General features: G+C 71.6%; 51 protein-coding genes and 1 pseudogene (2 of these 52 cut by a window edge). 22 read left to right on the top strand and 30 right to left on the bottom strand.

What is annotated here, in order from left to right:
* Together sucC and sucD are read left to right on the top strand one after the other, a co-directional pair.
* Positions 1-1130, top strand: partial view of an ADP-forming succinate--CoA ligase subunit beta gene (sucC, locus tag ACQVFL_RS25930; protein WP_396690407.1) — the 3' portion only. The gene continues 49 nt to the left of window position 1, outside the view; only the last 1130 of its 1179 coding nucleotides appear in the window; its start codon lies beyond the left edge, outside the window; it ends in the stop codon at positions 1128-1130.
* A gap of 2 nt (positions 1131-1132) precedes the next feature.
* A complete protein-coding gene (sucD, locus tag ACQVFL_RS25925; protein WP_396690409.1) occupies positions 1133-2020 on the top strand; it encodes a succinate--CoA ligase subunit alpha in 888 nt (295 codons plus the stop codon).
* A 44-nt stretch (positions 2021-2064) separates the two neighbouring features.
* Here the strand turns inward: sucD and ACQVFL_RS25920 are convergent, their stop codons facing one another.
* Positions 2065-2325: a DUF4190 domain-containing protein gene (locus ACQVFL_RS25920; RefSeq protein WP_350692730.1), complete on the bottom strand. Its 261-nt coding sequence runs from the start codon at positions 2323-2325 to the stop codon at positions 2065-2067.
* Positions 2326-2483: 158 nt separating this feature from the next.
* Between ACQVFL_RS25920 and ACQVFL_RS25915 the strand changes: the two genes are divergently transcribed.
* Positions 2484-3776, top strand: a complete 1293-nt coding sequence (locus tag ACQVFL_RS25915; RefSeq protein ID WP_431727792.1) for a cell division protein PerM — start codon at positions 2484-2486, stop codon at positions 3774-3776.
* Positions 3777-3867: 91 nt separating this feature from the next.
* On the opposite strand, the gene ACQVFL_RS25910 is transcribed toward ACQVFL_RS25915, so the two are convergent.
* Together ACQVFL_RS25910 and ACQVFL_RS25905 are read right to left on the bottom strand one after the other, a co-directional pair.
* On the bottom strand, positions 3868-4521 hold the full coding sequence (locus tag ACQVFL_RS25910) for a DUF4190 domain-containing protein (RefSeq protein ID WP_431727791.1): 654 nt from the start codon (positions 4519-4521) through the stop codon (positions 3868-3870).
* A gap of 13 nt (positions 4522-4534) precedes the next feature.
* Entirely contained in the window at positions 4535-4825 is a 291-nt protein-coding gene (locus ACQVFL_RS25905) for a CD225/dispanin family protein (protein ID WP_396690415.1), read from the bottom strand.
* A 172-nt stretch (positions 4826-4997) separates the two neighbouring features.
* Here ACQVFL_RS25905 and purN point away from each other — a divergent pair, with 172 nt between their 5' ends.
* Positions 4998-5609 carry a phosphoribosylglycinamide formyltransferase gene (purN, locus tag ACQVFL_RS25900; protein WP_431727790.1) on the top strand — a complete coding sequence of 204 codons (612 nt, stop codon included), beginning with the start codon at positions 4998-5000 and terminating at the stop codon, positions 5607-5609.
* The gene (gene purH / locus ACQVFL_RS25895) at positions 5606-7177 is read left to right on the top strand and encodes a bifunctional phosphoribosylaminoimidazolecarboxamide formyltransferase/IMP cyclohydrolase (protein WP_431727789.1); all 1572 of its coding nucleotides are present in this window, start codon (positions 5606-5608) and stop codon (positions 7175-7177) included. The genes purN and purH overlap by 4 nt, the downstream gene beginning before the upstream one ends.
* A gap of 78 nt (positions 7178-7255) precedes the next feature.
* On the opposite strand, the gene ACQVFL_RS25890 is transcribed toward purH, so the two are convergent.
* The 5 genes from ACQVFL_RS25890 to ACQVFL_RS25870 form a co-directional block, all read right to left on the bottom strand.
* Positions 7256-8284 (bottom strand): ABC transporter ATP-binding protein, encoded by a 1029-nt coding sequence (locus tag ACQVFL_RS25890; protein WP_396690421.1) that lies wholly within the window; start codon positions 8282-8284, stop codon positions 7256-7258.
* Entirely contained in the window at positions 8268-9299 is a 1032-nt protein-coding gene (locus tag ACQVFL_RS25885; RefSeq protein ID WP_431727788.1) for an ABC transporter ATP-binding protein, read from the bottom strand. Before ACQVFL_RS25885 ends, ACQVFL_RS25890 begins: the two co-directional genes overlap by 17 nt.
* 5 nt (positions 9300-9304) lie before the next feature.
* Positions 9305-10261, bottom strand: coding sequence for an ABC transporter permease (locus ACQVFL_RS25880; protein ID WP_431727787.1), 957 nt, complete (start codon positions 10259-10261; stop codon positions 9305-9307).
* Between the two features lie 205 nt (positions 10262-10466).
* Positions 10467-11405: an ABC transporter permease gene (locus ACQVFL_RS25875; protein ID WP_431727786.1), complete on the bottom strand. Its 939-nt coding sequence runs from the start codon at positions 11403-11405 to the stop codon at positions 10467-10469.
* Between the two features lie 77 nt (positions 11406-11482).
* Complete coding sequence (locus ACQVFL_RS25870) at positions 11483-13084, bottom strand: peptide ABC transporter substrate-binding protein (protein WP_396690428.1); 1602 nt, start codon at positions 13082-13084, stop codon at positions 11483-11485.
* Between the two features lie 432 nt (positions 13085-13516).
* On the opposite strand from ACQVFL_RS25870, the gene ACQVFL_RS25865 reads away from it, so the two are divergent.
* A complete protein-coding gene (locus tag ACQVFL_RS25865; protein ID WP_431727785.1) occupies positions 13517-14377 on the top strand; it encodes a bifunctional methylenetetrahydrofolate dehydrogenase/methenyltetrahydrofolate cyclohydrolase in 861 nt (286 codons plus the stop codon).
* Between the two features lie 99 nt (positions 14378-14476).
* Positions 14477-15427, top strand: a complete 951-nt coding sequence (locus ACQVFL_RS25860) for a malate dehydrogenase (RefSeq protein ID WP_396690431.1) — start codon at positions 14477-14479, stop codon at positions 15425-15427.
* Between the two features lie 67 nt (positions 15428-15494).
* Here ACQVFL_RS25860 and ACQVFL_RS25855 read toward each other — a convergent pair whose 3' ends face one another.
* Positions 15495-16262: a TetR/AcrR family transcriptional regulator gene (locus ACQVFL_RS25855; protein ID WP_431727784.1), complete on the bottom strand. Its 768-nt coding sequence runs from the start codon at positions 16260-16262 to the stop codon at positions 15495-15497.
* 82 nt (positions 16263-16344) lie between these two features.
* Here ACQVFL_RS25855 and ACQVFL_RS25850 point away from each other — a divergent pair, with 82 nt between their 5' ends.
* On the top strand, positions 16345-16743 hold the full coding sequence (locus ACQVFL_RS25850; RefSeq protein WP_396690435.1) for a VOC family protein: 399 nt from the start codon (positions 16345-16347) through the stop codon (positions 16741-16743).
* A gap of 150 nt (positions 16744-16893) precedes the next feature.
* Positions 16894-18111 (top strand): NADP-dependent isocitrate dehydrogenase, encoded by a 1218-nt coding sequence (locus ACQVFL_RS25845; RefSeq protein WP_117226137.1) that lies wholly within the window; start codon positions 16894-16896, stop codon positions 18109-18111.
* 316 nt (positions 18112-18427) lie between these two features.
* Here ACQVFL_RS25845 and galT read toward each other — a convergent pair whose 3' ends face one another.
* The 4 genes from galT to ACQVFL_RS25825 form a co-directional block, all read right to left on the bottom strand.
* Positions 18428-19504, bottom strand: a complete 1077-nt coding sequence (galT, locus tag ACQVFL_RS25840; RefSeq protein ID WP_396690438.1) for a galactose-1-phosphate uridylyltransferase — start codon at positions 19502-19504, stop codon at positions 18428-18430.
* Positions 19501-20289, bottom strand: coding sequence for a DeoR/GlpR family DNA-binding transcription regulator (locus ACQVFL_RS25835; protein WP_396690440.1), 789 nt, complete (start codon positions 20287-20289; stop codon positions 19501-19503). Before ACQVFL_RS25835 ends, galT begins: the two co-directional genes overlap by 4 nt.
* Before the next feature lie 93 nt (positions 20290-20382).
* Positions 20383-21912 carry an adenylyl-sulfate kinase gene (cysC, locus tag ACQVFL_RS25830; RefSeq protein WP_396690442.1) on the bottom strand — a complete coding sequence of 510 codons (1530 nt, stop codon included), beginning with the start codon at positions 21910-21912 and terminating at the stop codon, positions 20383-20385.
* A 109-nt stretch (positions 21913-22021) separates the two neighbouring features.
* Positions 22022-23581, bottom strand: a complete 1560-nt coding sequence (locus tag ACQVFL_RS25825; RefSeq protein WP_396690443.1) for a glycosyltransferase family 2 protein — start codon at positions 23579-23581, stop codon at positions 22022-22024.
* A gap of 264 nt (positions 23582-23845) precedes the next feature.
* On the opposite strand from ACQVFL_RS25825, the gene ACQVFL_RS25820 reads away from it, so the two are divergent.
* The 4 genes from ACQVFL_RS25820 to ACQVFL_RS25805 are packed head-to-tail and all read left to right on the top strand — an operon-like array spanning position 23846 to position 27294.
* On the top strand, positions 23846-24760 hold the full coding sequence (locus ACQVFL_RS25820; RefSeq protein ID WP_396690445.1) for an ABC transporter ATP-binding protein: 915 nt from the start codon (positions 23846-23848) through the stop codon (positions 24758-24760).
* The gene (locus ACQVFL_RS25815) at positions 24753-25634 is read left to right on the top strand and encodes an ABC transporter permease (RefSeq protein ID WP_396690447.1); all 882 of its coding nucleotides are present in this window, start codon (positions 24753-24755) and stop codon (positions 25632-25634) included. Before ACQVFL_RS25820 ends, ACQVFL_RS25815 begins: the two co-directional genes overlap by 8 nt.
* Positions 25631-26584 (top strand): ABC transporter ATP-binding protein, encoded by a 954-nt coding sequence (locus ACQVFL_RS25810; RefSeq protein WP_431727783.1) that lies wholly within the window; start codon positions 25631-25633, stop codon positions 26582-26584. The genes ACQVFL_RS25815 and ACQVFL_RS25810 overlap by 4 nt, the downstream gene beginning before the upstream one ends.
* Positions 26584-27294 (top strand): ABC transporter permease, encoded by a 711-nt coding sequence (locus ACQVFL_RS25805; RefSeq protein ID WP_396690449.1) that lies wholly within the window; start codon positions 26584-26586, stop codon positions 27292-27294. Before ACQVFL_RS25810 ends, ACQVFL_RS25805 begins: the two co-directional genes overlap by 1 nt.
* A gap of 147 nt (positions 27295-27441) precedes the next feature.
* On the opposite strand, the gene valS is transcribed toward ACQVFL_RS25805, so the two are convergent.
* The 5 genes and pseudogenes from valS to ACQVFL_RS25780 all read right to left on the bottom strand — a co-directional run.
* Positions 27442-30006, bottom strand: coding sequence for a valine--tRNA ligase (valS, locus tag ACQVFL_RS25800; protein WP_431727782.1), 2565 nt, complete (start codon positions 30004-30006; stop codon positions 27442-27444).
* Positions 30007-30051: 45 nt separating this feature from the next.
* Positions 30052-31908, bottom strand: coding sequence for an ABC transporter ATP-binding protein (locus ACQVFL_RS25795; RefSeq protein WP_431729894.1), 1857 nt, complete (start codon positions 31906-31908; stop codon positions 30052-30054).
* Between the two features lie 86 nt (positions 31909-31994).
* Complete coding sequence (locus ACQVFL_RS25790) at positions 31995-33884, bottom strand: ABC transporter ATP-binding protein (protein WP_431727781.1); 1890 nt, start codon at positions 33882-33884, stop codon at positions 31995-31997.
* 164 nt (positions 33885-34048) lie between these two features.
* On the bottom strand, positions 34049-34528 hold the full coding sequence (locus tag ACQVFL_RS25785; RefSeq protein WP_431729893.1) for a methylated-DNA--[protein]-cysteine S-methyltransferase: 480 nt from the start codon (positions 34526-34528) through the stop codon (positions 34049-34051).
* A gap of 179 nt (positions 34529-34707) precedes the next feature.
* Positions 34708-36210: pseudogene (locus ACQVFL_RS25780) on the bottom strand (AlkA N-terminal domain-containing protein); the annotation flags it as partial.
* Positions 36211-36432: 222 nt separating this feature from the next.
* Here ACQVFL_RS25780 and ACQVFL_RS25775 point away from each other — a divergent pair.
* The 3 genes from ACQVFL_RS25775 (at position 36433) to ACQVFL_RS25765 (ending at position 39151) form a co-directional block, all read left to right on the top strand.
* Positions 36433-36918, top strand: a complete 486-nt coding sequence (locus tag ACQVFL_RS25775) for a hypothetical protein (RefSeq protein WP_431727780.1) — start codon at positions 36433-36435, stop codon at positions 36916-36918.
* 47 nt (positions 36919-36965) lie between these two features.
* Positions 36966-38051 (top strand): redox-regulated ATPase YchF, encoded by a 1086-nt coding sequence (ychF, locus tag ACQVFL_RS25770; protein ID WP_396690455.1) that lies wholly within the window; start codon positions 36966-36968, stop codon positions 38049-38051.
* 161 nt (positions 38052-38212) lie between these two features.
* Complete coding sequence (locus ACQVFL_RS25765; protein WP_431727779.1) at positions 38213-39151, top strand: hypothetical protein; 939 nt, start codon at positions 38213-38215, stop codon at positions 39149-39151.
* 20 nt (positions 39152-39171) lie between these two features.
* Here ACQVFL_RS25765 and ACQVFL_RS25760 read toward each other — a convergent pair whose 3' ends face one another.
* From ACQVFL_RS25760 to ACQVFL_RS25745, 4 genes are all read right to left on the bottom strand, one after another.
* Positions 39172-39894: a SanA/YdcF family protein gene (locus ACQVFL_RS25760; protein ID WP_431727778.1), complete on the bottom strand. Its 723-nt coding sequence runs from the start codon at positions 39892-39894 to the stop codon at positions 39172-39174.
* 233 nt (positions 39895-40127) lie between these two features.
* Positions 40128-40865 (bottom strand): class I SAM-dependent DNA methyltransferase, encoded by a 738-nt coding sequence (locus ACQVFL_RS25755; RefSeq protein WP_431727777.1) that lies wholly within the window; start codon positions 40863-40865, stop codon positions 40128-40130.
* A 237-nt stretch (positions 40866-41102) separates the two neighbouring features.
* Positions 41103-41465 (bottom strand): PH domain-containing protein, encoded by a 363-nt coding sequence (locus ACQVFL_RS25750; protein WP_117226445.1) that lies wholly within the window; start codon positions 41463-41465, stop codon positions 41103-41105.
* 58 nt (positions 41466-41523) lie between these two features.
* On the bottom strand, positions 41524-42015 hold the full coding sequence (locus ACQVFL_RS25745; RefSeq protein ID WP_431727776.1) for a LysR family transcriptional regulator: 492 nt from the start codon (positions 42013-42015) through the stop codon (positions 41524-41526).
* An 87-nt stretch (positions 42016-42102) separates the two neighbouring features.
* On the opposite strand from ACQVFL_RS25745, the gene ACQVFL_RS25740 reads away from it, so the two are divergent.
* Positions 42103-42525 (top strand): VOC family protein, encoded by a 423-nt coding sequence (locus ACQVFL_RS25740; RefSeq protein WP_431727775.1) that lies wholly within the window; start codon positions 42103-42105, stop codon positions 42523-42525.
* A 22-nt stretch (positions 42526-42547) separates the two neighbouring features.
* Here the strand turns inward: ACQVFL_RS25740 and ACQVFL_RS25735 are convergent, their stop codons facing one another.
* On the bottom strand, positions 42548-42871 hold the full coding sequence (locus ACQVFL_RS25735) for a 4a-hydroxytetrahydrobiopterin dehydratase (RefSeq protein ID WP_396690466.1): 324 nt from the start codon (positions 42869-42871) through the stop codon (positions 42548-42550).
* A 182-nt stretch (positions 42872-43053) separates the two neighbouring features.
* Here ACQVFL_RS25735 and ACQVFL_RS25730 point away from each other — a divergent pair, with 182 nt between their 5' ends.
* On the top strand, positions 43054-43527 hold the full coding sequence (locus ACQVFL_RS25730) for a (deoxy)nucleoside triphosphate pyrophosphohydrolase (RefSeq protein WP_431727774.1): 474 nt from the start codon (positions 43054-43056) through the stop codon (positions 43525-43527).
* Between the two features lie 257 nt (positions 43528-43784).
* On the opposite strand, the gene ACQVFL_RS25725 is transcribed toward ACQVFL_RS25730, so the two are convergent.
* From ACQVFL_RS25725 to ACQVFL_RS25700, 6 genes are all read right to left on the bottom strand, one after another.
* The gene (locus ACQVFL_RS25725) at positions 43785-44855 is read right to left on the bottom strand and encodes a succinate dehydrogenase/fumarate reductase iron-sulfur subunit (protein ID WP_396690470.1); all 1071 of its coding nucleotides are present in this window, start codon (positions 44853-44855) and stop codon (positions 43785-43787) included.
* A 3-nt stretch (positions 44856-44858) separates the two neighbouring features.
* On the bottom strand, positions 44859-46808 hold the full coding sequence (locus tag ACQVFL_RS25720; protein WP_396690472.1) for a fumarate reductase/succinate dehydrogenase flavoprotein subunit: 1950 nt from the start codon (positions 46806-46808) through the stop codon (positions 44859-44861).
* Between the two features lie 11 nt (positions 46809-46819).
* Positions 46820-47632 (bottom strand): hypothetical protein, encoded by an 813-nt coding sequence (locus tag ACQVFL_RS25715; RefSeq protein WP_350692664.1) that lies wholly within the window; start codon positions 47630-47632, stop codon positions 46820-46822.
* Between the two features lie 270 nt (positions 47633-47902).
* The gene (locus ACQVFL_RS25710; protein ID WP_431727773.1) at positions 47903-49297 is read right to left on the bottom strand and encodes a TldD/PmbA family protein; all 1395 of its coding nucleotides are present in this window, start codon (positions 49295-49297) and stop codon (positions 47903-47905) included.
* A gap of 129 nt (positions 49298-49426) precedes the next feature.
* Positions 49427-50863 (bottom strand): TldD/PmbA family protein, encoded by a 1437-nt coding sequence (locus ACQVFL_RS25705; RefSeq protein ID WP_431727772.1) that lies wholly within the window; start codon positions 50861-50863, stop codon positions 49427-49429.
* A gap of 145 nt (positions 50864-51008) precedes the next feature.
* On the bottom strand, positions 51009-53156 hold the full coding sequence (locus ACQVFL_RS25700; RefSeq protein ID WP_431727771.1) for a prolyl oligopeptidase family serine peptidase: 2148 nt from the start codon (positions 53154-53156) through the stop codon (positions 51009-51011).
* Positions 53157-53242: 86 nt separating this feature from the next.
* Between ACQVFL_RS25700 and mshB the strand changes: the two genes are divergently transcribed.
* The 3 genes from mshB to ACQVFL_RS25685 all read left to right on the top strand — a co-directional run bounded on the left by mshB (position 53243) and on the right by ACQVFL_RS25685 (position 55165).
* Positions 53243-54169: an N-acetyl-1-D-myo-inositol-2-amino-2-deoxy-alpha-D-glucopyranoside deacetylase gene (gene mshB, locus ACQVFL_RS25695; RefSeq protein WP_431727770.1), complete on the top strand. Its 927-nt coding sequence runs from the start codon at positions 53243-53245 to the stop codon at positions 54167-54169.
* A gap of 14 nt (positions 54170-54183) precedes the next feature.
* A complete protein-coding gene (locus ACQVFL_RS25690) occupies positions 54184-54621 on the top strand; it encodes a hypothetical protein (RefSeq protein ID WP_431729892.1) in 438 nt (145 codons plus the stop codon).
* 79 nt (positions 54622-54700) lie between these two features.
* Complete coding sequence (locus ACQVFL_RS25685; protein WP_396690984.1) at positions 54701-55165, top strand: hypothetical protein; 465 nt, start codon at positions 54701-54703, stop codon at positions 55163-55165.
* A gap of 27 nt (positions 55166-55192) precedes the next feature.
* Here ACQVFL_RS25685 and ACQVFL_RS25680 read toward each other — a convergent pair whose 3' ends face one another.
* Entirely contained in the window at positions 55193-56167 is a 975-nt protein-coding gene (locus ACQVFL_RS25680; protein ID WP_431727769.1) for a GNAT family N-acetyltransferase, read from the bottom strand.
* 79 nt (positions 56168-56246) lie between these two features.
* Here ACQVFL_RS25680 and fdxA point away from each other — a divergent pair, with 79 nt between their 5' ends.
* Positions 56247-56387 carry the beginning of a ferredoxin gene (gene fdxA, locus ACQVFL_RS25675; protein WP_091422126.1) on the top strand. It continues 186 nt past the right edge of the window, so the window shows 141 of its 327 coding nt (coding positions 1-141); it begins with the start codon at positions 56247-56249; the stop codon falls past the right edge of the window.

Genomic DNA, 56387 nt, shown 5'->3' with positions numbered 1-56387 from the left:
TGCCCGTGCTCGCGGGCGGCGTTGCCACCACCCCGGAGGAGGCCCGCGCGATCGCCGATCGCCTCGGCGGCCGAGTGGTCGTCAAGGCGCAGGTGAAGGTCGGCGGGCGAGGCAAGGCCGGCGGCGTGAAGCTCGCCGAGGGCGCGGAGGAGACGGTGGCCCGCGCCACCGACATCCTCGGCATGGACATCAAGGGTCACACGGTCCACAAGGTCATGATCACGGTGACCGCCGACGTGGCCGACGAGTACTACTTCTCGTACCTGCTGGACCGGGCGAACCGTACCTTCCTCTGCATCGCCAGCGTCGCTGGCGGCATGGACATCGAGCAGGTGGCCGCGGACACCCCGGACAAGGTCGTCAAGGCCCCGATCGACGCCGTCAAGGGTGTCGACGAGGCCAAGGCCCGGGAGATCGTCTCCGCCGCGGGCTTCCCGGCCGAGGTCGCCGACCAGGTCGTCGACGTCGCGGTGGGGCTGTGGAAGGCGTTCGTCGCCGAGGACGCCACCCTGGTCGAGGTCAACCCGTTGGCCAAGACCGGTGACGGCACGCTGCTGCTGCTGGACGCCAAGATCTCGCTGGACGAGAACGCCGGCTTCCGGCACCCGGACCACGAGGCCCTGGTCGACCAGTCGACCGTGGACCCGCTGGAGCAGGCCGCCAAGGAGAAGGACCTCAACTACGTCAAGCTCGACGGCGAGGTCGGCATCATCGGCAACGGCGCGGGCCTGGTCATGTCCACGCTCGACGTGGTCGCGTACGCCGGTGAGCGGCACGGCGGCGTCAAGCCGGCCAACTTCCTCGACATCGGCGGCGGCGCGAGCGCCGCGGTGATGGCCAACGGTCTGGAGATCGTGCTCTCCGACCCGTCGGTCCGAAGCGTCTTCGTCAACGTCTTCGGCGGCATCACCGCCTGCGACGAGGTCGCCAACGGCATCATCCAGGCGCTGGCCCTGCTGGAGCAGCGCGGGGAGCAGGTCACCAAGCCGCTCGTCGTGCGGCTGGACGGCAACAACGCCGAAGCGGGTCGGGCGATCCTCGACAGCGCGAACAACCCGCTGGTGCAGCGGGTCGACACCATGGACGGCGCGGCCGAGCGGGCCGCCGAGCTGGCGGCTGCGGGGGTCTGACAATGGCTATCTGGCTCACCAAGGACTCGAAGGTCATCGTCCAGGGGATGACCGGTTCCGAGGGTTCCAAGCACACCCGGCGGATGCTCGCGGCCGGCACCAACGTCGTCGGCGGCGTGAACCCGCGCAAGGCGGGCACCACCGTCGACTTCGACGGCACCGAGCTGCCGGTCTTCGCCAGCGTCGCGGACGCGATGAAGGACACCGGCGCCGACGTCACCGTCATCTTCGTGCCCCCGCAGTTCACCAAGGGCGCGGTCATCGAGGCGATCGACGCCGAGATCCCGCTGGCCGTGGTGATCACCGAGGGTGTGCCGGTGCACGACACCGCCGCCTTCTGGGCGTACAACACGGGCAAGGGCGAGCGGACCCGGATCGTCGGGCCGAACTGCCCCGGCATCGCCTCGCCGGGCGCCTCCAACGCCGGCATCATCCCGGCCGACATCACCGGCAGCGGCCGGATCGGTCTGGTCAGCAAGAGCGGCACGCTGACCTACCAGATGATGTACGAGCTGCGGGACATCGGCTTCTCGACCTGCGTCGGCATCGGTGGCGACCCGATCATCGGCACCACGCACATCGATGCGCTGGCCGCGTTCGAGGCCGACCCGGACACCGACGCGATCGTGATGATCGGTGAGATCGGCGGCGACGCCGAGGAGCGGGCAGCCGACTACATCAAGGCCAACGTCACCAAGCCGGTGGTCGGCTACATCGCCGGCTTCACCGCCCCGCCCGGCAAGACCATGGGGCACGCCGGTGCGATCATCTCCGGCTCGGCGGGTACCGCCGACGCGAAGAAGGCCGCGCTGGAGGCGGTCGGCGTCAAGGTCGGCAAGACCCCGACCGAGACCGCCAAGCTGATGCGGGAGATCATGTCCGCCGGCTGAGCCGGTACGACAGTCTTCGAGGGGCCGACCGGAAGGTCGGCCCCTCAGCGGTTCCAGTACGGGTAGTTGCCCGTGGCGGACAGGATCAGGCTGATCACGATGTTCAGCACACCCAGGCCGATCGAGACGTAGCCGAGCACCGGCGACTGCCGGTAGCGGCGTGCGTCGCGGATCGACAACCAGCCGAAGACGATGCCGAGGATGCCGCAGCAGAGCACCCCGGTGACGATGCCCAGCACGCCCCACAGAGTGGTGCGGTCCCGGCCTGCCGGTGGCGGCGGGGGCGGTGGATACGGAGCGTTCACGGCTTCCCTCCGGACACTACCTGCCGCGACGTCGGTCACGGCCCTGAGCCGAGGCTAGACCGGACCCTGCGGCCGGCACGCCGGATCAGGCGAACTCACCTCCGGACGGGGTGGTGTCCGGGCAGCCGAGGCGGCCCCGGCATGCCAGAGTAGAGCCGATGTCCTCCGTCACCCCTGACCAGCCGCGCCGGGCCACCGACGCACGCGGAGTCGGCGCCCGGCCACCCGGTCGCGCCGGCCCGCCCCGCCGGGTACCGGTGCAGCGGGGCACGCCCGGCGGTCGCCGTCACCCGCCCCTCGCGGTCGCCGCGTTGGTGGCCGCTGGCGGAGCCGCCCTCACCTCCTGGCTGCCGGTGGCGCTCGCACTCTGGTTGTTCCAGCTCAGCGAGGGTGCCGCCACGCTGCTGGGTGCGGTCCGCGCGGGGGCGGCCGGATGGCTGCTCGGGCACGGCGTACCGCTGGACACCGCCGCCGGACCCCTGGGCCTGGCCCCGCTCGCGGTCACCGTGCTGGCCCTCTGGCGGCTCGCCCGGGGCGGTGTGCACGCCAGCCGTGCGGTCGGCGCACGCGGCAGCCGGTCGCCGGGCCGCACGTCGGCCGTCGCGGCGGCGGTCGGCGTCGGCTACGGCCTGATCGGTCTGCTCGCCGCGCTGCTCGTGGACACCGGCGGCACCGGTGTGTCGTGGTCGCGGGCCGGGGTGACGCTCGCGGTGATCGGCACGCTCGCCGCCGGGCTCGGCGCGACCCGGACCACCGGGCTGGCCGAGGTGCTCGCCGGTCAGGTACCGACGCCGGTGCGCGAAGGAGTCCGGGCCGGCCTGGTGGCCGCACTGGTGCTGCTCGGCGCGGGGGCGGCCGGGGCGGGACTGGCCGTGGCGACCGGCGGGGGCGACGCGGCCGACCTGATCGGCGCGTACCGCACCGGCGTGGCCGGGCAGGCGGGCATCACCCTGGTCAGCCTGGCGTACGCCCCCAACGCCACCGTCTGGGCCACCGGCTACCTGCTCGGGCCGGGCTTCGCCGTGGGCACCGACACGGCGGTCCGCACCAGCGAGGTCTCGGTCGGCGCGCTACCGGCGCTGCCGTTGTTCGCCGGGCTGCCGAGCGGGCCGGTCGACGGGGCCGGGTCGATCGTGGTCCTCGCGATACCGGTCCTGGTGGGCATGGCCGCGGGTTGGCTGCTGGCCCGTCGGTTGCTCCGGTCGGCCGGGGCGGACCGCGCACCGCTGCGCTGGCGGCGGCTGCTGGTGCCGGCCGTACTCGTCGGCCCGGTGGCCGGGGTGCTCCTCGGCGTGCTCGCGGAGGTCTCCGGCGGGCCGCTCGGTGCCGGACGGCTGGCCGAGGTCGGCCCGGTCGGTTGGCAGGTGGCGCTGGCCGCGATGCTGATCACGGGCGGCGGCGCGGTGCTCGGAGCGGCGGCGACCCGCTGGCTCACCCGGCCCGCCGGCTAGACCGACCGCAGCGCGGCCGGCCCTCGAACTCGGGGCCGTTCACGACGAGGGGCGCCCCGTTCGTCCGGAGCGCCCCTCGCGTACTGCTGGCTCAAAGCTGCGGCACGGCGTAGTTCACCGCGATCAGCAAGAGATAGAGCAGGCCCAGCAGCAGGCCGATGCCGCCGCAGATCAGACCGGTGAGGGCCTGCCCCGCGTTGCCGGCCAGGCCCTGGTCGACCTTCTGCTTGCCGAGCCAGCCGGTGATCACCGCGGCCAGACCCAGCGGAATACCGAGGTAGCAGCAGTTCAGCGGGATCGACGCGATGCCCAGGATCATCGCCACCAGACCGAGCGTGTTCTGCTGCCCGCCGGGGCCGGCGAAACCGGCGTGCGGGTACATCGGCGCACCGCCGTACGGCTGCGGGGCGTACGGGTCCTGGTAGGGCTGGCCACCGTAGGGGTGCCCCGACGTCGGCGGCTGCCCGTAGGTCGGGGGCTGACCGTACGCCGGCTGTCCGGCGGGCGGGGCCGAGTACGGGTCGTACGGCTGCCCGGAGGTGGGCGGCTGCTGGCCGTACGGGTCTGCCTGCTGGTACGGGTCGACCGCAGGCGTGTGCGGCTCCGGCGTGGCGTACGGGTTGGCCGGCGGAGGTGCGTAGGGATTGGCCGCCGGTGGCGCGTACGGGTTGTGCGGAGGTGGAGCTGTCGGATCCCCGTACGGCTGTTGGCCGTACGGGTCCTGACCGGGGTTACCGGGCTGCATGTGGTTCCGTGACTCAGACGTTGGAGCCGCTGAGCGAACCGAGGACGCCACCGCCCAGGCAGCAGAGCAGCACGATCGCGAGCCACGCGACACCGACGATGATGGCCCACTTGGACCACTTCTTCGACTCGGCGGACGCGGCCTGGGCACCGGCGTAGTCACCCTGCTGGAGAAGCTGGTTGACCTTCGAGGCGTTGATGATGGCGGGGATCGCCAGCGGCCAGAACAGGAAGATGGCGACGATCGACATCGTCATGTTGTTGTCGACCTGCTGGGGCGGCTGGGACGGGTATCCGGGCTGCATGATGACGAGCTCCTCACGTACGTTTCGCTGACGGGTGCGGGCCGGACACGCGCCGGTCCCAAGCGACCGGCAGCGTACCCGGTCAGTGCGACCTCGGTGGTCGGCGAAGGGTCGCCGGCCCACCGGGTGGGCACCGGACCAGCGCCGATCCGCCGCCGGATAGGGTGTGCCGGTGACCGAGCCCGCCCGCATCGTCGTCCTCGTCTCCGGCTCCGGCAGCAACCTGCAGGCGCTGCTGGACGCGACCGCCGACCCGGCGTACGGGGCCCGGGTGGTCGCGGTGGGCGCGGACCGCGACGGCATCGCCGGGCTGGACCGAGCCGCCGCCGCCGGGGTGCCGACGTTCGTGGCGCGGGTCAAGGACCACCCGTCCCGTGCGGAGTGGGATGTGGCGCTCACCGAGCAGGTCGCCGCGCACCGCCCTGACCTGGTCGTCTCCGCCGGGTTCCTGAAGCTGGTCGGTTCCCGGTTCCTCGCCGCCTTCGGCGACCGCTACCTGAACACGCACAACACCCTGCTGCCGGCGTTCCCCGGCATCCACGGCCCCCGGGACGCGCTCGCCTACGGGGTGAAGGTCACCGGTGCGACGCTGTTCTTCGTCGACGCCGGGATGGACACCGGCCCGATCGTGGCGCAGGTGGCGGTGCCGGTGCACGAGGACGACGACGTGGACACGCTCACCGAACGCATCAAGGAAGCCGAGCGGCAGCAACTCGTCGAGCAGGTGGGCCGACTGGTCCGCGAGGGTTGGACGATCACCGGGAGAAAGGTCACAGTTCCGTGAGTTCCATCGAGGACGGGCGTCGCCCGATCCGGCGGGCACTGGTCAGCGTCTACGACAAGAGCGGACTGGTCGACCTGGCCAAGGCGCTGCACGCCGCCGGGGTGGAGATCGTCTCCACCGGCAGCACCGCGTCGACGATCGCCGGTGCCGGTGTGCCGGTGACCGCCGTGGAGCAGGTGACCGGCTTCCCGGAGATCCTCGACGGCCGGGTGAAGACCCTGCACCCGAAGATCCACGGTGGACTCCTCGCCGACCTGCGCAAGGACACCCACGTCGCCCAGCTCGACGAGCACGGCATCGCCGGGATCGACCTGCTGGTGTCCAACCTGTACCCGTTCCAGCAGACCGTGGCCTCCGGCGCGAGCCAGGACGAGTGCGTCGAGCAGATCGACATCGGCGGTCCGGCGATGGTGCGGGCCGCCGCCAAGAACCACGCGTCGGTGGCGGTGGTGACCGACCCGGCCGCGTACCCGCTGCTGCTGGCCGCGCTCGACGGCGGCGGCTTCACGCTGGCGCAGCGGCGGGCGCTGGCCGCCCGCGCCTTCGCCGACATCGCCGAGTACGACGTGGCGGTGGCCGACTGGTTCGCCACGACCCTGGCCCCGGCCGCCGACGGCGGGCCGGAGTTCGCCGGACTGGCGCTGCGTCGGCAGGCGGTGCTGCGGTACGGCGAGAACCCGCACCAGGGCGCGGCGGTCTACGCGGACCCGGCGAGCCCGCCCGGGTTGGCCCAGGCCGAGCAGTTGCACGGCAAGGAGATGTCCTACAACAACTACGTCGACGCGGACGCCGCCTGGCGGGCCGCGAACGACTTCGTCGACCAGCCGGCGGTAACCGTGATCAAGCACGCCAACCCGTGCGGCATCGCGGTCGGCGCGGACGTGGCCGAGGCCCACCGCAAGGCGCACGCCTGCGACCCGGTCTCCGCCTTCGGCGGCGTCATCGCGGTGAACCGGCCGGTCTCGGTCGAGCTGGCCGGGCAGATCGCCGAGATCTTCACCGAGGTCGTCGTGGCGCCCGGCTACGAGCCCGGTGCCGCCGAGGTGCTCCAGGCCAAGAAGAACATCCGGCTGCTGCGGGCACCGGAGTTCCGTCCGCCGTCGACCGAGTGGCGGCAGATCACCGGCGGTGTGCTGGTGCAGGAACGCGACGCGATCGACGCCGAGGGCGACGACCCGACGACCTGGCGGCTGGCCACCGGCGAGGCGGCCGACGAGGCGACCCTGGCCGACCTGGCCTTCGCCTGGCGGGCGGTGCGCGCGGTGAAGAGCAACGCGATCCTGCTGGCCCAGGACGGCGCCACGGTCGGCGTCGGGATGGGTCAGGTCAACCGGGTCGACTCGGCGCGACTGGCGGTCAGTCGGGCCGGTGCCGACCGGGCGCGGGGCGCGGTGGCGGCCTCGGACGCGTTCTTCCCGTTCGCCGACGGGCCGCAGATCCTCATCGACGCCGGCATCCGGGCGATCGTGCAGCCGGGCGGCTCGATCCGGGACGAGGAGGTGATCGCCGCCTGCAAGCAGGCCGGCGTCACCATGTACCTGACCGGCACCCGGCACTTCTTCCACTGACCCGCCGCCGCGCGGCTCGGCCTTGGATGTAAGGAAGGGTCCCCTGCTATACACCCGGCGTTAGCAGGGGACCCTTCCTTACACCGACGGGCGCAGCTCGGCGAAGTGACAGGCGGACGGGTGCGGGTCGGCGGCCCGCGGCACCGCCTGCGGATCCTCGACGGCGCAGATCTCCTGCGCCTTCCAGCACCGGGTCCGGAAGTGGCAGCCGCTCGGCGGGTCGGCCGGGCTCGGTACGTCACCGCGCAACCGGATCACCGTACGACGCTCGCGGGCGTCCGGGTCCGGCACCGGCGCGGCCGAGAGCAGCGCCTGCGTGTACGGGTGGGTGGCCCGCTGGTAGATCTCGTCCTCGGTGCCGATCTCCACGATCCGGCCCAGGTACATCACCGCGATCCGGTCCGAGATGTGCCGCACCACGGACAGGTCGTGGGCGATGAAGATGTAGGACAGCCCGAACTCGTCCTGGAGCTGCTCCAACAGGTTGATCACCTGGGCCTGGATGGAGACGTCCAGCGCGGAGACCGGCTCGTCGCAGACGATCACCTCGGGCCGCAGCGCGAGTGCCCGGGCGATGCCGATGCGCTGCCGCTGGCCGCCGGAGAACTGGTGCGGGTAGCGGTTGACGTGCTCCGGGTTCAGCCCGACCACGTCGAGCAGTTCCTGCACCCGCCGCTCGCGGCTGCCCTTCGGGGCCGCCTCGGGATGGATCTCGAACGGCTCGCCGATGATGTCGCCGACGGTCATCCGGGGGTTCAGCGAGGTGTACGGGTCCTGCATGACCATCTGCATGTTGCGGCGGATCCGGCGGAGCCGGGCCCCGGAGGCGGCGAACAGGTCCTGCCCGGCCAGGGTGGCCCGGCCGGCGGTCGGCCGCTCCAGCCGCATCAGCAACCGGGCCAGGGTCGACTTGCCGCAGCCGGACTCGCCGACGACGCCCAGCGTCTCGCCCCGGCGGAGCTGGAAACTCACCCCGTCGACGGCCTTCACCGCGCCGACCCTCTTCTGGAACAGCACCCCCTGCGTGATCGGGAAGTGCTTCACCACGTTGTCGACGTCGAGGATCGTCTCGCCGGTCACCGTGGTGGGCTCAGCCGGCGCGGTCATCACGTACCTCCTGCGCGAAGTGGCACGCGCTGGTCCGGCCGTCGCCGAGGACCAGGTCGTGCGGTACCTCGTCGACACAGACCTGCTGCGCGTACGGGCATCGGGGATGGAAGGGGCAGCCGCTGGGAATGCGCATCAGGTTCGGCGGCAGGCCCCGGATGGTGGACAGCCGCCCGCCGCGCTGGTCCAGGCGCGGGATCGACGCCAGCAGCCCCTTGGTGTACGGGTGGGCGGGTGCCCGGTACAACGACCGCACGTCGGCGTGCTCGACGATGCGGCCCGCGTACATGACCGCGATCCGGTCCGCCACGTCGGCGACCACGCCCAGGTCATGGGTGATCAGGATCATCGCCATGTCCAGGTCCCGCCGCAGGTCGGCGAGGAGGTCCATGATCTGCGCCTGCACGGTGACGTCGAGCGCGGTGGTCGGCTCGTCGGCGATCAGCACCTTCGGTTCCATCGCCAGCGCCATCGCGATCATCACGCGTTGGCGCATGCCGCCGGAGAACTGGTGCGGGTAGTCGCCGAGACGCTGGCCGGCGGCCGGGATCTGCACCAGGTCCATCAGCTCCACCGCCCGGCGGCGGGCGTCGGCGCGGGACATGCCGAGCCGCTGGCGCAGCGTCTCGCCGATCTGCCAGCCGACCGGGAAGACCGGGTTCAACGCGGAGAGGGCGTCCTGGAAGATCATCGCGATCTCCTTGCCCCGGACCTGCCGACGTTGCTCCTCGGGCAGGGCGAGCAGGTCGCGCCCCTGGTAGTGGATCTGCCCGGCGGTGACGTGCGCCGGTGGGCTGTCCAGGATGCCCATCACCGCCTGCGCGGTGACGGACTTGCCGGAGCCGGACTCGCCCAGCACCGCCAGGGTCTCGCCGGGGTCCAGGTGGTAGCTGACCCCGTTGATCACCTTCGCCACCCCCTCGCCGGTGCGGAACTCGATGTGCAGGTCCCGTACCTGGAGCAGGTGGCCGCCGGGCGGGGTGGGGGAGGCCGGAGTGGGCCGCGTCGTGGTCATGTCGGTCACCGCAGCTTCGGGTCGAACGCGTCACGGATGGCGTCGCCGAGCATGATGAACGCCAGCACGGTCAGGGCCAGGAACGTCGACGGGACGACCAGCGGGGTGGCCGACTCCCGCATGTGCACCCGACCGTTGTTGATGTCGATGCCCCAGGAGATGGTCGGTTCCCGCAGGCCGATGCCGAGGAAGGAGAGCGTCGCCTCGGCGGCGATGAACGAACCGAGCGCGATCGTCAGCACCACGATCGCCGGGGCGAGCGCGTTCGGCAGGATGTGCCGCCACATGATCCGGCCGTTGCCGGCGCCCAGCATCCGCGCCGCCGACACGTAGTCCTGCTCCCGAGCGGTGATCACCGAGGAGCGGACCACCCGGGCGGCGGTGGTCCAGCCGAGCACCGCGAGCACGAAGATGACGGCACCGACGCGGACCGTGGCACTGTCGCTGGCGACCCGCTTGAGTAGCACGATCGCGGCCAGCAGCAGCGGGATGCCGAGCACGATGTCGATCACCCGGCTGAGCACCGCGTCGACCCAGCCGCCGAAGTAGCCGGCGAGCATCCCGACGACCAGCGCGATCACCCCGGTGAGCAGCGCGGAGAGGGCGCCGACCAGCAGGGACGCCCGGGCGCCGTAGACCGCGCGGGCGTACGTGTCGCAGCCCTGGAAGTCGTACCCGAAGATCGCCCCGCCGGACGGGGCCGCGTGCTGCCGGGACAGCACGCAGTCGCCCGGGTCGTTGCTGGTGAACAGCCCCGGCGCGGCGGCCATCGCGGCCACCAGCAGCACCAGCGCCAGGCTGATCCAGAAGATCGGCTTGCGGCGCAGGTCGCGCCAGGCGTCCCCGGCGAGGCTGCGCGGCTTGTGGGGCCGGCCGACCTGGTCGGGCGCGCCCGGCTCACCCGTCGGCCCGCGTCGCGCGGCCTGGTTCTCCGACGCCGCAACGGTCTCGAAGTCACTCATGCCCACCCCTCGCCGCGCTCGGTGCCGGCATGTCCGCTGGGCTGGCCGATTCGTTCGCTGCGCTCACTCGTGCCGCCCCCTCGCTGCGCTCGGTGCCGGCATGTCCGCTGGGCTGACCGATTCGTTCGCTGCGCTCACTCGTGCCGCCCCCTCGCTGCGCTCGGTGCCGGCATGTCCGCTGAGCCGACCGATTCGTTCGCTGCGCTCACTCATAGCGGATCCTCGGGTCCAGGACGGCGTACAGGACGTCCACCACCAGGTTGGAGACCAGGTAGACCACGACGAGCACGCTGACGATGCCCACCACCAGCGGGCCGTCCTCGGTGCGGATGGCGCGGAACAGGTTGAAGCCGACGCCGGGGATGTTGAACACGCCCTCGGTGATGATCGCGCCGCTCATCAGGTTGCCCACCTCGACGCCGAGGAAGGTGATCACCGGGATGAGCGAGTTGCGCAGGACGTGCACGCTGACCACCCGCCGGTTCGGCAGGCCCTTGGAACGGGCGGTACGCACGTAGTCGGCGCGCAGGTTCTCGGCCACCGAGGTCCGGGTCAGCCGCAGCGCGGTGGCCAGGGAGAGCGAGCCGAGCACGATCCCGGGCAGCAGCAGCGAGCCGAAGTCGGGGTCGGCGCCGGCGGTGGGCGGGAAGACCTGCCACTTGACGCCGAGGAAGTACTGCGCGAGCGGCGCGAGCACGATGGTCGGGATGCCGAGCACCAGCAGCGTCAGCAGCAGCGTGGCGTTGTCGAAGATGCCGGCCCGGCGGATGCCGGCGAGGACGCCCGCGGTGACCCCGAAGATCACGGCGACCGCGATGGCGATCAGCGCCAGTTTGATGGTGACCGGCCAGGCGGTGGCGAGGATGTCACCGATCGACCGGCCGGTGAGCGAGTCGCCGAGGTCGCCGCGGAGCAGATTGGATAGGTAGTCGAAGTAGCGGTAGAGGAAGCCGCCGACACCGGTCGCGTCGAGGTGGTATTTCTCGGTGAGGTAGGCCCGCTGGGCCTCGGTGACCGGACGTTCACCGGCGAGCGCCTGGATCGGGTCGCCCTGGCCGGCGAACATCAACGCGTAGACGATCAGCGTGGTGCCGAAGAAGGCCAGGACCATCTGCAGCAGGCGCCGCACGATGAAGCGGAACATACTAGGCAGTCTCCCCAAAAAGGGCGAACCACGTGGCGGGTCGGGTCGCCTCGACCCGACCCGCGCCCGTGGTCGTGTTACTTGACGGCCTCGATCTTGATCAGGTCGACCCGGTTGAAGAGGTCCATCTCGACGTTCTTCACCTTGGTCGAGTGGCCGAAGTTGTTCTGACCGAAGCGCAGCGGTACCACCGGCAGGTCCTCGGCCAGCAGGTCCTCGGCCGCCTGGTACTTCTTGATCGCTTCCTCGACGCTGGGGGCGCTGGCGCCCTCGGCGAGCAGCTCGTCGAACTCCGGGTTGCTGTAGCCGTAGTAGTTCGACGAACCGTTCGAGCTGTACAGCGGGCCCAGGTAGTTCTCCATGGACGGGAAGTCCATGATCCAGCCCATCCGGAACAGGCCGACCGGCTGCTTGGCCTTGACCTTGGTCAGCAGGTCGGCGAACTTCGGCTCGGCGTTGCCGACGCAGTCCACGCCCAGGTTGGCCTTGAGCTGGTTGCAGGTGGCGTCGATCCAGTCCTTGTGCCCACCGTCGCCGTTGTACGACAGGGTGATCTTCGACGGGCCGCCCGCCGCCTGGTACAGCGTCTTGGCGCGGGCGGGGTCGAACTCGCCCGGAGCGCCGACGGTGTTCTCCCGGTAGCCGGCGACCACCGGCGACACGAACGAGCGGGCCGGCTGCTGCGAGTCCTTGAAGATCGACCGGGTGATCTCCTCGCGGTCGATCGCCATCGAGATGGCCTTGCGCACGTCCGGGTTGCTGAACTCCTCCTGGAAGGTCGGGAAGGCCAGGAAGTGCAGCGACGACGCGGGACTCTGCTGGAACCGGTCACCCAGGTCGGTGCCGGCGGTGGAGAGGTTCTCGGTCGGCACGGTCTTGATCACGTCGAGGTTGTCCGACAGCACGTCCGCGTAGGCGGCGGTGAGCTGCTGGTAGATCCGGAACTCGACGCCGGCCACCTTCGGCTGCTCGCCCGGGAAGGCGTCGTACCGCTCGACCTCGACCTTGGCGTCGTGCTGCCAGGTGCCCTTCATCTTGAACGGACCCTGGCCGATCGGCGCCTGCTCGTACCCCTCGGCCAGCTCGCCCGGTGCGGAGAACGCGGCCTCCGGCAGCGGGTAGAAGGCGGTGTAGCCGAGCATCGCGGTGAACTCGCTGTACGGCTGGGACAGCGTGACGGTGAAGGTGTCGTCGTCGACCTTCTTGAGCCCGCTGAGCGTGGTGGCCTTCGGGTTCTCGCCCTGGAGGTCGTCGTACCCGGCGATCTTCTCGAAGAAGTAGCTGGAGTTCTGCCCGTTCGGGGCGTACGCGCCGTAGTTCCAGGCGTCGATGTAGTTGTCGGCGGTGACGTCCTCGCCGTTGTGGAAGGTGTAGCCGTCCTTCAGCGTGATCGTCCAGGTGGTGTTGTCCTCGGACGTGATCGACTCGGCCGCGACCTCGTACGGCTTGTGGGCCTCGTCGTAGTCGACCAGCGGGCTGAACAGGGCGGCGAGCACCTGGGAGCCGCTCGTCTCGTTGGTGTTGGTCGGCACCAGGTGCTGCGGCTCGGCGATCTCGATCCGCACGGCCGCGTTGGGGTCGCTCTCACCGGAACCGTCGCCGCCCGAGCCGCAGGCCACCAGGCCCAGCGTCACCGCGAGCGGGAGGGCGGTCCAGGCGGCGAGCCTACGAACGCGCATTGAGCCTCCTCGTCTCATTACGCTGCGCAATCAAGCCCGGCATTGGGGTAACTCTGCGCAACGCTCGGCAACGGTAGGTCGTGGGCCGTGACTCGGCAACGTATCGGTCTCGAAGGGGTAACAGAACGCGGCCCTCCGGCTTGGCGAGCGTCGGCAACCGTGCTACGCCGAGGCGCCCAAACCGGCGATGGCGTGCTCTTTCTGGTGCGGTTTGCACGTGCCGTGCGGCGGTCGGCACCTTCTCGGGTGGCGAACAGCGTGATCGTCGGATTGCGGGCGTTCGTGCCCGGCTGTCCGGAGCCGTAGTGGCTGCCGGCACAAGTCGTCACTCAAAGTGAGGAACGACACCTGACGGAGAGTAGTTTGGTGGTCCGTGTCGCCAGCCCGCCAGGTCGGGGGAGGCGACCGTGGCGGGCGTGAGACGATCAGGTCGTGACGGCGACGCTTCTAGACGGCAAGGCGACCGCGGCAGAGATCAAGGACGAGCTGCGGGCGCGGGTCAAGGCCCTGGCGGAACGGGGAACCGTGCCGGGACTGGGCACGGTGCTGGTGGGCAGCGACCCCGGCTCCCAGGCATACGTCAACGGAAAGCACCGCGACTGCGCCGAGGTCGGCATCGCCTCGATCCGGCGTGAGCTGCCGGCCGACGCCACCCAGGAGCAGGTCGACCGGACCCTGGCCGAGCTGAACGCCGACCCGGCCTGCCACGGCTACATCGTCCAACTGCCCCTGCCGGGACATCTGGACACCCAGCGGGTGCTCGAACTGATCGATCCGGAGAAGGACGCCGACGGCCTGCACCCGGTCAACCTGGGCCGGCTGGTGCTCGGCTACGACGCGCCGTTGCCCTGCACCCCCCGCGGCATCGTGGAACTGCTCCGGCGGCACGAGGTGCCGCTGCGCGGCGCCAACGTGGCGGTGGTCGGTCGCGGCAACACCGTCGGTCGCCCGCTCGGGCTGCTGCTGACCCGGCGCAGCGAGAACGCCACCGTGACGCTCTGCCACACCGGCACCCTCGACCTGGCCGCGCACACCCGCGCCGCCGACATCGTGATCGTCGCTGCCGGCGTACCCGGCCTGCTCACGGCCGAGATGATTACCCCGGGCGCGGTCGTGGTCGACGTGGGCATCACCCGGGTCATCGGCTCGGACGGCAAGGGCCGCTACACCGGCGACGTGGACCCGGAGGTCTTCGAGGTGGCCGGCAAGGTGGTGCCGATGCCCGGCGGGGTCGGTCCGATGACCCGGGCGATGCTGCTGACCAACGTGGTCGAGCGGGCCGAACGCGGCTGAGGTGGCGGAAGGCCCATAACCGTCCGCCCCTGGCCTGACGGGTGCCAGGATGGCTGATACCGTCCGGAAAACCGACTGGTAGCAGGGAGTGGGACGACCATGGGTAAGAAGGTCACTGTCGTCGGCGCCGGATTCTACGGCTCCACCACCGCGCAGCGCCTGGCCGAGTACGACGTCTTCGACACCGTCGTCATCACCGACATCATCGAGGGCAAGCCTGCGGGCATCGCTCTCGACCTCAACCAGTCCCGGGCGGTCGAGGGCTTCGAGACCAAGGTCGTCGGCGTCACCACCGGCCGCAACGGTGAGGGCTACGAGGGCATCGAGGGCTCCGACGTGGTCGTCATCACCGCCGGCCTGCCGCGCAAGCCGGGCATGAGCCGGATGGACCTGCTGGAGACCAACGCCAAGATCGTGCGTCAGGTCGCCGAGAACGTCGCCAAGTACGCTCCGAGCGCCGTCGTCATCGTGGTCTCCAACCCGTTGGACGAGATGACCGCGCTGGCCCAGATCGCCACCCAGTTCCCGCGTAACCGGGTGCTCGGCCAGGCCGGCATGCTGGACACCGCCCGGTTCAGCAACTTCGTCGCCGAGGCGCTGGAGGTGCCGGTGAAGGCGGTGAAGACGCTGACCCTGGGGTCGCACGGCGACACCATGGTCCCGGTGCCGTCGCAGAGCAGCGTGAACGGCAAGCCGCTGCGTGAGGTGATGCCGGCCGAGCAGATCGAGGACCTGGTCGTCCGCACCCGTAACGGCGGCGCCGAGGTGGTCGCCCTGCTCAAGACCGGTTCGGCGTACTACGCCCCGTCGGCCGCCGCCGCCCGGATGGCCAAGGCCGTCGCCGAGGACTCCGGCGAGGTCATGCCGGTCTGCGCCTGGGTCGACGGCGAGTACGGCATCTCCGGCGTCTACCTGGGCGTGGAGGCGGCGATCGGCGCCGAGGGCGTCAAGCGCGTGGTCGAGACCGACCTGGACGCCGACGAACTGGCCAGTCTCAAGGAGGCCGCCGAGGCCGTCCGCGCCAAGCAGGCCGACGTAGCCAACATGTAACCCCACCCCAGGTTGATCAAGAAGTTTGCGTCTCCCGAGGAGCGATTCGGAGACGCAAGCTTCTTGATCAACTCGGCTGGTCGATGAGGGTGGTCAGGGCGTCCAGGATGCGGGTCAGGCCGAACGTGTAGGCGCGGTCGGGATGGTAGGCGGCCTGCTGGGCGGTGCCGGCGGCGGTGCCGACGCGTACGGCGGTGGGGTACTGCTGCTCGTCGAGGACCTGGGCCAGTAGGGGGGCGTTCGCCGCCCACCACTGCTCGTCGGTCCAGGCGGTCTGCGCTCGGGCGGAGCGCGCCTCGGCCGCCGAGCGGGCCGCGGCCCGGACGAAGTCGAGGACGAAGGTCAACGCGGCGTCCCGGGTCACGTCGTCCAGGCCGGTGTCGTCGAAGGCGCGCAGCTCGTGTTCGTACTTGGCCATCAGGCCCGGCCCCAGCGGCGGGCGACCGGTGGCGACCTCGGCGGCCCAGGGGTGGGCGGTGAAGAGGTCCCGGTTGTCCTGCGCGAGCGCCGCCACCCGCGCCCGCCACGGCTGGTCGGAGCGGTCCGGCCGGGGCATGCCCGCGTAGATCGCGTCCAGCATCAGGTCGAGCAGTTCGGCCTTGCCCGGCACGTACGTGTAGAGGGTCATCGGCGCCACCCCGAGGGCTCGGGCGAGCGCTCGCATGGTCACCGCATCCAGCCCCTCGGCATCGGCCAGCGCGATGGCGGCCATCACGATCTCGTCCAACGAGCGGCCCTGGCGGGGGCCGCGGCGCGGGGGGGCGGCGTCGGGCTGCCGCCAGAGCAGGCGCAGGGTGTGGGCGGGATCGCCGCCTCCGGTGTGATGGTCGGGCACCCTCCGATCTTTGCAGGCCAAATCTCTGTACGAAGTACGATGTACAATGTACGGAGTAAGTTTCCGCAAGGTGGGAGAGCGCATGCAGATCACCGCTTCGGCCATCTCGCTCAACGTCGATGACGTGACGACGTCGGCCGAGTTCGTCAAGCAGCACTTCGGGTTCCGGGAGGAGATGTCGGCCGACGGGTTCGTCTCGCTGGCCCGGGACGGGGTCGGCTTCAACCTGATCTTCCTGCGTACGGGGCTGGCCAGCCTCCAACCCCCGAGCCTGAAGGACCAGCGGGCCGAGGGCGTGCTCGTCGCGTTCGTCGTGGACGACATCGACACCGAGTACGCCCGCCTCCAGGCCGCCGGTGTGCCGATCGTCACCGAGGTGCAGACCGAGCCCTGGGGAGAGCGCTTCTTCCAGGTCGCCGACCCCAACGGGGTGATCCTGCAGGTGGTCCAGTGGCTGCACGGCACCGGGTCGGCCGACTGATCCACCGCGCATGCGCCGGGCCTGGCGGGGTAAGTCCCGCCGGGCCCGTGGCCGTTCCCGGCCGACCGGTGGGCGCGGCGTTCCTCGTCCCAACCGATCCAGTACGCTCGTACTGCTTGAGCATGTGTCCCCCGAGAGGAGCGCCGGCCGATGGCGAAGATCAAGGTAAACAACCCGGTCGTGGAGCTCGACGGCGACGAGATGACCCGGATCATCTGGAAGCAGATCCGCGAGCAGCTGATCCTGCCCTACCTCGACGTCGACCTGCACTACTACGACCTGTCGATCCAGCACCGTGACGCCACCGACGACCAGGTGACCGTCGACGCCGCGAACGCCATCAAGGAACACGGCGTCGGCGTCAAGTGCGCCACCATCACCCCGGACGAGGCCCGCGTCGAGGAGTTCGGGCTGAAGAAGATGTGGCGGTCGCCGAACGGCACCATCCGCAACATCCTCGGCGGCGTCGTCTTCCGCGAGCCGATCATCATGTCGAACGTGCCCCGCCTGGTCCCGGGCTGGACCAAGCCGATCATCATCGGCCGGCACGCCCACGGCGACCAGTACCGCGCCACCGACTTCGTGGTGCCCGGCCCGGGCACGGTCACCATCACCTACACCCCGGCCGACGGTTCGGACCCGGTCGAGATGGAGATCGCCAACTTCCCGGGCGGCGGCATCGCCATGGGCATGTACAACTACGACGACTCGATCCGGGACTTCGCGCGGGCCTCGTTCCGCTACGGCCTGGACCGTGGCTACCCGGTCTACATGTCCACCAAGAACACGATCCTGAAGGCGTACGACGGCCGCTTCAAGGACATCTTCGCCGAGGTGTTCGAGAACGAGTTCAAGGCGGAGTTCGACGCCGCGGGCCTGACCTACGAGCACCGGCTGATCGACGACATGGTCGCCGCCGCGCTCAAGTGGGAGGGCGGCTACGTCTGGGCGTGCAAGAACTACGACGGTGACGTGCAGTCGGACACCGTCGCGCAGGGCTTCGGCTCGCTCGGTCTGATGACCTCCGTGCTGCTCTCGCCCGACGGTCGCACCGTCGAGGCCGAGGCCGCGCACGGCACCGTCACCCGGCACTACCGGCAGTGGCAGAAGGGCGAGAAGACCTCCACCAACCCGATCGCCTCGATCTACGCCTGGACCCGGGGCCTGGCCCACCGGGGCAAGCTGGACGGCACCCCGGCGGTCACCGAGTTCGCCAACACCCTGGAGCAGGTCATCGTCTCCACCGTCGAGAGCGGGCAGATGACCAAGGACCTGGCGCTGCTCATCTCGCGGGACGCCCCGTGGCAGACCACCGACGAGTTCATGAACACCCTCGACGAGAACCTGGCGCGCCGCCTGGCCGCCTGAGTCCCGTCCGCCTCCCACGAGCCCGCCGGCCGACCAGCCGGCGGGCTCGTGGTCTTCTCCGGCGCGGCGCGGGGGACACGCCGTACCCGCGTCACCCGACCCGGCGCGCCTCGTTGACCAGGATGGACGAGATGCCAGTCCCGTCCTGGAAGGTTGACCGTCGCCGCCGCGCGGCACGCGTGCCCAGCAGCCAACCTTCCTCGGCTGTCACGACAGCCAGCCGTCCCTTCCCTGCGGGGGGCCCTGTCCCGGGCCCCCCGCGCCCTGCTTTCCGACGGTGTCCACCGCCCCGGATCCGGCGGATCGGATGCACGGGTCAGACGGCACGGAGCCGGGCGGCGGCCTGCTCCGGGGCGATGTCGTTGCTGAACACGCCCATCGCGGACTCCGTACCGGCCAGGTACTTCAGCTTGTCCGCGGCCCGCTTCACGCTGAACAGTTGCAGATGCAGGTGACCCAGCTCCCGGTCGACGCGTACCGGTGCCTGGTGCCAGGCGGCGATGTAGGGCATCGGCGCGTCGAACAGGCCGTCGAAGCGGCGCAGCAGGTCCAGGTAGAGCGGGCCGAAGGCGTCCCGCTCGGCCTCGCTCAACGCGGGGATGTCGGGCACCGGCCGGTGCGGGGCGAGGTGCACCTCGAACGGCCAGCGGGCGGCGGCCGGGACGTACGCGGTCCAGTGGTCGTTGCCGGCCACCACCCGCTCACCGGCCGCACGCTCGGCGGCGAGCACGTCGGCGTAGAGGTTCCGGCCGCCGGTGCGCTCCGCGTGCCGCCGGGCCGCGCCCAACAGCGACCGGGTACGCGGCGCGACGAACGGGAACGCGTAGATCTGCCCGTGCGGGTGGTGCAGGGTCACGCCGATCTCCACCCCCCGGTTCTCGAAGCAGAACACCTGCTCCACACCGGGCAACCCGCTCAACACGGCGGTCCGGTCGGCCAGCGCGTCGAGCACGGTGCGGACCCGGCGCGGCGGCAGGCCGACGAAGGAGCCGTGGTGGTCGTCGGTGAAGCAGACCACCTCGCAGCGACCCTGCCCGGGACGGACCGCGGTGAACGGCGTCATCTCGGTGGGCTCGTCGACCACGTTGCCGCTCAGGGCCGGGAACCGGTTCTCGAAGACCGCCACGTCGTAGTCGGGCGCCGGGATCTCGCTCAACCAGTCGTCGGTGGAGGGGCAGAGCGGACACTGGTCGGCCGACGGGAGGAAGATCCGGGTCTGCCGGTGCACCGCCAGCGCGACCCACTCGTCGGTGAGCGGGTCGTAGCGGAGCTGGGAGGCGGGTGGGGGAGGGGGCAGCTCGCGCCGGTCCGGCTGGTCCCGGACGGCGTCGTCCCGCTCGTCGAAGTAGACGAGTTCGCGGCCGTCGGCCAGCCTGATCGCGGTACGCCTCATCGCGCCGCCTCCGAACCGCTCGTCGGCACCACGAGCAGTTCACCGACCCGGTCGGCGAGCAGCCGACGGGCCTCCGGGGCCAGCCGGTCGTCGGTGACCAGCACGTGCGCGTCGGACAGCGGGGCGATGGCGGAGAGACCGACGGTGCCCCACTTGGTGTGGTCGGCGAGCACCACTAGCCGGTCGGCGGCGGCCACCAGGGCCCGGTTGGTCTCCGCCTCCAGCAGGTTGGGCGTGGTGAAGCCGGCCCGATCGGTGACCCCGTGGACGCCGAGGAAGAGCAGGTCCAGGTGCAGGGACCGGACGGCGGTCACCGCCAGCGGCCCGACCAGCGCGTCCGACGGCGTCCGCACGCCGCCGGTGAGCACCACCGTCTGGTCGTCCCGACCCTGGTCGTGCAGGATGTCGGCGACCGGCAGAGAGTTGGTCACCACGGTCAGGGACGGCACGTCGACCAGCCGTCGGGCCAGCTCGGCGGTGGTGGTGCCGGCGGAGAGCGCGATCGCCGCGCCGGGGTGCACCAGTCGTGCCGCCCGAGCGGCGATGGCGGCCTTCTCGGCCTGCTGGCGGACCGACTTGGCCTGGAAGCCGGGCTCGTCCGTGGAGCCGGCGACGGTGGCGCCGCCGTGTACCTTGGCCAGCAGGCCGCGCTCGTGCAGCAGGTCCAGGTCGCGTCGGATGGTCATGTCGGAGACACCGAACTCGGTGGCCAGCTCACCGACGCGTACCCCACCGGTGGCCCGGACCCGGTCCAGGATCGCCGCCTGGCGTTGTTGGGCGAGCATCGGCACCCTCCGCGCCCCACGTCAACGAACATCTTCGAACATGGGCAAACATAGCGCGGGTCGGCAACCTCCCGGAAGGGAACGCTGCGCCAGTCAGAGCGCCGGTCGCGGCGGCTCCACCCAGCCGGTCTCGGTGAGCTGGTGCAGGACCGCGTGGACCGCGTCGTCCACCGCGAGATCCGTGGTGTCGAGCACCAGGTCCGCGTCGGTCGGCTCCTCGTACGGGTCGTCGATGCCGGTCATCCCGGTGAGCAGACCGGCCCGCGCCCGCGCGTACAGGCCCTTGCGGTCACGCTGCTCGCACACCTCCAACGGCGTGGCCACGTGCACCAGCACGAAACCGGCGCCCGCCGCCACGGCCATCTCCCGGGCGACGGCCCGGGCCTGCGCGTACGGGGCGATCGGGCAGCAGACGGCGATGCCCCGGTGCCGGGCGATCTCGGCGGCCACCCAGCCGATCCGCCGCACGTTGGTGTCCCGGTCAGCCCGGCTGAAGCCCAGCCCGGCGGTCAGCTCCCGGCGCACCACGTCGCCGTCGAGCAGGGTCACCGTACGCTCGCCCTGCTCGCGCAGCGTGTCGGCGAGCCCTCGGGCGACCGTCGACTTGCCCGAGCCGGAGAGCCCGGTGAGGAAGACCACCAGTCCCCGGTGCCGTCGGGGCGGCCGGGCCCGGGCCAACTCCTTCGCCACCGCCGGCGGGGTGTGCCACTCCGGCAGCGGGAAGCCCCGGTCCAGCAGATCGTCGACCTCGGCCTGGGTCAGCGCCAACCGCCGGTTGCGCGGCGGGATGTCCTCACGCCAACGCCACTGGCCGTCCCGGTTGTCGTAGGCGAGTTCCCGGGGCACCAGCACCCGCAGCCCGGCACCGGAGAGCATCTCCCCGGTGGAGAGCAGGTGGGTCACGCCGTACGCGGCGGACACCCGGGCCCGCAACAGGGCGTCGCTGATCTCGTCCGGTCGACGGGAGAACGGCACCGCGACCAGGGTGGCCGGCGGCATCCGGTCCCGGGCGGCGAAGACGCCGCGCACCAGTGCCTCCGGCGGTAGGCCCCCGGTGCCCTCCTCGCCCACCGGAATCATGATCAGCAGGTGGGCGCTGAGTGTCCGGACCGCGTGCGCGATCTGGGCCAACTGCGGGCGGTGCAACGGCCGGTCGGCGACCACGCCGAGCACCCGGCCGGGCGGCAGCATCGCCCGGATCTCCTCGGGCGGGCGACGCAGCCGCTGGAACGGACCGTGTCCACCGTCGCCGAGCCGGCGGACGGTGCCGCCGACCCCGGCCACGCCGTCCCGGACCTGCCAGGCGTCGGCCACCTCCAGCGCCGCCACCGGCGCGCCCTCGCCGTCGGTGAGCACCAAGGTGCGGTGCTCCGGGGCGTGCAGGTCGAGCCCCTGGGCCAGCGCGGTCGGCACCTGGAGGGTCACCGCGACCGGCCACGGCGCGCCGTCGACGAGCCGACCACGGCGGCTGACGGAGACCAGGTCGGCCCGGGTCATGAAGCCGGTCAGCGGCGCGTACGCACCGGTGAGCAACAGCTCCAGATCCGCGAGCTCGCCGGGACGCGGCGTGTACGTCGGCGCGTCCCGCAGCACCTCGTCGGGCAGCACCCACCCGTTGCTCATCAGACCCCCAACTCCGGCGACCGGCACACAGTTTCGCAGCCGGTCGCCGATCGGTCGAGAGCGCCACTCGTCCCACGGCAGCCGCCCGACCCGGGTGGCCGTCGGAGGGTCAGGTCGTGCCGACCGCGCCGTGCCCGGTCGGACCGGGACTGTGGCCGAACGCCCGCCGCACCCGCCGCCACAGGCCGACCGTCTCCGGGGGCGGTGGGGGAGCCGGCGTCGGGCGCTTGTCCACCACCACCGGGCCGTCGGCACCGACGGAGAGCACCAGCGGTACCTTCGCCTCCTTGGTCCAGCCGGAACTGGTCACCCGGGTCTTGAAGGTCCAGTCACCCGCGTCCGGACCGCCGTCGAGCCGGTCGACGTCGACCGTCGCGGTGCCCCGGTAGACCACGCGCAGGCCACCGGCGGGAACGGAAACGCGCTTCACCTCGAAGCTCACCGGCAGGAGGAAATCCGCGCCGTCCCCGGCCCGCCGGGCGAGGACGTCCAGCCGGCCGTGGTGCAGCTCCTCGGTGCAGTCGAGCAGGTCGGTGGGGATCTCCTCGACCGGTACGACGAGCAGGTCCCGCCCGTCGGCGTGGGTGAACACGATCGGCCCGCCGCCGTTGCGCAGTTGCCCGGTGAGCGTGAGGACGAGCGTCGAGCCGGTCAGCTCGTACCCGGTCAGGCGGACCGTGGCGCGGACGCCCTCCTCCCACTCGGCCAGGCGGTGCAGGTCCTCGATGCGACCCTCGGCGGCGAGCCCGGCGACGGTCCGTTGCAGCGCGGGCAGCGCGGCGGCCACCTCGGGCGCGAACCGTTTCCGGATCGTGCTGCCGACCTCCTCGACGACCCGGTCGGCCCAGTCCCGGGGCGCGTTCCGCAGCCGCTTGCCGCGCAGCCGGGCGATCATCTCGTTGCGCAGCCACCGCCGGTACAGCCGGTCGCGAAGTGGGCCGGGCGGCACGTGCGCGTCGACGATGTCCAGCACCGCGCGGAGGCTGTCGAAGTACTCGGCCGGATCCAGGCGGTTGGCGGTCAGGTTGCCGCCGTCGGTCCGCTTGGCGTGGTGGTAGCAGGTGTAGCCGGACAACACGCTGACCCGGCGGGCGAGCAGGTACGCCCGAGCCACCAGATGGTGGTCCTCCAGGCGTCTGCGGTCCTCCGGGAAGCGCAGGTCGTGCTCCAGCAGGAAGGCCCGGCGGAACATCTTGTGACAGGTCAGGCTGTCGATCAGCGGGGTGTCGGCGAGCGTGGCGTGGGGGTGGTCGACCCGGAACAGCTCCCGGGGCACGGTCCGACCGTGGCCGACCATCTTGCCGATCGCGATGTCCGCGTCGTGCTGCACGGCGTACGCGTACAGCCGTTCCAGGGCCTCGTCGGCGAGCCAGTCGTCGTCGTCGACGAACTGGACGTACTCGCCGCGTGCCCGGGCGATCCCGATGTTGCGCGGACGCGACGGCCAACCGCTGTTCTCGATGTGCAGCACCTGGATGTGCGGGTGCGCGGCGGCCAGCTCGTCCAGCCGGTCCCCGGTGTCGTCGGTCGAACCGTCGTCGATGAAGATCACTTCGAACTCCGCCGCCGGCATGGACTGCCGCAGCAGGGAGTCGACGAGCGCCTGGATGGTCCCACCGGCGTTGTACGCCGGCACCACCACGCTCACCTTCGGCCCGCCAGCCGTCATCGCCCTCCCGTCCGCCGCTTTCGCCGGGTGTCGTGTCGCGTGCTCCAGTGTGTACTAAATGCCGCGATCACCGTGTGTGCGGGGCCGAATTCTTCTCTTCCGGCGCGGCGGACGCAACCGGCCCGGTGGCACCGCTGCCCCGGGCGTCCGGGACCGAGCACTCGGCGGGCGGCACCCTAGGGGGAAGCTACCCGGGGAGGATCAGGGGAAACAGGGGCGCTCACCGGGGTCCGGAACATTGCCGGCCTTCTCTAGGCTGTCGGCGTGACACTGATCGCAACCGAGTCGTTGACGAAGGTCTACGGCGGCGGGGTCACCGCACTGTCCGAGCTGACGGTAGCGGTGGAGCCAGGGATAGTCGGCCTGGTCGGCGCCAACGGCGCCGGCAAGTCGACGCTGATCAAGCTCCTGCTCGGCCTGCTCGCCCCGACCAGTGGCCAGGTACGCGTACTCGGCCTCGACCCCACCACCGACCCCGCGGCGGTACGCGCCCGGGTCGGCTACATGCCGGAGCACGACTGTCTCCCACCCGATCTGTCCGGCGCCGAACTGGTCACCCACCTCGGGCGGATCAGCGGCCTGCCGCGGACGGTCGCACGGGAACGCGCCTCCGAGGCGTTGCGGCACGTCGGGCTGCACGAGGAGCGGCACCGCCCGGTGGGTGGCTACTCCACCGGCATGAAGCAGCGGGTCAAGCTGGCCCAGGCGCTGGTGCACGACCCCGACCTGCTGCTGCTCGACGAGCCCACCAACGGCCTAGACCCGGCCGGTCGGGACGCGATGCTGGCCCTGGTGCACCGGATCGGCACCGAGTTCGGCATCTCCGTCCTGGTCTGCTCGCACCTGCTCGGCGAGGTCGAGCGGATCTGCGACACGCTGGTCGCGATCGACGGCGGACGGCTGCTGCGGGCCGACAACATCGCCGCGATGACCTCGGCCATCGACGTGCTCGCCGTCGAGGTCAGCGAGGGCACCGACGACCTGGCCACCCGGCTGGCCGCGCTCGACCTGCCGGTGAGCCGGGAGGGGCAACTGCTCCTGGTCCCGCTCGCCGACGACGGCACCTACGACCTGATCCTCGGTGCGGTGGCCGAGCTGGACCTGCCGCTGCACCGGTTGGACCAGCGCCGGCACCGGGTCGCCGAACTCTTCTCCCGAAGGGAGAGCAGCCATGCCTGAGCCGACCGGCGTCATCCACGACATCGGCTACCAGCGGTACACCGGCCCTCGCCTCGGTCGCCGCTACGTCTTCGGGTCGCTCTACCTGCACGGCGTACGCACCGCCTTCGGTCTTGGCCGCAGCGCCAAGGCGAAGATCTTCCCCTGGCTGGTGGTCGGCATCGTGCTGATGGTGGCCGTCGCCGTCACCGCGATGCGCGCCCAGTTCGGCGAGGTGGTGATGACCTACGCCCAGTTCGCCGACAACCTGAGCTGGCTGGTCCTGTTCTTCGTCGCGGTGGCCGCACCCGAGCTGGTCTCGCGGGACCTGCGCAGCGGTGTGCTGCCGTTGTACTTCTCCCGGCCGCTGCCCCGCGCCGACTACCCGCTGGCCAAGCTGCTCGCCCTGGTCACCTCGCTCTGGCTGCTGCTCGGCGCGCCGCAGATGTTCATGTTCCTCGGCGCCGCGTTCACGCTGGACGGTCCCGGCGCGGTCTGGGACGAGTTCGTGGACCTGGTCGGCGGGCTGCTCTACGCTGGCCTCTGGGCGGCGGTCTTCGCCTCGATCGGTCTGCTGGTCGCCTCGCTGACCGGCAAGCGGGCCTTCGCCGCCGGTGGCATCGTCGCGGTCTTCCTGATGACCACGCCGATCGTCGGCACCATGTCGATCCTGCCCTCGCAGGCGGCCAACCAGCTCTCCGGTCTCGCCTCGCCCTCCACCCTGGTGCAGGGCGTCGGCGTGTGGACACTGCGCGACCTGCTGATCACCGACCAGGACGCCTTCGTGCCCGACCTCGGCCCGTTCGGCCCGGTGTACGCCGTGGCCGCCGTCGCGCTCGTGGCCGGCTGCGTCGCCCTGCTGCTGGCCCGCTACCGGAAGGTGGCCGCACGATGACCACGACCTCCTCCGCCGCCGCGCCGACGGCCACCGCCACCAGCAGCCTCGACCTGGCCGGGGTCTCCCGCTGGTACGGCAACGTGGTCGCGGTCAACGACGTCAGCATGTCCCTCGGCCCCGGCGTGACCGGCCTGCTCGGGCCGAACGGGGCCGGCAAGACCACGCTGCTGCACATGATGGCCGGCTTCCTCGCCCCGTCGCGGGGCGCGGTCACCCTGGACGGGCGGCCCACCTGGCGCAACCCCGAGGTCTACCGGCTGCTCGGCCTGGTCAGCGAGCGGGAGGCGGTGCACTCGTTCCTCACCGCCTACGAGTTCGCGCTCGCCACCGCCAAGATGCACAAGCTGCCCGACCCGAAGGATGCGGCCCGCCGGGCGATCGCCCTGGTCGAGTTGGAGGGCGCGCAGGACCGCCGGATCGGCACGTACTCCAAGGGCATGCGGCAGCGCGCCCGGGTGGCCGCGGCGCTGGTGCACGAGCCGCAGGTGCTGCTGCTCGACGAGCCGTTCAACGGCATGGACCCGCGCCAGCGGCTGCACATGATGGAGCTGCTGCACTCGCTCGGCGACGCGGGCCGCACCATCCTGTTCAGCTCGCACATCCTGGAGGAGGTCGAGCAGGTCTCCGGCACCGTGCAGGTGATGGTCGCCGGCCGACTCGCCGCCTCCGGCGACTTCCGCACCATCCGTCGTCTGATGACCAACCGGCCGCACGTCTTCGCGATCCGCTCCACCGACGACCGCGCGCTGGCCGTCGCGCTGATGGCCGAACCCTCGGTCAGCGGCGTCGAGCTGGGCCGCAACGGGCTGACCGTACGCGCCGGAGACTACGGCTCGTTCACCCGGACGCTGCCGAAGGTGGCGCTGGCCCGGGGCGTACGCGTCAGCCAGCTCGTGCCCGAGGACGAATCCCTGGAGAGCGTCTTCTCCTACCTGGTGGAGGCCTGATGTCCACTGTCTCCTGGATCACCGCGCGCGGGCTGTTCGGTCGCCGTCGGTTCCTGCTGCTGCTGCCACTGCCCGTCCTGCTGGTGGTGCTGGCCGTACTCTCCCGTGGCCTGGGGGTGGCGCCGACCGACTGGGGACCGCCGGTGCTGGTCGGTCTCGGTCTGGCCGTGGTCCTGCCGGTGATCGCGCTGATCGTCGGCACCGGCGTGCTCGGTGCCGAGATCGACGACGGCACCGTGGTGCACGTGCTCACCACGCCGCTGCCGCGCTGGCAGATCGTGCTGCCCAAGCTGGCGGTGGCGGCCGGGGCCACCGCGGTCACCGTGGCGGTGCCGCTGTTCGCCGCGGGCCTGCTGGCCGACTCGGCCCGCCTCGGTCTGGCGCTGGCCGTCGCCGCGGCGATCGGCGCGCTGGCCTACTCGGCGCTGTTCGTGGCGAGCAGCCTGCTCACCCGGCGGCCGGTGCTGCTCGGCCTGGTCTACGTGCTGATCTGGGAAGGGCTGCTCAGCAACGTGGTGACCGGCACGCGGGTGCTCTCCATCCAGCACTACGTGATCGCCATCGCCGACAAGCTGGCGCCGACCGCGCTGCTCAACACCACGGTCTCCGTGCCGGTGGCGGCGGTGATGACGGTGCTGGTCAGCGTCGGTTTCACGGTGCTCGCCATCGACCGCCTGCGCGCCTTCTCGGTGGCCGGCGAAACAAGCTGACGGATGTAAGGAAGGGCACCCTGTTAACGCCTCCGGTATAGGAAGGGCCCCCTATCAACGGTTCCGGCGGGCTCGTACCGGCCGGTTGTCAGCAGGGGGCCCTTCCTATGCACCAGGCGTTAACAGGGTGCCCTTCCTTGCAGAGCACTAGAAGGCGCAGGCGATGACGAGTTCGGTGGTGCGGTCCGGCAGCAGGTCGAGTTTGCCGATCCGGCCCGCCGCCCGCAGGTCGTCGGCGACCTCGGTGAGCTGGTCGAGCAGGGCCGCCGGGCCGAGCGCCTCGGCCAACGGCACCTCCGCCCTCATCGACAGTTTCCGCTCCGACTTGGCCCGCCGGACCTGGCTCAACGCGTCCGAGGCCAGCCGCAGCAGCGCCGGATCACCCTCGCCCTGCACGGCCCGGTCCACCTCGTACGTGGTGGGCCACGGCGCGCGGTGCACCGATCCGTACCGCCACCAGGACCACACCTCCTCGGTCGCGTACGGCAGCACCGGCGCGAAGAGTCGGAGCTGCACGGAGAGCGCGGTGGCCAGCGTGGCCCGGGCCGAGTCGGCACCGGTACCCGTGCCGTAGGCACGTTCCTTCACCAGCTCGATGTAGTCGTCGCAGAACCGCCAGAAGAACGACTCGGTGGCCTGCAACGCGGCCGTGTGGTCGTACGCCTCGAACGCGGTGGTCGCCGCCGCCACCACGGACGACAGTTCGGCCAGCACCGCCCGGTCCAGGGCGGTGGTCGCCGGGGCGCGCAGGGCGTCGGCGGCACCGAGCCCGAGCGCGAACCGCGACGCGTTGAGCAACTTGGTGGCGAGCCGTCGGCCGACCTTGATCTGGGCCGGGTCGAAAGCCAGGTCGGTGCCGGGCCGACCGTTGGCCGACCAGTAGCGCACCGCGTCCGAGCCGTGTTGCTCCAGCAGCGCCATCGGGGTCACCACGTTCCCCTTGGACTTGGACATCTTCTTGCGGTCCGGGTCGAGGATCCAGCCGGACAGCTCGGCGGTGTGCCAGGGCAGCGTGCCGTGTTCCAGGTGCGCCCGCACCACGGTGGCGAACAGCCAGGTCCGGATGATCTCCTGCCCCTGTGGGCGCAGGTCCATCGGGAAGACCTTGGCGAACAGCTCCGGGTCGCGTTCCCAACCGCCGACGAGCTGCGGGGTCAGCGACGAGGTGGCCCAGGTGTCCAGCACGTCCGGGTCGCCGACGAAACCGCCCGGCGCGCCGCGCTGTGACTCGTCGTACCCGGGTGGGGCGTCCTCGGACGGGTCGATCGGCAGCGTGGCGTCGTCCGGCGTGAGAGGGTGGGACCAGTCCGGCTCGCCAACGTCGTCGAGCCGGTACCACACCGGCACCGGCACGCCGAAGAACCGCTGCCGGCTGACCAGCCAGTCGCCGGTCAGGCCGCTCACCCAGTGCTCGTAGCGGTGCCGCATGTGCTCCGGCACCCAGCGCAGCTCCCGCCCCCGGGCCAGCAGCGCCTCGCGCAGGTCGGCGTCGCGGCCACCGTTGCGCAGATACCACTGCCGGGTCGAGACGATCTCCAGCGGCCGGTCGCCGCGTTCGTAGAACTTCACCGGATGCGTGATCGGGCGCACGTCGCCGACCAGGTCACCCGCGTCGGCGAGCAGCTCCACCAGGCGCCGCCGGGCACCGTTGACGGTCTGCCCGGCCAGCTCCGCGTACGGGCCGCCGGGCACCCCGGACGGTGGTTCCGGCAGCAGCCGCCCGTCGCGGCCGATCACCACCCGGGTCTCCAGGTCCAGTTCCCGCCACCAGGTCACGTCGGTGAGGTCACCGAAGGTGCAGACCATCGCGATGCCGGTGCCCTTGGCCGGGTCCGCCAGCGCGTGCGCGCGCACCGGCACCTGCACCCCGAAGACGGGCGTACGCACCATCGTGCCGACCAGGTCCGCGTACCGCTCGTCGTCGGGGTGGCAGACCAGCGCGACACAGGCCGGCAGCAGCTCCGGCCGGGTGGTGTCGATCAGCACCTCGCGGCCGTCCGGCCGGTGGAACCGCAACCGGTGGTACGCCCCGGGGCGCTCCCGGTCCTCCAACTCGGCCTGGGCCACGGCGGTGGCGAAACCGACGTCCCACAGCGTCGGCGCCTCCGCCTGGTACGCCTCCCCCCGGGCCAGGTTGCGCAGGAAGGCCCGCTGCGAGGTGGCCCGAGCCGCCGGACCGATCGTGGTGTACATCAGCGACCAGTCCACCGAGAGACCCAGCCGCCGCCACAACGCCTCGAACACCTGCTCGTCGGAGACGGTCAACCGCTCGCACAACTCGATGAAGTTGCGCCGCGAGATCGGGGTCGGGTCCTTGCGGGCGGCGTCGTCGACCGGCGCCTGCGGTGCCTGCCAGTCCGGGTCGTACGGCAGGCTCGGGTCGCAGCGCACGCCGTAGACGTTCTGCACCCGCCGCTCGGTGGGCAGGCCGTTGTCGTCCCACCCGATCGGGTAGAAGACGGTCCGGCCCCGCATCCGCTGGAAGCGGGCGACCAGGTCGGTGTGCGTGTACGAGAAGACGTGCCCCATGTGCAGCTCGCCGGATACGGTCGGCGGCGGGGTGTCGATCGCGTATACGTCCGACCGCTCCTTGCTGCGGTCGAACGCGTACGTGCCGTCCTCCTGCCAGCGGCGCGACCAGGTCTCCTCGAGCCCGTCCAGGGTCGGACGCTCGGGGACGCCGGTGCGGGCCGTCCTCGCCGTATCAGTCATCCGTCGATGGTAGGCGGGTGACCAGGTGGGCGGTCACCGGAATATCTACAGCAGCGAGTCGCGCCACTGGCGGTGCAGCGCGGCGTACCGGCCGCCCTCGGCGACCAGCCGGGCCGGCGGACCGTCCTCGACGATCCGGCCACCGTCGAGGACCAGGACCCGGTCGGCGGTCTCCACCGTGGAGAGCCGGTGCGCGATCACCACCGCGGTCCGGTCCCGCAGGATGGTGCCGAGCGCGTGCTGCACCAGCCGTTCGGTCGGTACGTCCAGTGACGAGGTCGCCTCGTCCAGGATCAGCACCGCCGGATCGGCCAGGAAGGCCCGCGCGAACGCGACGAGTTGCCGCTGCCCGGCGGAGAGCCGTCCACCGCGCCGGTGCACCTCGGTGGCGTACCCGTGGGGCAGCGCGGCGATGAAGTCGTGCGCGCCGATGGCCCGCGCGGCGGCCTCCACGGCGGCGTCGTCGGCGTCCGGCCGACCGAACCGGATGTTCTCCGCCACCGTGCCACCGAACAGGTGGGTCTCCTGGGTGACCAGCACCATCGTCCGGCGCAGCGCGGCGTCGGCGACCTGGCGCAGGTCCACACCGTCGAGGCGGACCGTGCCGCCGGTCGGGTCGTGGAACCGGGCGAGCAGCTTGGCGACGGTGGACTTACCGGCCCCGGTCGGCCCGATCAGCGCCACCGTCTGCCCGGCGGGAATGTCGAGATCCAGGCCGGACAGGATCTCCCGACCGGAGTGGTAGCCGAACGACACGTCCCGGAACTCGACCGCGCCCCGGGTCGGCCCGCGCGGCAACGGCACCGGGTGCGCGGGTTCGGCCACCTCGGGTCGCTCGTCGAGCACCCCGGCGAGTTTCTCCAGCGCGGCGGTGGCCGACTGGAGCGAGTTGTAGAACTGGCTCAGCTCCTGCATCGGCTCGAAGAACCGGCGCAGATAGAGCAGGAACGCGGCGAGCACCCCGACACCGGTCTCGCCGCCCAGCACCCGGGCGCCGCCGTAACAGAGCACCATCGCCACCGTGACGTTGCCGATCAGTTTGATCCCCGGCGAGTACGTCGCGATCAGGCGGAAGGCGTGCCGGCTGCTGTGTCGGTAGTCGTCGTTGACCGAGGCGAAGATCTGCTGGTTGCGTTCCTGGCGGCGGTACGCCTGCACCGCCCGGATACCGCGCATCGACTCCACGAAATGCACGATGACCAGCGCCATCGCCTCCCGCGTGCGGCGGTACGCGGCGGCCGAGGCGCGGGCGAACCAGCGGGACAGCCAGAACAGCAGCGGGAAGGCGAGCAGGGTCACCGCCGCCAGCGGCAGGTCCAGCCAGAGCAGGATGCCGGCCACCGACACGATCGTCAGGGCCGCCATCACCAGGCTCTCCACGCCCCCGTCGACCAACTCGGCGATCGAGTCGATGTCACTGGTCAAGCGCGAGATCATCCGGCCGGAGGTGTACCGCTCGTGGAACGCCACCGGCAGGCGCAGGAAGTGCGCGTACACCCGCTGGCGCAGGTCGAGCAGCGCGGCCTGGCCGATCCGGGCGGAGAGGGCGAGGAAGCCGCGCCGGGCCGCGTACTCGGTGCCGCTCGCGGCGGCGAAGGCCACCGCGACCGCGACCAGCGGGCCGGGCCGACCCTCGCGCAGCGGGTCGATGGCCCGGTCGATGCCGAGCATCACCAGGTACGGTCCGGACATCGCGGCGGCGTTCTGGGTCAGCAGCAGCGCCACCGCGGCGCCCAGCCGGGCGCGGTGCGGACGCAGCACGTCGGCCAACAGCGCCCGGCTGCGGACCCGCAACCTTGCCACCGCCTCCGGGCTGGTGTCCTCGGCCAGGCTGCGGTCGGCGTGCGGATCGGGGGCGATGCCGCGCCAGTGGGCCGGGTCGGAGATCGTGGGTGCGGGGATCTCCGGGTCGGAGGTCTTCGACGCGGAGACCGCGGAACCGGAGAGCGTCGGTGCGGGAGCGGCCGGGTCGGGTCCGACGACGCCGGTCACGAGCGCACCAGCGGCGAGCCGTCGGGGGCCGGGTCGGCGGGCGCTCGGGGCGGCGGCGGTGCAGTCGATACGGCCGGAGTGGTCGGTCCGGTCGGTCCGGTCGAGTCGGTCGGGTCGGCCGAGAGCACCGCCCGGTACGCCGGCACCGTGGCCAGCAGTTCGGTGTGCGGACCGACCGCGGTGATCCGCCCCTGTTCCAGCAGCGCGACCCGGTCGGCGAGGGCGATGGTGGACGGCCGGTGCACCACCAACAGCGCGGTCGTGTCCCGCAGCACCCGCTTCAACGCGGACTCGACGAGCGCCTCGGTGTGCACGTCGAGCGCGGAGAGCGGATCGTCGAGGACGAGTACGGCGGGCCGGACGAGCACCGCCCGGGCCAGCGCCAGACGCTGCCGCTGGCCGCCGGAGAGGGAGAGCCCCTGCTCGCCGAGGCGGGTCCGCAGACCCCACGGCAGCTCGTACGCGAACTCGGCCTGAGCCAGCGTGAGTGCCGCCCGGACCTCGTCCTCCCCGGCGTCGGGACGACCCAGGGTGAGGTTCTCCCACACCGACATGGAGAACAGCGTCGGCTCCTCGAAGGCCATCCCGACCAGCCCACGCAGCGAGTCCAGCCGCAGGTCCCGCACATCGTGCCCGTCCAGGGTGATCCGGCCGCCCGTCACCTCGTGCAGCCGAGGCACCAGCGACAGCAGCGTGCTCTTGCCGCTGCCGGTGGCACCGACCACGGCAAGCGTCTCGCCCGGCTCCACGGTCAGGTCGACGCCGCGCAGCACAGCGGAGGTGCTGCCCGGGTAGCGGAACGTCACCGCCTCGAAGCGCAGCCGCCCGCGCACCGCCGCGCCGGACAGGGCCACCGCACCGGGCGCGTCGACGATGCTCGGCGCGGTGTCCAGCACCTCCTGGATGCGGTCGGCGGCGGTGGCCGCCTCCTGCCCGTTGGCGATGATCCAGCCGAGCGACTGCACCGGCCAGATCAGCATGAGTTGGAGGCTGACGAACGCGACGAGCTGACCGATGGTGAGCCGACCGGTGGCGACCGCCGCCGCACCGGCCACCAGCACCACGCCGAGCGTCAGGTTGGGCACCAGGTCGAGCAACGCGGAGGTACGGGCGAGCAGCCGCCCCTTGCCCACCCCGGTGTCGTGCAACGCCCGGGTGCCGCCCGCGAACCTGGCCGCCAACTGCGGCCCCCGCCCGTACGCCTTCATGGTGCGCAGGCCCTGGGCGGTCTCCTCGACCAGGGTGGCGACATCGCCCTGCTGGTCCTGCATCCGCCGCGACGCGGTGTGGTAGTGCCGGCCGAAGCGTCGCGCGATCAGGAACAGCGGCACCGCGCTGGCCGCCACCAGCAGCCCCAGGACCGGGTGCAGCCGGATCAGCAGCACCACCACGACCAGGTAGGTGACCACGTTGAGGACGAGGAAGAACAGTCCGAAGGAGAGGAACCGGCGCAGTACCGACAGGTCGCTGGTGATCCGGGACAGCAACTGCCCGGACGGCCACCGGTCGTGGAAGCTGGCCGGCAGCCGTTGCAGGTGGGCGTAGACGTCGGCGCGGATGGTCGCCTCCATCGCCACCGAGGACGACGACTGCACCCAGCGTCGGATGAAGATCAGCAGGGCTTCGGTCAGCCCGAGCGCCAACGCGAGCCCGCCGAGTTCGAGCAGCCCCGGCAGATCCCGCTCGGCCACCGGACCGTCGACCACTCGCTGGGCCACCAGCGGTACGGCGATGCCTGCGGCGGTGGCCGCGAGCCCGGCCACCATCAGCCAGGCGAACTCGGTGGCGTGCGGGCGCAGGTATCGCCGCAGCCGCCACAGGTTACGCAGCGGATGTCGCCCGACCTCGCCCCGGTCGGCCGGGCCGCCGTCGCTCCCCGCAGCCACTACCCGACGGTAGCGGCAAACGTGGGGGTGCCGGTGTCGGCTTGTTGTCAGCCATCTCGCCCTGTCGGACGGTTGTCCACAGGAGAGGAATCACGGCTGCGGACATCCTGGTCCGGCTGTCAGGATGGCGCGACTCGGCGTCCGTCGCGGCGCGCCCTCCTTCCTCAACGGGCGGCCTCGTGCGCCAGCAGCCACTCCTTCACGGGCAGCCCCCAGCGGTAGCCGCCCAGCGTGCCGTCGGTGCGCAGCACCCGGTGACACGGGACGAAGAGGGCGGCGGCGTTCCGTGCACAGGCCGCTGCGGCGGCGCGGATCGCAGCGGGACGTCCGGCCAGGCCCGCGTACGCGGTGTAGGTGACCGGCTCGCCCGGCTTCACCTCGCGCAGCACCTGCCAGGCGTGCGCCATGAACGCCCCGTCGGTGTGCTGCTCGACCGGCACCGCATCGATCGCGGCCAGGTCACCGTCGAGGTACCCGGTGACGGCGGCGGTGACCGGGCCGAGCTCCCGGCGCTGGCGCAACGCACCCCGCAGACGGGGATGGACCAGCGGCAGCAGGGCATCCGGATCGGCGGTGAAGCCGGCGGCCCGTACCGCCCCGTCCGGAGCGGCGAGGACGGTGAGCGGACCGACGGGCGTGTCCATCGTGGCGTGGTCGACGGCCGCGCTGCTCGGGTTCTGCGAGATGGGGTTCACACTGTTCTCCAAGGTCGGGTTCATGCTGCTCTCCACAGTCGGATCACCGCGTACGAGCGCCAGGGGCGCCACGCGGTGGCGTACGCGTCGAGGGTCGTCGGGTCGTCGGGCAGGCCGAGGGCGGCGGCACCTCGGCGTACCGCCAGGTCGGTGGGGAGGAATGCGTCCGGGTCGCCGAGCGCGCGCATCGCCAGGTAGCCCGCCGTCCACGGGCCGATCCCCGACGTCGCCGTCAACCGCCGGGCGGTTTCCTCCCGGTCGCCACCCGGCGCCAGGTCGAGCCCACCCTCGACGACCGCCCGAGCCACCCGCCGGATGGTCTCCCGCCGGCCCACCGGCATCCGGAAACCGGCGTCCGGCACCCGCAGGATCTCCTCCGCCGAGGGGAAACCGCACAGCCAGCCCTGCCGCTCCCGCAGGTGCTCGACGGCCCGATGGCCCTCGCCCGCACCGACTCTGCGGTTCGTCCTCGCCCCGGCCCTCGCCTTGGCCCTGCCACCCGCATCGGCACTGTCACCTGCCTCCGACCAGTCGCCCGCTTCGGCCCGGTCGCCAGTCGGCCGGTCGCCAGTCGGCCGGTCGCCGGCATCGGCCGTACCGCTGGGGATCGCGGCGAGCAACCGGGTGAGCGTGGTGCGGGCCGAGGCGAGCGAGACCTGCTGGGTGGCGACGGCCCGGACGACCGTCTCGAAGCCGTCCACCGCACGCGGAACACGGATGCCGGGCTCGGCGGCCACCGGACCGGCGAGTGCCGGATCGGCACCCAGGGTCTGGTCCACCGCGACCGGGTCGGCGTCGAGGTCGAACAGGTGTCGGCAGCGGGCCACCGCCGGGGCGAGATCCCGCAGGTCGGTCAGCCGCAGCGTGGCCAGGACGTGCCCGTCCGCCGGGGTCAGCACGGCCTCGCCGGGGCCGTGGGGCAGCCGCAACCCCCGGCGGTACGTCCCGTCGCGCACCTCGTCCACGCCGGGCAGCGTGCGCCGGTCCAGGAAGTCGAGCAGCGCGGCGGCGTGCAGCGGCGGACGGTACGCCAACCGCACGGTGACCGTCCCCGCCCCGCCCGTGTCGGGCCGGCGGGCACTGCGCAACTGGGACGGGGCTACCCCGAAGACGTCTCGGACGGTGTCGTTGAACTGCCGGACGCTGCCGAACCCGGCGGCGAAGGCGATCTCGGCCAGGCCCAGCCCGGTGGTCTCGATCAGCGTCCGGGCGGTCTGGGCCCGCTGCGCCCGGGCCAGCGCCAGCGGTCCCGCGCCGAGTTCCGCCCGGAGCATCCGGTGCAGGTGCCGTTCGGTGTACCCGAGCCGGGCCGCCAGCCCCGGTACGCCGTCACGGTCGACCACGCCGTCGGCGATCAACCGCATCGCCCGGCCCACCACGTCGGCGCGGACGTCCCACTGCGGGGAGCCGGGGGAGGCGTCCGGCCGACACCGGCGGCAGGCCCGCAGACCGGCCCGCTGGGCCGCCGCCGAGGACGGGAAGAACCGGACGTTGTGCCGCTTCGGGGTCACCGCCGGACAGGACGGCCGGCAGTAGATCCCGGTCGAGGTCACGCCGGTGTAGAACCAGCCGTCGAACCGCTGGTCGCGGCTGTCGACAGCCCGGTAGCACCGCTCGAAGTCCAGATCCACGTCACCGATGATGCGCCTCCCCACCGACCTCCGGCTGGCGGGATTCGGACCCGGTGGTAAGGAGGGGACCCCTGCTAACGCCTCGTGTATAGGAAGGGTCCCCTCCTTACATAAACCCCCGGCGCGAGCTGCGGGAAGTGGGGGAGGGGGAGTGCCGGGTGAGGGGAAAGTGTCGGTTGTGGTCGGTAGCGTGCGGCCACCAACTCAAGAAGGGGCGCGGTGATGGCGAGCGTGGCGGGTCGGGCGTCGGCGTCGAGGCAGGGGCACCCCCCGCTGGATGAGGTCGTCGTCCAACGCTTCTACGAGCGGATGCGCGTGGTCGCCCCGGCGGCGGTCGGTGCCATCGAGCGGGACCGCGCCGACGACCCGGGGCGCACCTTCGGTGACACCGCCTGCGGTCGCCTGGTGCGGTCGTTGGACCGCGACGGCGTACGCGCCCTGGGCATGTGGGTGCACCACTGGTGCATGCGCTTCTACGACGACGACACCCGGACCGCGCTACGGCTGCTCCGGGAGATCGCCACCCGGCCGGCGTTGGGCTGGACGGCCGACGAGGTGCACTGGATGCTCGGCGAGTCGCACGGCGCCGCCCCGACCGCCGACGCCCGGTTCACGCTGCCGCTGGCCGCCGCGGCCGAGTTGGCCCCGGGTTCGCTGCGGGTCGACACGCTGGTGCCTCGACAGGCCGGCCCGACCCGGCGAAGCTGACCCACCGCTGACCGTGCTCGGCGGGTAACGGCGTAAGCTGGCTCGTCGTGAGTCTCACCATCGGCATCGTCGGCCTGCCCAACGTCGGCAAGAGCACCCTGTTCAACGCGCTGACCAAGAACGACGTGCTCGCCGCGAACTACCCGTTCGCGACGATCGAGCCCAACGTCGGCGTGGTCGGGCTGCCGGACGAGCGGCTGGTCAAGCTCGCCGAGATCTTCAGCTCGCAGAAGGTGCTCCCCGCCCCGGTGTCGTTCGTCGACATCGCCGGTCTGGTGCGCGGCGCCTCGAAGGGGCAGGGGCGGGGCAACGCCTTCCTCGCCAACATCCGCGACGCCTCCGCCATCTGCCAGGTGGTGCGGGCCTTCTCCGACCCGAACGTGGTGCACGTCGACGGCAAGGTCTCCCCGGCCGACGACATCGAGACGATCAACACCGAGCTGATCCTCGCCGACCTGCAGACCCTGGAGAAGGCGCTGCCCCGGTTGGAGAAGGAGGCCAAGCTCCGCAAGGACCGGGCCGCCGCGGTGACCGCCGCCAAGCAGGCCGTCGAGGTCCTGGACGGCGGCACCACCCTGTACGCGGGCGCGGCGGCAGCCAAGATCGAGCTGGAGCACCTGCGGGAGCTGCACCTGCTCACCACCAAGCCGTTCCTCTACGTCTTCAACGTCGACGAGGCCGAGCTGAACAACGCCGAGTTCCTCGACGAGTTGCGGGCGCTGGTCGCCCCGGCCGAGGCGGTCTTCATGGACGCCAAGATCGAGTCGGAGCTGGTGGACCTGCCCGAGGACGAGGCCCGCGAGCTGCTGGAGTCGATCGGGCAGTCGGAGCCGGGGCTGGACCAGTTGGTCCGGGTCGGTTTCCGCACGCTCGGCCTCCAGACGTACCTCACCGCCGGCCCCAAGGAGGCACGGGCCTGGACCGTCCCGGTCGGCGCGACCGCGCCGGAGGCCGCCGGTGTGATCCACTCCGACTTCCAGCGCGGCTTCATCAAGGCCGAGGTGGTCTCCTACACCGACCTGGTCGAGGCCGGTTCGATGGCGGCGGCCAAGTCGGCGGGCAAGGTCCGCATCGAGGGCAAGGAGTACGTGATGCAGGACGGCGACGTGGTGGAGTTCCGCTTCAACGTCTGACCCGGCTCGGATCGTGGCGGTGTAGCTGGTCCAGCCTCGGCGTGTCGGACAGGTGCACTGCCACGCCGCTTGAGCGTGGATCGCTCGGAAACGGTCAGCCCGTCAGTCTGCTTCGCGATTGAGTCATGACGGTCGGTGACCGGCCGCCTAGCGTCGCGGGTATGCATCCGACCGGCGCCTTTCCGGCACCCCCGCCCGCACACCCGGGGCTGACCGCGCGACTCACTCAGATGGCTGCGGCCGACCGGACGGTCGCCGACGCCGTGGCGGCGATCAACGCGGGCGAGCCCACGCCGCTCTGCGTCGGGCTTCTCGACACCCCGGTCGGCAGCGACTACCTGCCGGCCGCCAACATGATCGTCCTCTCCGCCACGTACGCCGGTCCGACGCTCGGCGTGATCGCCGGCAAGTTGATCCTCTATCGGCTGGCCGCCCGCCTCGAACAGCTCCCCGTGAACGTGGCCGACCCGGTCGCGCTCCAGGCGTTCAACACGCGGCAGGAGCACCTGTGGCGGCTGGCGAATCCGGCACCGGCTTCCGTCCCTCCTCCGGACGTCTACCGGTTCTACCAGGGCACCAATCGCGAGAACTTCTTCTCCGGGCCCGGCTGCATCTCGGTCGTGGGACTCGATCCGGGCAAGGCCGGTGGCGGTATCGGCTGCAAGCGGTGGGAGAAGCACATCGTCGCCGCAGAGTACAAGGACCAGGGTTGGCACACCGTCACGCTCAGCTTCGAGGTGGCGCTCTCCTACGCACGGCAGCACACCGAGTGGGCCATGGGACTGAAGGAGCACGAGCCCGCCCGCCAGGACGTGGCGGAGTGCGGCGGTCTGGTCCTCAGCTTCGACGTGCCACGGGTCGACGTCGACCGCAGCGAACGGTGGCGCCAGGACAACAGCGGTGACCACCACAACTTCCAGACCTTGGACGCGATTCTGCCGGGCCAGCTCCAGGTGGTGGAGGAACTGGCCGTGCCCGGACCGTTGACGAAGGTCGCGCCGCCGCCGATGGTCGCCCAGATCCCGGCCGTGCAGCGGCAGGCAACCGCCGCCCAGCAGCCGGGCGCCAAACGGCGCGTCTATCCGACGAACTTCACCTGAGGCAACGGTGCGGTGGGGTGTCAGCCGGCGCGCAGCGCGTCGTCGAGGGCGGTTTCGCGCTCGCCGAGGTGCACCGGGTCGCGGCCGGAGAGTACGTCCACCGCTGCCTTCAGGCCGGCGCCGTACTCGCGGGTCGAGCTGATCCGCCAGGTCCGGTCGTTGGACACCCGCACCGTCTCGTCGCCCACCCCGTTGGCGTCGACGCCGAGATGGCGGCAGACCGTGACGGCCCGGGCCAGGTGGAACGACTGGGTGACCACCGTCGCCCGATCCACGCCGAAGATCCGCTTGGCACGGGCGCAGGAGTCGTACGTGTCGAAGCCGGCGTAGTCGAGCACCACCTTCTCGGCGGGAACTCCCCGGTCGACGAGCCAACGTTGCATCGCCTCGGGTTCGTTGTAGTCGTGGCGCATGTTGTCGCCGGAGACGAGGATGGCGCGTACCTTGCCGGTGGCGTACAGCTCGCGGGCGATCTCCAGCCGGGCGCTGAGGAACGTCGACGGGGTGCCGTCCGGCTGGACCCGGGTGCCCAGCACCAGGGCGACGGGGGCCTCGGGCACCTCGTCGGCGGTGTACGTGCGCCCGTCGGCACCGGAGCGGATCCAACCGGTGCTGGCCCAGGCACCGCCGGTCAGCAGCACCACACCGGCCGCACCGGCCAGCACCGTGCGGCGCAGCCAGCGGCCCCGGCCGTTCTCCCGGATCCGGCGCAGCCGGGCTGACACGGCGGTACGGATCGGCATGTGATCGATTATCCCAGCCCCGAGCCACCCACCCCCACCCCCTCACCCCGCCCACCCCACCGTCCCGCCCACCCCCGCCGCACCAGATCTGCGTCGATCATGGAGTTGTGGACGTGTACACGGCCGCTTTGTGGGTTTTTGGGTATGCCACAACTCCATGATCGACGTAGCGGGTCGGCGGGGCGGGTGTGGGTGTGGGCGGCGCGGGGGTCGATCCGTGCCCGCACCAGTCGTCAGCCGAGCCGGTAGACGGAGACGTGCGAGGTGCTGTCCGGCCCGAACGCCGAGCGGTCCCAGTCGGCGTACCGTTCGGCGAGGTGGAAGCCGGCCTGCCGCGCCATCTCGTCGATCTGCTCCGGCCACATGTACCGCATGGCGAACGGGTGCAGGTGTACCCCCGTGCCGTCGAAGGTGACGGTCTGCCGGAGGAACGTCTGCGCCTCGCGGTCGTACCGGTGCACCCGGATGGCGACCGAGTCCTCGGCCACCCCCCAGGGCCGGACCTGCTCGTCCCGGTCGATGTCCGCCGGATCGGGCACGTACGTCTCGATGACGAACGTCCCGCCCGGCTCCAGCACCCGCGCGACGTTGCGGAAGCAGTCCGCCTGCCGTTCCTCGCGGGTGAGGTTGAACAGCGTGTTGAAGACCAGGAACACCAGCCGGTACGGCCCGGTTACCCCGGGTACGTCCGCCATGTCGCCGATGGACACGGGGATGTCCACGCCGCCCGGCTTGCCGCGCAGTTGCGCGACCATCTCGGGTGACGCCTCCACCCCCTCGACGACGCAGCCGTGCGCGGCGAGCGGGAGGGCCACCCGACCGGTGCCGATGGCGAGTTCCAACGCCCGACCGTCACCGGCCAGGTCGGCGAGGAACGCCGCCGCCGGCATCGGGTCGGGCAGTCCACCGGGCAGGTCGTAGGTGTCGGCCCAGAACCGGCCGAAGTGCCCCGGGTCGTCGAAGACCGACATCAGCGGCCTCCGGTGGTGCTAGTGGTGCCGTACGGCACCTCGATCGTGGGAAACCACGTACTCACGAAGCCTCGTTTCGACGGAGTCGGTGACTGTGGGTCGCTGCACGTGCGTCGTGGCGTACCTCATGTCGGTCGAGCCCCCTTCGATCGTCAGGCGGTGATTCCTCGACCAGCCAAGCCGGGCCGGTGGTGAGTGGCAACCCGTTTTCCGGCGCGTGGGTGCCGCGCCGGTCGGTCAGCTGATGTAGTGCAGGATCACGTTGTGTACGTGGTGACTCTTCTGGTCACCCCGGAACTCCACCTCATAGGTGTGCGTGCCGACGTGGATGGCGATGGCGCCGGTGGAGAAGAACGAGCCGCCCCAGGACTTGTTGCTGACCACGCTCACGCTGGTGATCTTCGAGTACGGGATGCTGGTGATCGCGTACTTCTTGCCGATGAACGAACGGTCCTGGATGATCACGCGTCGATCGGTCAGCCCGATGAACCCGGTGCCGGTGCCGACGGCGTCGTAGACGGCGATGATCTGTTCCCCGTCGAGCAGGCCACTCTGGATCTGCTGGAACTGCTCCTTGCGGTCGTACGTCGCGTTCGTCATGTACTCCACGGTAGGTGGCCGACGCCAACCACAAGATCCGCCAGGTCAGCCCGCCAGGTCAGCCCGGCGGGGCGTCCCGGTTGGCGTCCTCGGCGGCACGGACGAACTCGCGGACCCGGGCGGTGGTGTTGCTCTCCAGCCAGACCAGCCCGCGCAGGATCGGTGGTGCGTCGGCGATCGGCACGTACGCCACGTCGGGGCGCGGGTAGTAGCGCCGGGTGTGTTCGCCCACCGGCAGCACCCCCTGGCCCATCGCCACCAGGGTCAGCATCTCGGAGAAGGTGGCGCCCGCCGGCCCCTTCGGCACCGGCCGACCGGCCGGGGTGTGCTCCGGCGTACGGTCGCGCTTGAACGCCGCCGACGTGACCGCCGGGTACTGGACGACCGGGTGGCTGGTCCGGGCGAACAGCGGCGCGCCGATCCGGTGCTCCAGCTTCTTGACCACGTGGCTCACCCGGCCGGTGCTGACCCGTAGGCGCTCGGCCGTCCGGCCGAAGTGCAGTTCCTCGGCGAGGGTCAGGAAGGTCTCGATCTCGTACCGCTCCAGCACATCCGCATCCCATCGTTGACCAGGGCGCAACGATCGTACGGTGATCGGCTCTTGGTCGGTGGCGTCGGACGGCGCATCGTGAACGGCATGAACACGACTTCCTCCGACCCGACACCGGCGGTGCGGGTCACCGGTTTCGACCACGTGGTACTCAACGTGGCAGACGTCGAGCGATCCCTCGACTTCTACTGCGGTGTGCTCGGCCTGGCCCCGGTCCGGGTGGACCAGTGGCGGGCCGGGCAGGTGCCGTTCCCGTCCGTCCGGATCAGCCCGGAGACGATCATCGACCTGGTCCGGCGGGATCGGGGCAGCGCCAACGTCGATCACTTCTGCCTGGTCGTGGCACCGCTGGACTGGCAGCGGGTGATCGACTCCGGTGTCTTCACGATCCTCGAAGGCCCGGTCGGGCGATTCGGTGCGCGTGGCGACGCGGTCTCGCTCTACGTCCGTGACCCGGACGGCAACTCGGTCGAGCTGCGGGCGTACCCGCAGGATGATGCCGAAGCCTGAGCGGAGTGTCGGGGGCCGCTGGTCAGCTCAGGCGGTCCTCGCCCGGCTCCGCCACCGCACGGTAGGCGTCCTCGATCCGGGCGGCCAGCAGGACCTCACCCTCGGTGAGGGGTTCGTTGTTGTGCCCGACCCGGATCTGGGTGTGGTCGGCCTTGCGGCTGATCTCCGGTCGTAGGTGCAGCGCGTCGGCGACCACCTTGACCCGTTCGGTCAGGGCCGCGTGCTGCGTGTCGTCTATGACCAGAGTGCGCCGAATCTGGTCGCCCTCGCGCGTCCACCCGTTGAGTAGGGTGAGGGCGTCGCTGAGGTAGTCGTGCTTCGCTCGACCGCCGAACAGCGCCCGCATTACCGCACCTCCCAGGCTTCGTTGCCGGCTTGTGGCCAAATCGTCGCCGCCCCGTGTCTTGTCGGTGCCTCTAGTCTTACGTCACTCGGATGGTGTGTCCACGCCCACACTTCTTGGGATTCCTGGCCTGACGGTCGACCAAGCTACCCAAACCGCCGATTGATCTGGCACGCTGGACGCCCGTGCGGACCGAACGGGCTAATGGTGGCGGGCAGGCTGCCCGCAGGGACCCGAAGGTGATCGTCGGGGCGGCCATCATCGAGGACGGGCGAGTGCTGGCCTGCGCCCGATCGGCCCCACCCGAGGTCGCGGGTATGTGGGAGTTCCCCGGCGGCAAGGTCGAGCCGGGGGAGAGCGAGACGGCGGCGTTGGCCCGGGAGTGCGCCGAGGAACTCGGCGTACGCGTCGAGATCGGCGACCGGGTCGGCCGCAGTGTCCGGATGGCGCACGGCCGTTCGGTGCTCAAGGTGTACGTGGCCCGCCTGCTGCACGGTGACCGACCGCAGGCGTTGGAGCACTCCGGGATGCGCTGGCTCTCCGCCGCCGAGCTGGACTCCGTCACCTGGCTGCCCGCCGACGCCCCCATCGTCGCCGCCCTCCGCCCCCTCCTGGCCGAAATCCTCCCCCCACCGCCCACCGGACCACACCCGGCGTAGCCCCCGCCCCGCCCCTGCCCCGCCCCGCCCGCCGCCCGCGCGTCGCTATCTCCGTGTCGATCAAGGGGATTTCGTCGGAGAGAGCGCTCACCGGAGACGCAAACTTCTTGATCGGCGGGGACGGTGGGGGCGGTGGGGGCGGTGGGGGTGGCGGGGACGGTGGGGGTGGCGGGGACGGTGGGGGGTGGGGCGGGGGTGGGGGATGTGGGGGAGGGGCCGTGGCGGATGCCACGGCCCCTCCGACGCGTTGTGCTGGGTCAGTGCTTCTTGTCGTCCTGCTCCGGGTGCGCGAAGTTGAGGTGCTCCGGGGGCAGCGGGAAGGTCACGTCGTCGCCGAAGGGCGAGGGTGCCGCCGCCCGGTCGAAGGTGAGCTCCGTCAGCGGCAGCTTGCCGCTCGCGTCGACCGCCGGGGCGGTCGGCCGGGGCACCTCACGGTGCCAGTTGACGCCCTGCTGGGCCTGCACCTCGGCGTCGGCGTCGTGGGAGCCGCCCGCGTGCGAGTGCACGCCGTGGCCGCCGGCGCTGGAGCGCACGGCGCCCGGACTGTGTTCGCTGGTCACGCTGGTCTGAGGCACCTGACCCCTCCGGAAGATCTTGCTACCGAGCCATACGAGTGGATCGTACCTGCGGTCGACGACCCGTTCCTTCATGGGGATGATCCCGTTGTCGGTGATCTTGATGTGCTCGGGGCAGACCTCGGTGCAGCATTTGGTGATGTTGCAGAATCCGAGACCCTGTTCCGCCTGCGCGTACTCCTTGCGGTCGGTCTTGGTGTCCAGCGGGTGCATGTCCAGTTCGGCGGCCCGGATGAAGTACCGGGGCCCGGAGAAGGCCGGCTTGTTCTCGTCGTGGTCACGGATCACGTGGCAGACGTTCTGGCACAGGAAGCACTCGATGCACTTGCGGAACTCCTGCGAGCGCTCCACGTCGACCTGCTGCATCCGGTAGTCGCCGGGGGCCAGGTCGGCCGGGGGAGCGAAGGCCGGGGTCTCCCGCGCCTTCTCGTAGTTGAACGACACGTCGGTGACCAGGTCCCGGATCACCGGGAAGGTGCGCAGCGGCGTCACCGTGACCGTCTCGTTCTCCTCGAACGTGGACATCCGGGTCATGCAGCCGAGCTTCGGCATCCCGTTGATCTCCATCGAACAGGAACCGCACTTGCCCGCCTTGCAGTTCCACCGGCACGCCAGGTCGGGCGCGTCGGTCGCCTGGAGACGGTGGAGCACGTCGAGGACCACCTCGCCCTCGTTCACCTCGACGGCGTAGTCCTGCAGGTCGCCTCCGTCGGCGTCCCCCCGCCAGATCCGGAAGTTGCGCTTCGTACCCATTCCTCAGCTCTCCTTCCCGGCAGCGTCGGCGGCGGCGACGGTGTCGAACTCGGCCAACTCCTCGTCGGTCAGGTACTTGGCCAGCTCGGTGCGGTCGAAGAGGCCGAGCAGTTCGGTCCGCATCTTCGGCAGTGGCTTGCGCTCCAGCCGGACGGTGTCGCCCTCCAGCGAGCAGACCAGGTTGACCCGTCGCCACTGCGGATCCATGGTCGGGTGGTCCTCGCGGGTGTGGCCGCCGCGCGACTCCCGGCGCTCCAACGCCGCCCTGGCGGTGCACTCCGAGACGACCAGCATGTTGCGCAGGTCCAGCGCGAGGTGCCAGCCGGGGTTGTAGCGCCGACCGCCGGAGGCGCTGACCTTCGCCACCCGCTCGCGCAGCTCGGCCAGCCGGACCAGCGCGTCCTCCAGTTCGGCCTCCCGCCGGATGATGCCGACCAGGTCGCCCATCACCGCCTGGAGGTCCTGCTGGAGGGTGTACGGGTTCTCGCCGGTGTCCCGTTGCAGCGGGGCCAACGCGGTCTCCACCGCGATTTCCACCGCCTCGACGGCCACCCGGGGTCGCCCGCCGAGTTGGTCGACGTAGGTGGCCGCGTGGCCACCCGCGCGCTTGCCGAAGACCAGCAGGTCGGAGAGGGAGTTGCCGCCCAGCCGGTTCGAGCCGTGCATCCCGCCGGAGACCTCACCGGCGGCGAACAGACCCCGCACCGAGCCGTGCGCGGCGCCGCTGTCCGGGTCGACCTCGATGCCGCCCATCACGTAGTGGCAGGTCGGGCCGACCTCCATCGGTTCCTTGGTGATGTCGACGTCGGCCAGGCCCTTGAACTGGTGGTGCATCGACGGCAGGCGGCGACGGATCTCCTCGGCCGGCAGCCGGGAGGCGATGTCCAGGTAGACGCCGCCGGCCGGGGTGCCCCGACCCTCCTTGACCTCGGTGTTGATCGCCCGGGCCACCTCGTCGCGGGGCAGCAGCTCCGGCGGGCGTCGGTTGTTGTCCGGGTCGTCGTACCAGCGGTCCGCCTCCTCCTCGGTCTCCGCGTACTGCTTGCGGAAGACGTCGGGGACGTAGTTGAACATGAACCGCTTGCCCTCGGAGTTCTTGAGCACGCCACCGTCACCGCGGACCGACTCGGTGACCAGGATGCCCTTGACCGAGACCGGCCAGACCATGCCGGTGGGGTGGAACTGGAGGAACTCCATGTTGATCAGGGTCGCCCCGGCCCGCAGCGCCAACGCGTGACCGTCCCCGGTGTACTCCCACGAGTTCGAGGTGACCTTGTAGGAACGGCCGACGCCACCGGTGGCGAGCACCACGGCGGGTGCCTCGAAGAGGACGAACTCGCCGGACTCCCGGTAGTAGCCGAACGCGCCGGCCACCCGGTCACCGTCGAGCAGCAGCTCGGTGATGGTGGTCTCGGCGAAGACCTTGATCCGCGCGTCGTACGAGCCGTGGTCGCGCTTGTCCTCCTGCTGCAACGAGACGATCTTCTGCTGGAGGGTGCGGATCAGCTCCAGGCCGGTCCGGTCGCCGACGTGCGCCAACCGGGGGTACTCGTGGCCGCCGAAGTTGCGCTGCGAGATCTTGCCGTCCTTCGTGCGGTCGAACAGCGCCCCGTACGTCTCCAGCTCCCAGATCCGCTGCGGTGACTCCTTCGCGTGCAGCTCCGCCATCCGGAAGTTGTTCAGGAACTTGCCGCCGCGCATGGTGTCACGGAAGTGCACCTGCCAGTTGTCCCGGCTGTTCACGTTCCCCATGGCTGCCGCCGCGCCGCCCTCGGCCATCACCGTGTGCGCCTTGCCGAACAGCGACTTGGAGATGATGGCGGTCTTCTTGCCGGCCAGCCGCGCCTCGATCGCCGCGCGCAGGCCGGCGCCGCCGGCCCCGATCACGACGACGTCGTAGTGGTGTCGTTCGATGCGGGTGGTGGTGCTCGGTCCGTGCTGAGGATTGGTCATGTCGGGGGCCCTTAGTTGATGAACCGCAGGTCGGAGATCCACCCGGCGGCGATCGACATGACGTAGAAGTCGGTCAGCGCCAACGTGCCGAGGGTGATCCAGGCGAGCTGCATGTGCCGGACGTTCAGCCAGGAGACGAAGCCCCAGGCCCGGTAGCGGACCGGATGCTTGGAGAAGTGCTTGAGCCGCCCGCCGATGATGTGCCGGCAGGAGTGGCAGGAGATGGTGTACGCCCACAGCATCACCACGTTGCCGACCAGGATCAGGTTGCCCAGGCCGAAGCCGAAGCCCTCCGGGCTGCGGAAGGCGGCGATCGCGTCCCACGTGTTGATCAGTGAGATGATCGCGGCGAAGTAGAAGAAGTAGCGGTGCGAGTTCTGCACGATCAGCGGGAACCGGGTCTCGCCGCCGTAGCTGGCGTGACCATCGGGCACCGCGCAGGCCGGCGGAGAGAGCCAGAACGACCGGTAGTACGCCTTGCGGTAGTAGTAGCAGGTCAGCCGGAACAGCAGCAGGAACGGCAGGGTGAACGCGGCGTCCGGGATGATCCACCAGCCGGGCAGGTACTGCCCGAAGTGCGACGCCTCCGGAATGCACCGGTCGGTCACGCAGGGGGAGTAGAACGGGGTCAGGTAGTGGTACTCCTCGACCCAGTACCACCGGTGCATGAAGACCCGGACCGTCGCATACGTGATCCACGCACCGAGCCCGATGACGGTGATCAGTGGCGCGAGCCACCAACGGTCCGTACGCAACGTCTTCGCCGCGATGGCGGCACGTGCCCGCGCCCCTCGCGGTTTCGGTTTCGTTGCCGATGATGTCATTCGCGTCGTCTCCCTGACGGGGCCCTGTCACGGGCGGCGGAACACTTCCGGTCGGCAGGCGGACCGGTCATCCCGCGCCCACGTGCCACGTCATGCGCACACCAACGACCGCACCGGGTTTCTCGGCGCAGCTAAGTGACACACGTTACGCCGATCTAGGCGGGCCGTCCGCGCAAGGCAGTGTCCCGTGTGTCCCGAACTTTGGAAAGCCTCTCGCCATGATCAATATGTGAGCGTCCGAAAAAGATCGACAAACGGGCGATGAGCTGGTCAGCCGGACGCCCCGCCGGTGAAGTTCCACTCGGCCAGCCGCAGCGACGGCGCCTCCCACCAGACGCCGTCGTACCGACCCGGCTGGCGTACCGCCCGGCGGCCCACCTCCAGCACCCCACCCGGCGCCAACGCCCGTGGGTACGACTCGGTGAACCGCAGGTCGCGCACCGCGCTGGTGACCTCGCCGTCCTCGATCAGCCAGAGCCCGTTGCGGGTCAGCCCGGTCACCACGAGACTCTTCGGGTCCAGGACCCGGGTATACCAGAGGTCGCTGACCAGCAGGCCACGCTCCGTCCGGGAGACCAGGGCCGCGGTGTCGGCGTCCACCACCGCCCCGGTCGGCGACACCGTCGCCCCGACCGACTCCACCGCCCCGGCGCGCCCGGACGGCACCAGCCGCAGGTTGCCCGGCATCGGGCCGAAGGTGGCGCTGCCGGGCGCGGCGTGACCGGTCGAGACGGTGCCCAGCTCGGCGGCGCTACGTCGGTCGTGCGCCACGGCCGTGGTGGTGCCCGCGTCCACCAGGGTCACCATCCCGGTCGGCGTACCCTCCAGGTCGAACGGCAGGCCGGTCGCCCCGAGCGGGTCGTCGACGAGCGTCACCGCCGGGTCGAGCTGGGCCGTTCCGGGCTCGGCGAACGACTGCCGCTCGGCGTACCGCTTGCCGTTGAAGCCGTACCAGGCGAGGTTCTGCAACAGGTCCGTCACCGCGGCCGGCTCCAGCACCACCGGGTAGCGCCCCGGCGCCAACTCGACCGGGTCGACCGCCGCCCGGGCCTTCGCGGCGGCATGCCGCCCGAGCACGGCGCCGTCGAGGTAGGCCAGCCGGTCGACGCAGTGCCGGGCCACCCCGTCCGCGCCACCGGCCCGTGCGATCCCGTCCATCGCCGCCTCCGCCGTGCGGCCCTGGGCGGTGTGCCCGGCCGAGTTGGCGAACGCCACCGACCGGGACGTGGTGCGGCAGTAGCCGGCCGTCTCCAACCCGTCGGCCGCGTCGACGAAGGCCCGCACCAGGTCGGCCCGCTCGTCCGGACCGGCGTCGGCGGTGGCGGCGTCCCACCGCGCCGGTGCCGGCATCTCGGTCGGCGGGGTCAGGCCGGGCCAACCCCGGTCGGGCGGGGTGAAGCGGGTCGCCGCCACCACCCGCTCCACCAGCGCCCGCAGTCCGTCGGCGCTGACCGTGCTGCCCACCCCGGTGGCGGTACGCCCACCCAGGTGCAGCCGAAGCCGGACCTCCACGGCGGACTCGGCGACGTTCTGGTGGATGGCCGAGTTGGCGAACCGGGTCAACGCCGCCTCGCCCCGGGCCACCGTCACCTCGGCCTGGGCGTCCGCGCCGCCCAGCCGGGCGACCAGCTCCACCACCCGCCCCGCCAACTCCAACTCGGTCATGCCGCCACTCCGCTCCGCTGCGTGTCGTCATGTGAGCTGAGCTTGATGATTCGCTCGCGGTGCTCGCTCATGCCGCCACTCCGCTCCGCTGCGTGTCGTCATGTGAGCTGAGCTTGATGATTCGCTCGCTCATGCGCGGACCCCCACCCGGACGCCGCGGAACCGGGCCGGTGCGGCCGGATGACCGGTGTGGCCGATCTGACCCGGCTGGCCCTTGCCACAGTTCGGGGTGCCCCACGAGACGATCTCCGAGGAGAGCATGTCCATTGAACGCCAGAACTGCGGCCCGATGCCGGTGTACGTGGGATTGCGGACCATCCGGCCACGTCGGCCGTTGCGGATCTCCCAACCGATCTCGCAGCCGAACTGGAAGTTCAGCCGCTTGTCGTCGATGGACCAGGAGCGGTTGATGTCCATCAGCACCCCCTCGTCGGTGGCGGCGACGATCTCGTCCAAGGTGTGCGGGCCGGGCTCCAGGCCCACGTTGGTCATCCGCACCATCGGCAGCCGGGCCCAGCCGTCGGCGCGTACGCTGCCGCCGTAGTCCAGGCCCGCGACGGCGGCCGAGTCGCGTCCGGCCAGCACGCCCACCCACCGTCCGTCGCGGACCGCGTCCCGCCGGACCGCCGGTGACCCCTCGTCGTCGTATCCGAAGCTGCCCAGCGCGCCGGGGATGGTCGGGTCGATGGTGATGTTCATCAGGTCGGAGCCGTACCGCAGCGAGCCGAGCTGGTCGAGGTCCAGCCAGGACGTGCCGGCGAAGGCCGCCTCCCAGCCGAGGATGCGGTCCAGTTCGATGGCGTGGCCGACCGACTCGTGGATCTGGAGCGCCAACTGCTCGCCGCCGAGGATCAGGTCGGTCTCGCCGGCCGGGCAGAGCGGCGCGGTCAGCAGCGCCCGGGACTCCTCCGCGATGCGGGCCGCGTGCGCGGTCAGCTCCAGTGAGTCGACCAGCTCCCAGCCGGTGGTGCCGTACTGCCCGCGGTAGCTGGGCCAGGACCGGCGCTGCGTCTCGCCGTCGCCGATGGAGGTGGCCGAGATGCCCGCCCCGCACTCGCGGATGTGCTGGTCGATACGGTGGCCCTCGCTGGAGACGAACCACTTCGAGGTGTCCCAGACCTGGTAGAGGCCCTCGGTCAGATCGGCGCCGTGCTCGGCCATCGTGCGGGTCGCGGCCACCAGCAGGTCGCCCTTGGCGGCCAGCGAGACGCCGAGCGGATCCACCTCGCAGGGTGAGGCCCAGCTCGCCGTGGTCGGCGTCGACGGCACCAGGTCCACCGGGGGACCGGGCACCCGGGCGCTCGCTGCGGCGATCCGCGCCGCCCGTCGGCCGGCGTCGCGGGCGCTCGCGTCGGAGACGTCGGGTACGGCGTGGAAGCCCCAGCTCGACCCGACCAGCGCGCGTACGCCCAGGCCGAAGCTCTCGTCCTGGGTCAGTGCCTCCACCTCGCCGTTGCGGGCCGCCATCGACTCGTAGCGCCGCTGCATCACGCGGACGTCCGCGTACCGGGCGCCCGCGTCCAGCGCGGCCTGCACGGCGACCTCGGCCGCGTCGAACTCGGTCATCCCCGCACCCCGTCGTGCTCGCTCATGGCCCGACCCTAGGCCAGCCGACCGACGTGCGCGCGACGGACGGCTCGTGCCGTGCCGGGCCCTGAGGTGTAAGGAAGGGTCCCCTGCTATGCACGAGGCGTTAGTAAGGTGCCCTTCCTTACTCCAGCAGGTGCGTGCGGAGGAAGTCGAGTTCCAGGCGTAGGAGACGTTCGGCGAGCCCACCGGCGGCCAGGTGCGTCGCGCCGGTCAGCGGCAGCACCGAGTGCGGTCGGCCGGCGGCCAGCAGCGCGGCCGAGAACCGCAGCGTGTGCGCGGCCACCACGTTGTCGTCCACCATGCCGTGCACCAGCAGCAGCGGCCGGGCCTGCGCCGGGTCGGTGGGCGGCTCGGCGGCCATCTCCACCAGCGAGTGGTGCGCGTACACGTCCGGACCGTCGTCGGGCAGGCCGAGATAGCGCTCGGTGTACGCGGTGTCGTAGAGGGCCCAGTCGGTCACCGGCGCCCCGGCTATCCCGCACCGGAACAGCTCCGGGTGCCGCAGCACCGCCAATCCGGCCAGCCAGCCGCCGAACGACCAGCCGCGCACCCCGACCCGGGACAGGTCCAGGTCCGGGTGTTTGTCGGCGAGCGCGGTCAGCGCCTCCACCTGGTCGAGCAGGATCACGTCGGCGACCCGCCGGTGGATGGCCTTCTCGAACGACGGCGCGATGCCGGGCGTACCCCGGTTGTCGACGACCACCACCGCGAAGCCGGCGTCCGCCCACCACTGCCGTTCCAGCCAGGCCGCGCGGGCGGCGACCACCTCCTGGTGCCCCGGCCCGCCGTACACGTCCAGCAGCACCGGCAGCCGTCGGCCGGTGACATGGTTGTCCGGATAGAGCACGGCCGAGGGCAGGCGTCGGTCGGTGACGCGTTCCAGCAGCGGCAGCGGAGAGTACCGGGGGGTGGCCGCCAACGACCGGAGCACGCCCACCTCGCGGTCGCCCTGCCGGACCGTCCACCGCACGCCCGCGTGGTCGAGCGAGGCGACGCCGATGACCAGCACGTCCCCGCCGACCGCGCCGTGGTGCCAGCCCGCGTCGCTGGTCAGCCGCCGGGCGTCGACCCCGCCGCCGATGCTGGTGCGGACCCGGAACAGGTGCTGCTCGCTGGGCTCGCCGTCGCTCGCCTCGACCAGCAGGTCCGCCGGGCCGGTGCCGGTGGCGAGCCGACCCACCACCCGGCGGACGTACAGCGAGGGCGGGGTGAGCAGGGTGCCGTCGGCGAAGAGACACCGCGCGTCGTACCCGTCGTGGGCGAGTTCGCCGCCGACCAGCACCCGCCCGTCCGGCAGGTGTGCGGGGGTACCGGCGATCGGCTCCACCCAGCGCGGGTCGGCCAGTTCGGCGTGCACCTGGGTCTCGCCGGTGCGCGGGTCGACGGCGAGCACCAGCCCGTGCTGCTGCGCGCGGCGCAGCACGGTGATCAGCGGGGCGCCCTCGGCCCAGTGCACCGCGGTCAGGTACGGGTAGGTCTCCCGGTCCCAGTGCACGTCCACCCAGCCGCCGTCGAGGTCGAGCAGGTGCAGGCTGACCTCCGCGTTGGGGCCGCCGGCCACCGGGTACGCGACGCTGACCGGGGGGCTGGCCGGCTGCGCCGGGTCGTGCAGGTGCCAACGGGGCAGCCGGGACTCGTCGACCCGGGCGGCCAGCACCGAGCGGCCGTCCGGTGCCCACCAGTAGCCCCGGTGCCGGTCGAACTCCTCCGCCGCGATGTGCTCGGCCAGTCCCCACAGCACCCCGGAGTCCTCGCCGGCCAGGATCGTGTCGGTGCCGTCGACGTCGACGACCCGCAGTTCGCCCCGGCGCACACCCTCGGCGGCGTCGGTGACGTACGCGAGCCGCGCGCCGCTCGGGTCCGGTCGGGGGTCGAGGACCGGGCCGGCGGTCGGAACCTCGATCACGTCGCCGTGTACCAGGTCGGCTCGGAACAGGCGGCCGGCCAACGCGAAGACCGCCACCCGGCCGGCGGCGTCCAGGGCGTACGACCCGATGCCGGCGGCGGAGAGCCGCAGCCGTTCCCGCCGGGCCCGTTCGCCGGGGCTCAGCGCGGCCGGGTCGGCGTCCTCGCCGAGCAGCGTGGCCGGGTCGGCGACCAGCCGTTCCTCGCCGCTCGCCACGTCGAGTTGCCAGAGCGCGTCGGCCGGGTCCTCCGGCCCCGCGGAACGCAGGAAGACCACCCGGGCCCCGTCGTCGGCCACGGAGACGGCGCGTGGCGCCCCGTGGCTGAACCGGCGGGTGCGGGCGGCCAGCTCGGGAAAGTCCACAGGCCAGATCGTATGCGGCGGCCGAGCGTGATGTGCCGGACCCGAGCGGACGCGTCAGGACTGATCGGGGAGAACCGCCGGTTAGAGTGACCCTCGTGACGACGCTGCCCGACCGCCGCCTGTTGCTGGTCCACGCGCACCCTGACGACGAGTCCATCGGCACCGGTTCGACCATGGCGCACTACGCCGCCACCGGTGCCCACGTCACCCTGGTCACCTGCACACTCGGCGAGGAGGGTGAGATCCACGTGCCGGAGCTGGCCGGGCTCGCCGCCGCCGAGGCCGACCAGCTCGGCGGGTACCGGATCGCCGAGCTGGCCGCCGCCTGCGCCGAACTCGGCGTGGCCGACCACCGTTTCCTCGGTGGCGCCGGGCGCTACCGCGACTCGGGGATGATGGGCCTGGCCACCAACGACCACCCACGTGCCTTCTGGCAGGCCGACCTGGACGAGGCCGCGGGCCAACTGCTGGAGGTGATCCGGGAGGTACGCCCGCAGGTGATGATCACCTACGACGAGAACGGCTTCTACGGTCACCCCGACCACATCCAGGCGCACCGGGTGGCGATGCGGGCCGTCGAGCTGGCCGCCGCCGAGGGGATCGCCCCGGCGAAGGTCTACTGGACGGCGATGCCGCAGAGCGTCCTGGAGGCCGGGATGACGCACTTCGAGGAGTCGTCGGACAACCCGTTCGCCGGCATCGAGAACGCGACCGACCTGCCCTTCTGCACGCCGGACAAGGACATCGCGGCGCGGATCGACGCGACCGAGCAGCATGCCGCGAAGGAGGCGGCGATGCGGGCGCACGCCACCCAGATCCCGGCCACCTCCTGGCTCTACTCGATCGCCGGCAACTTCGGCGCCGAGTTCATGGGCGTGGAGTACTTCACCCTCGCGGTGGGGGCCAAGGGGCCGGGCACCGGCCCGTACGGCTGGGAGTCGGACCTCTTCGCCGGGCTGGAGACCGCCGACGGCCCGGATCGGACACCGGTCGGTACGGCCGGTCTCCGGTGACCGTGCCCGCCGCGATGTCGGTCGCCCCGCCCGGACACCAGCCGCCACCGCCCGCGCGGGCCTGGCGGCGGCCCGTGGACATCGGCCTGCGGACGCTCGGGGGGCTGGTGGCCATGGTCGCCGGGGCGGTGACGGCGGTGCTGGAGCTGCTGCTGGCCCCGCTGCGGGTCGGAGGCCACCTGGTCGGGGTGGCGGTGCTGGTGGCCGTGCTCGCGAACATCGTGCTGAGCTGGTTCGCCATGGAGACGGTGGGATCCCGGTGGGCGGTGCTGTTGCCGGCACTACCGTGGGTCGTGATCATGGTGGCCGCCGCCGACCGGACCACCGAGGGTGACGTGCTGCTGGTCGGCAACTGGGTGGGGCTCATCCTGGTGGTGGCCGGGTCGATGACCTTCGCGGTGATGGCGTTCCGGTCGATCCTCGCGCCGAACCCGCCGTCCAGGCGGTACTGACGCCACGCCGCCCCGGGTGATAGACATTCCTGCCAAGGAGGCCCGCCACCGGGGCGGGCGGTACGGCGGGAGGCGTGCGATGGGGCAGCGGTGGCGCGCGATCGGAGTACTCGCGATCGCGTTGTTCGCAGTCAACGTGGTCGCCCGGCTGGTGATCCGGTTCGGCTTCGACGGTGACGAGGCCGCCGCCGACCGGGTGACCCTCGGGATGTTCGCGGTGATCGGGTTGATCCTGGCCGGGGTCGCCTATTCCTGGGGCCGGTCGAGTCCGGTGGCCCAGTGGGGCGCCGAGGTGGCCGGTGCGATCGGCATCGCGCTCGTGCTGACCATGTTCGTCGGGCCGCTGCTGGTGGGCCGCAGCCCGTTCGCCGACGGCAGCGCCACCTTCTTCTGGCAGGTCGTGCTCTACCTCGTCGCGACCACCGTCGGCACCATCCTGGGCTACCTGCTGCTCACCACGCTGGGCCGCGACCACCGGTCGCAGACCCTTCAGGAGTACGCCGAGAGCGGCACGAGCAGGCCGCGTCGCAGCGTGCGCCGCTGACCGGGTCCGTCCGGCCGGGGCGCGCCGTCAGCTCGGCGCGACCCGGCTCCGGTAGGTGTGGTGCGTGCTGAAGCCCAGCGTGCGATAGAGCGCCACGGCGGGCGCGTTGCGCTGCTCGACCTGAAGGAACACGTCGGCGGCGTCGGCCGTGCCGGCCCACTGCGCGAGCGCGCCGATGACGGCGCGGGCCACCCCTCGGCGACGGGCCTCGGGCAGCACCTCGATCAGCGACAGCCCCAACCAGCGGCCCCCGCCGGTGATCGTGCCCCGGCCGACGCCGAGCAGCGTGTCCCCGTCGTACGCGTGGGCGAAGCGGACCTGGTCGACGGCGGTGAGCACGTGCCGGGCGGCGTCCGGCAGCCCGCCCTTGCGGCCGGCGGCCACCGCGAGCCAGTCGTCCGACGGCGCGGCGGTCAGCTCGACGGTGGGTGCGGCTGCCGCGACCGTGTGGTCCCGCCGGCCGCCGGGTGCCGTCAGGTCGGCCAGCGGCACGGTCTGCACCAGCACCAGCGGGCGGCTCTCCCAGCCACGCAGGTCGAGTTCGGCGTCGACCGGGGTGGCCAACGGCAGCGGCGTGTTGACGATCGCCGGTCGGCCCCGTTCGGCGTACCAGCGGTGCACCGCGTCCAACGCGGCGGGCAGCGGCCGGTCCGGGTCGCCGACCGGCAGCGCGGAGTTGGCCCGGCCGGTCCAGCCGTCGGCGGAGCGCAGCAGCCAGTCGCCGAGCCGATCCCGGACGGGTGCCGGCCACGCCTCGTCGGCGGCGAGTTCCAGCTCGATCATGGCCTCGGCGGTGGGCCGGCGACTCGGCGGGACCCGCTTGGCCCGGTGTACCTCGGCGATCGGCACGCGCAGCCGACCCTGCCGGGTGGTCATCTCCAGGTGCGTCTCGGTCAGCTCGACCAGCTCGCCGAGGGCGTCGGAGAACACCGGCCGACCGGCGCGTGAGCCCACGATCCGCCGGACCACGATCCGGTGTCCCACATCCTGCTCTCGGAGCACGATCGACCTCCTCCCCGGCGAGATACTAGGCTCTTACCGTCGCGGGTGATCGCGACGAGTCTTGCGGAGGAGAAGACCGGTGACCTACATCATCGCCGAGCCGTGCGTGGATGTGCTCGACAAGGCATGCATCGAGGAATGCCCGGTCGACTGCATTTACGAGGGCAACCGGATGCTCTACATCCACCCCGACGAGTGCGTCGACTGTGGTGCCTGTGAG

The sequence above is a fragment of the Verrucosispora sp. TAA-831 genome (assembly GCF_050780145.1).
Classification (GTDB): domain Bacteria; phylum Actinomycetota; class Actinomycetes; order Mycobacteriales; family Micromonosporaceae; genus Micromonospora.
Note: the sequence above shows the minus strand (reverse complement) of the source record. Positions and strands in the feature narration are given on the sequence as shown.

Coding starts and splice junctions, on each gene's coding strand:
- sucD (WP_396690409.1), top strand. CDS start 1,133: ATGGCTATCTGGCTCACCAAGGACTCGAAGGTCATCGTCCAGGGGATG.
- ACQVFL_RS25915 (WP_431727792.1), top strand. CDS start 2,484: ATGTCCTCCGTCACCCCTGACCAGCCGCGCCGGGCCACCGACGCACGC.
- ACQVFL_RS25910 (WP_431727791.1), bottom strand. CDS start 4,521: ATGCAGCCCGGTAACCCCGGTCAGGACCCGTACGGCCAACAGCCGTAC.
- ACQVFL_RS25905 (WP_396690415.1), bottom strand. CDS start 4,825: ATGCAGCCCGGATACCCGTCCCAGCCGCCCCAGCAGGTCGACAACAAC.
- ACQVFL_RS25890 (WP_396690421.1), bottom strand. CDS start 8,284: ATGACCGCGCCGGCTGAGCCCACCACGGTGACCGGCGAGACGATCCTC.
- ACQVFL_RS25885 (WP_431727788.1), bottom strand. CDS start 9,299: ATGACCACGACGCGGCCCACTCCGGCCTCCCCCACCCCGCCCGGCGGC.
- ACQVFL_RS25880 (WP_431727787.1), bottom strand. CDS start 10,261: ATGAGTGACTTCGAGACCGTTGCGGCGTCGGAGAACCAGGCCGCGCGA.
- ACQVFL_RS25875 (WP_431727786.1), bottom strand. CDS start 11,405: ATGTTCCGCTTCATCGTGCGGCGCCTGCTGCAGATGGTCCTGGCCTTC.
- ACQVFL_RS25870 (WP_396690428.1), bottom strand. CDS start 13,084: ATGCGCGTTCGTAGGCTCGCCGCCTGGACCGCCCTCCCGCTCGCGGTG.
- ACQVFL_RS25860 (WP_396690431.1), top strand. CDS start 14,477: ATGGGTAAGAAGGTCACTGTCGTCGGCGCCGGATTCTACGGCTCCACC.
- ACQVFL_RS25850 (WP_396690435.1), top strand. CDS start 16,345: ATGCAGATCACCGCTTCGGCCATCTCGCTCAACGTCGATGACGTGACG.
- ACQVFL_RS25845 (WP_117226137.1), top strand. CDS start 16,894: ATGGCGAAGATCAAGGTAAACAACCCGGTCGTGGAGCTCGACGGCGAC.
- galT (WP_396690438.1), bottom strand. CDS start 19,504: ATGAGGCGTACCGCGATCAGGCTGGCCGACGGCCGCGAACTCGTCTAC.
- ACQVFL_RS25835 (WP_396690440.1), bottom strand. CDS start 20,289: ATGCTCGCCCAACAACGCCAGGCGGCGATCCTGGACCGGGTCCGGGCC.
- cysC (WP_396690442.1), bottom strand. CDS start 21,912: ATGAGCAACGGGTGGGTGCTGCCCGACGAGGTGCTGCGGGACGCGCCG.
- ACQVFL_RS25825 (WP_396690443.1), bottom strand. CDS start 23,581: ATGACGGCTGGCGGGCCGAAGGTGAGCGTGGTGGTGCCGGCGTACAAC.
- ACQVFL_RS25815 (WP_396690447.1), top strand. CDS start 24,753: ATGCCTGAGCCGACCGGCGTCATCCACGACATCGGCTACCAGCGGTAC.
- ACQVFL_RS25810 (WP_431727783.1), top strand. CDS start 25,631: ATGACCACGACCTCCTCCGCCGCCGCGCCGACGGCCACCGCCACCAGC.
- ACQVFL_RS25805 (WP_396690449.1), top strand. CDS start 26,584: ATGTCCACTGTCTCCTGGATCACCGCGCGCGGGCTGTTCGGTCGCCGT.
- valS (WP_431727782.1), bottom strand. CDS start 30,006: ATGACTGATACGGCGAGGACGGCCCGCACCGGCGTCCCCGAGCGTCCG.
- ACQVFL_RS25785 (WP_431729893.1), bottom strand. CDS start 34,528: ATGGACACGCCCGTCGGTCCGCTCACCGTCCTCGCCGCTCCGGACGGG.
- ACQVFL_RS25775 (WP_431727780.1), top strand. CDS start 36,433: ATGGCGAGCGTGGCGGGTCGGGCGTCGGCGTCGAGGCAGGGGCACCCC.
- ACQVFL_RS25765 (WP_431727779.1), top strand. CDS start 38,213: ATGCATCCGACCGGCGCCTTTCCGGCACCCCCGCCCGCACACCCGGGG.
- ACQVFL_RS25760 (WP_431727778.1), bottom strand. CDS start 39,894: ATGCCGATCCGTACCGCCGTGTCAGCCCGGCTGCGCCGGATCCGGGAG.
- ACQVFL_RS25755 (WP_431727777.1), bottom strand. CDS start 40,865: ATGTCGGTCTTCGACGACCCGGGGCACTTCGGCCGGTTCTGGGCCGAC.
- ACQVFL_RS25750 (WP_117226445.1), bottom strand. CDS start 41,465: ATGACGAACGCGACGTACGACCGCAAGGAGCAGTTCCAGCAGATCCAG.
- ACQVFL_RS25740 (WP_431727775.1), top strand. CDS start 42,103: ATGAACACGACTTCCTCCGACCCGACACCGGCGGTGCGGGTCACCGGT.
- ACQVFL_RS25735 (WP_396690466.1), bottom strand. CDS start 42,871: ATGCGGGCGCTGTTCGGCGGTCGAGCGAAGCACGACTACCTCAGCGAC.
- ACQVFL_RS25725 (WP_396690470.1), bottom strand. CDS start 44,855: ATGGGTACGAAGCGCAACTTCCGGATCTGGCGGGGGGACGCCGACGGA.
- ACQVFL_RS25720 (WP_396690472.1), bottom strand. CDS start 46,808: ATGACCAATCCTCAGCACGGACCGAGCACCACCACCCGCATCGAACGA.
- ACQVFL_RS25715 (WP_350692664.1), bottom strand. CDS start 47,632: ATGACATCATCGGCAACGAAACCGAAACCGCGAGGGGCGCGGGCACGT.
- ACQVFL_RS25710 (WP_431727773.1), bottom strand. CDS start 49,297: ATGACCGAGTTGGAGTTGGCGGGGCGGGTGGTGGAGCTGGTCGCCCGG.
- ACQVFL_RS25705 (WP_431727772.1), bottom strand. CDS start 50,863: ATGACCGAGTTCGACGCGGCCGAGGTCGCCGTGCAGGCCGCGCTGGAC.
- ACQVFL_RS25690 (WP_431729892.1), top strand. CDS start 54,184: ATGTCGGTCGCCCCGCCCGGACACCAGCCGCCACCGCCCGCGCGGGCC.
- ACQVFL_RS25685 (WP_396690984.1), top strand. CDS start 54,701: ATGGGGCAGCGGTGGCGCGCGATCGGAGTACTCGCGATCGCGTTGTTC.